General features: G+C 70.3%; 52 protein-coding genes (1 of these 52 only partly in view). 28 read left to right on the forward strand and 24 right to left on the reverse strand.

The features are described 5' to 3' along the window. Nucleotides 1–353 precede the first annotated feature (353 nt). Nucleotides 354–1307: a sensor histidine kinase gene (locus tag OG738_RS18525; protein ID WP_329055522.1), complete on the forward strand. Its 954-nt coding sequence runs from the start codon at nucleotides 354–356 to the stop codon at nucleotides 1305–1307. A gap of 45 nt (nucleotides 1308–1352) precedes the next feature. Then, on the forward strand, nucleotides 1353–2462 hold the full coding sequence (locus tag OG738_RS18530; protein ID WP_329055523.1) for an acyltransferase family protein: 1110 nt from the start codon (nucleotides 1353–1355) through the stop codon (nucleotides 2460–2462). A 3-nt stretch (nucleotides 2463–2465) separates the two neighbouring features. On the opposite strand, the gene ald is transcribed toward OG738_RS18530, so the two are convergent. Next, on the reverse strand, nucleotides 2466–3581 hold the full coding sequence (ald, locus tag OG738_RS18535; RefSeq protein ID WP_329055525.1) for an alanine dehydrogenase: 1116 nt from the start codon (nucleotides 3579–3581) through the stop codon (nucleotides 2466–2468). A gap of 172 nt (nucleotides 3582–3753) precedes the next feature. On the opposite strand from ald, the gene OG738_RS18540 reads away from it, so the two are divergent. Next, entirely contained in the window at nucleotides 3754–4686 is a 933-nt protein-coding gene (locus OG738_RS18540) for a zinc-binding dehydrogenase (protein WP_329055527.1), read from the forward strand. A 113-nt stretch (nucleotides 4687–4799) separates the two neighbouring features. Here the strand turns inward: OG738_RS18540 and OG738_RS18545 are convergent, their stop codons facing one another. Then, complete coding sequence (locus tag OG738_RS18545; protein ID WP_329055529.1) at nucleotides 4800–6350, reverse strand: PucR family transcriptional regulator; 1551 nt, start codon at nucleotides 6348–6350, stop codon at nucleotides 4800–4802. 50 nt (nucleotides 6351–6400) lie between these two features. Between OG738_RS18545 and OG738_RS18550 the strand changes: the two genes are divergently transcribed. Further along, nucleotides 6401–7030, forward strand: coding sequence for a class I SAM-dependent methyltransferase (locus tag OG738_RS18550; RefSeq protein WP_329055531.1), 630 nt, complete (start codon nucleotides 6401–6403; stop codon nucleotides 7028–7030). Here the strand turns inward: OG738_RS18550 and rdmE are convergent. Beyond that, entirely contained in the window at nucleotides 7027–8583 is a 1557-nt protein-coding gene (gene rdmE, locus OG738_RS18555; RefSeq protein WP_329055532.1) for an aklavinone 12-hydroxylase RdmE, read from the reverse strand. The two genes, OG738_RS18550 and rdmE, sit on opposite strands and share 4 nt — an antisense overlap. Before the next feature lie 145 nt (nucleotides 8584–8728). Here rdmE and OG738_RS18560 point away from each other — a divergent pair, with 145 nt between their 5' ends. The 3 genes from OG738_RS18560 (at nucleotide 8729) to OG738_RS18570 (ending at nucleotide 11899) form a co-directional block, all read left to right on the forward strand. Further along, nucleotides 8729–10039: a bifunctional o-acetylhomoserine/o-acetylserine sulfhydrylase gene (locus OG738_RS18560; RefSeq protein ID WP_329055533.1), complete on the forward strand. Its 1311-nt coding sequence runs from the start codon at nucleotides 8729–8731 to the stop codon at nucleotides 10037–10039. Beyond that, nucleotides 10036–11154: a homoserine O-acetyltransferase MetX gene (gene metX / locus OG738_RS18565; RefSeq protein WP_329055534.1), complete on the forward strand. Its 1119-nt coding sequence runs from the start codon at nucleotides 10036–10038 to the stop codon at nucleotides 11152–11154. Before OG738_RS18560 ends, metX begins: the two co-directional genes overlap by 4 nt. 76 nt (nucleotides 11155–11230) lie before the next feature. Continuing rightward, the gene (locus tag OG738_RS18570; protein ID WP_329055535.1) at nucleotides 11231–11899 is read left to right on the forward strand and encodes a DUF2306 domain-containing protein; all 669 of its coding nucleotides are present in this window, start codon (nucleotides 11231–11233) and stop codon (nucleotides 11897–11899) included. Here the strand turns inward: OG738_RS18570 and OG738_RS18575 are convergent. Next, nucleotides 11827–12045, reverse strand: coding sequence for a hypothetical protein (locus OG738_RS18575; protein WP_329055536.1), 219 nt, complete (start codon nucleotides 12043–12045; stop codon nucleotides 11827–11829). The two genes, OG738_RS18570 and OG738_RS18575, sit on opposite strands and share 73 nt — an antisense overlap. Before the next feature lie 15 nt (nucleotides 12046–12060). Further along, entirely contained in the window at nucleotides 12061–12846 is a 786-nt protein-coding gene (locus OG738_RS18580) for an AurF N-oxygenase family protein (RefSeq protein WP_329056751.1), read from the reverse strand. A gap of 172 nt (nucleotides 12847–13018) precedes the next feature. On the opposite strand from OG738_RS18580, the gene OG738_RS18585 reads away from it, so the two are divergent. Next, nucleotides 13019–13645, forward strand: coding sequence for a TetR/AcrR family transcriptional regulator (locus OG738_RS18585; protein ID WP_329055537.1), 627 nt, complete (start codon nucleotides 13019–13021; stop codon nucleotides 13643–13645). Nucleotide 13646: 1 nt separating this feature from the next. On the opposite strand, the gene OG738_RS18590 is transcribed toward OG738_RS18585, so the two are convergent. Then, nucleotides 13647–14384, reverse strand: coding sequence for an SDR family oxidoreductase (locus OG738_RS18590; RefSeq protein WP_329055539.1), 738 nt, complete (start codon nucleotides 14382–14384; stop codon nucleotides 13647–13649). 82 nt (nucleotides 14385–14466) lie between these two features. On the opposite strand from OG738_RS18590, the gene OG738_RS18595 reads away from it, so the two are divergent. Beyond that, nucleotides 14467–15024 (forward strand): TetR/AcrR family transcriptional regulator, encoded by a 558-nt coding sequence (locus OG738_RS18595; protein ID WP_329055540.1) that lies wholly within the window; start codon nucleotides 14467–14469, stop codon nucleotides 15022–15024. On the opposite strand, the gene OG738_RS18600 is transcribed toward OG738_RS18595, so the two are convergent. After that, nucleotides 15021–15521, reverse strand: coding sequence for a hypothetical protein (locus OG738_RS18600; protein ID WP_155541161.1), 501 nt, complete (start codon nucleotides 15519–15521; stop codon nucleotides 15021–15023). The two genes, OG738_RS18595 and OG738_RS18600, sit on opposite strands and share 4 nt — an antisense overlap. Before the next feature lie 46 nt (nucleotides 15522–15567). Beyond that, complete coding sequence (locus OG738_RS18605) at nucleotides 15568–16158, reverse strand: SACE_7040 family transcriptional regulator (protein WP_329055543.1); 591 nt, start codon at nucleotides 16156–16158, stop codon at nucleotides 15568–15570. Between the two features lie 195 nt (nucleotides 16159–16353). Here OG738_RS18605 and OG738_RS18610 point away from each other — a divergent pair, with 195 nt between their 5' ends. The 7 genes from OG738_RS18610 (at nucleotide 16354) to OG738_RS18640 (ending at nucleotide 24763) form a co-directional block, all read left to right on the forward strand. Beyond that, the gene (locus OG738_RS18610) at nucleotides 16354–17124 is read left to right on the forward strand and encodes an SGNH/GDSL hydrolase family protein (RefSeq protein WP_329055544.1); all 771 of its coding nucleotides are present in this window, start codon (nucleotides 16354–16356) and stop codon (nucleotides 17122–17124) included. 128 nt (nucleotides 17125–17252) lie between these two features. After that, a complete protein-coding gene (locus OG738_RS18615) occupies nucleotides 17253–18866 on the forward strand; it encodes a carboxyl transferase domain-containing protein (RefSeq protein WP_329055545.1) in 1614 nt (537 codons plus the stop codon). Nucleotides 18867–18868: 2 nt separating this feature from the next. Next, a complete protein-coding gene (locus OG738_RS18620) occupies nucleotides 18869–20854 on the forward strand; it encodes an acetyl/propionyl/methylcrotonyl-CoA carboxylase subunit alpha (protein ID WP_329055546.1) in 1986 nt (661 codons plus the stop codon). Further along, a complete protein-coding gene (locus tag OG738_RS18625) occupies nucleotides 20851–22005 on the forward strand; it encodes an acyl-CoA dehydrogenase family protein (protein WP_329055547.1) in 1155 nt (384 codons plus the stop codon). The genes OG738_RS18620 and OG738_RS18625 overlap by 4 nt, the downstream gene beginning before the upstream one ends. A 78-nt stretch (nucleotides 22006–22083) precedes the next feature. Further along, nucleotides 22084–22596 (forward strand): GNAT family N-acetyltransferase, encoded by a 513-nt coding sequence (locus OG738_RS18630; RefSeq protein WP_329055548.1) that lies wholly within the window; start codon nucleotides 22084–22086, stop codon nucleotides 22594–22596. A gap of 59 nt (nucleotides 22597–22655) precedes the next feature. Continuing rightward, the gene (locus tag OG738_RS18635) at nucleotides 22656–23501 is read left to right on the forward strand and encodes an SDR family oxidoreductase (protein ID WP_329055550.1); all 846 of its coding nucleotides are present in this window, start codon (nucleotides 22656–22658) and stop codon (nucleotides 23499–23501) included. A gap of 206 nt (nucleotides 23502–23707) precedes the next feature. After that, complete coding sequence (locus OG738_RS18640) at nucleotides 23708–24763, forward strand: alpha/beta fold hydrolase (protein WP_329055552.1); 1056 nt, start codon at nucleotides 23708–23710, stop codon at nucleotides 24761–24763. 45 nt (nucleotides 24764–24808) lie between these two features. Here the strand turns inward: OG738_RS18640 and OG738_RS18645 are convergent, their stop codons facing one another. The 3 genes from OG738_RS18645 to OG738_RS18655 form a co-directional block, all read right to left on the reverse strand. Then, entirely contained in the window at nucleotides 24809–26014 is a 1206-nt protein-coding gene (locus OG738_RS18645; protein ID WP_329055554.1) for an acyl-CoA dehydrogenase family protein, read from the reverse strand. 20 nt (nucleotides 26015–26034) lie between these two features. Further along, the gene (locus OG738_RS18650) at nucleotides 26035–27330 is read right to left on the reverse strand and encodes an acyl-CoA dehydrogenase family protein (RefSeq protein WP_329056752.1); all 1296 of its coding nucleotides are present in this window, start codon (nucleotides 27328–27330) and stop codon (nucleotides 26035–26037) included. 99 nt (nucleotides 27331–27429) lie between these two features. Beyond that, nucleotides 27430–28635, reverse strand: a complete 1206-nt coding sequence (locus OG738_RS18655; protein WP_329055555.1) for a low temperature requirement protein A — start codon at nucleotides 28633–28635, stop codon at nucleotides 27430–27432. Nucleotides 28636–28788: 153 nt separating this feature from the next. On the opposite strand from OG738_RS18655, the gene OG738_RS18660 reads away from it, so the two are divergent. Beyond that, entirely contained in the window at nucleotides 28789–29649 is an 861-nt protein-coding gene (locus tag OG738_RS18660) for an effector-associated domain 2-containing protein (protein ID WP_329055557.1), read from the forward strand. A 7-nt stretch (nucleotides 29650–29656) separates the two neighbouring features. Here the strand turns inward: OG738_RS18660 and OG738_RS18665 are convergent, their stop codons facing one another. Further along, nucleotides 29657–30835: a TetR/AcrR family transcriptional regulator gene (locus OG738_RS18665; RefSeq protein WP_329055559.1), complete on the reverse strand. Its 1179-nt coding sequence runs from the start codon at nucleotides 30833–30835 to the stop codon at nucleotides 29657–29659. A 159-nt stretch (nucleotides 30836–30994) separates the two neighbouring features. Between OG738_RS18665 and OG738_RS18670 the strand changes: the two genes are divergently transcribed. Both OG738_RS18670 and OG738_RS18675 read left to right on the forward strand, forming a co-directional pair. Then, a complete protein-coding gene (locus OG738_RS18670; protein WP_329055562.1) occupies nucleotides 30995–32206 on the forward strand; it encodes an acetyl-CoA C-acetyltransferase in 1212 nt (403 codons plus the stop codon). Between the two features lie 8 nt (nucleotides 32207–32214). Beyond that, nucleotides 32215–34386, forward strand: coding sequence for a 3-hydroxyacyl-CoA dehydrogenase NAD-binding domain-containing protein (locus tag OG738_RS18675; protein WP_329055563.1), 2172 nt, complete (start codon nucleotides 32215–32217; stop codon nucleotides 34384–34386). Between the two features lie 51 nt (nucleotides 34387–34437). On the opposite strand, the gene OG738_RS18680 is transcribed toward OG738_RS18675, so the two are convergent. Continuing rightward, nucleotides 34438–34743, reverse strand: a complete 306-nt coding sequence (locus OG738_RS18680; protein WP_329055565.1) for an antibiotic biosynthesis monooxygenase family protein — start codon at nucleotides 34741–34743, stop codon at nucleotides 34438–34440. A gap of 350 nt (nucleotides 34744–35093) precedes the next feature. Between OG738_RS18680 and OG738_RS18685 the strand changes: the two genes are divergently transcribed. From OG738_RS18685 to OG738_RS18695, 3 genes are all read left to right on the forward strand, one after another. Beyond that, on the forward strand, nucleotides 35094–37427 hold the full coding sequence (locus tag OG738_RS18685; protein ID WP_329055567.1) for a GH92 family glycosyl hydrolase: 2334 nt from the start codon (nucleotides 35094–35096) through the stop codon (nucleotides 37425–37427). A 183-nt stretch (nucleotides 37428–37610) separates the two neighbouring features. Continuing rightward, complete coding sequence (locus tag OG738_RS18690; RefSeq protein WP_329055568.1) at nucleotides 37611–38066, forward strand: DUF3761 domain-containing protein; 456 nt, start codon at nucleotides 37611–37613, stop codon at nucleotides 38064–38066. 86 nt (nucleotides 38067–38152) lie between these two features. Next, nucleotides 38153–39565 (forward strand): MFS transporter, encoded by a 1413-nt coding sequence (locus OG738_RS18695; RefSeq protein WP_329055570.1) that lies wholly within the window; start codon nucleotides 38153–38155, stop codon nucleotides 39563–39565. Here OG738_RS18695 and OG738_RS18700 read toward each other — a convergent pair. From OG738_RS18700 to OG738_RS18725, 6 genes are all read right to left on the reverse strand, one after another. After that, nucleotides 39562–40368 carry an SAM-dependent methyltransferase gene (locus OG738_RS18700; RefSeq protein WP_329055571.1) on the reverse strand — a complete coding sequence of 269 codons (807 nt, stop codon included), beginning with the start codon at nucleotides 40366–40368 and terminating at the stop codon, nucleotides 39562–39564. The two genes, OG738_RS18695 and OG738_RS18700, sit on opposite strands and share 4 nt — an antisense overlap. A 74-nt stretch (nucleotides 40369–40442) precedes the next feature. Next, a complete protein-coding gene (locus OG738_RS18705) occupies nucleotides 40443–41246 on the reverse strand; it encodes an SAM-dependent methyltransferase (RefSeq protein WP_329055572.1) in 804 nt (267 codons plus the stop codon). 38 nt (nucleotides 41247–41284) lie between these two features. Continuing rightward, nucleotides 41285–42085: an SAM-dependent methyltransferase gene (locus OG738_RS18710; protein ID WP_329055575.1), complete on the reverse strand. Its 801-nt coding sequence runs from the start codon at nucleotides 42083–42085 to the stop codon at nucleotides 41285–41287. Nucleotides 42086–42128: 43 nt separating this feature from the next. After that, nucleotides 42129–43679: an acetolactate synthase large subunit gene (locus OG738_RS18715; protein WP_329056753.1), complete on the reverse strand. Its 1551-nt coding sequence runs from the start codon at nucleotides 43677–43679 to the stop codon at nucleotides 42129–42131. Nucleotides 43680–43684: 5 nt separating this feature from the next. Continuing rightward, the gene (locus OG738_RS18720; RefSeq protein WP_329055576.1) at nucleotides 43685–45070 is read right to left on the reverse strand and encodes an FAD-binding oxidoreductase; all 1386 of its coding nucleotides are present in this window, start codon (nucleotides 45068–45070) and stop codon (nucleotides 43685–43687) included. A gap of 206 nt (nucleotides 45071–45276) precedes the next feature. Next, nucleotides 45277–45522, reverse strand: coding sequence for a hypothetical protein (locus OG738_RS18725; protein WP_329055578.1), 246 nt, complete (start codon nucleotides 45520–45522; stop codon nucleotides 45277–45279). A gap of 191 nt (nucleotides 45523–45713) precedes the next feature. Here OG738_RS18725 and OG738_RS18730 point away from each other — a divergent pair, with 191 nt between their 5' ends. Then, nucleotides 45714–46535, forward strand: coding sequence for an aldo/keto reductase (locus OG738_RS18730; RefSeq protein WP_329055579.1), 822 nt, complete (start codon nucleotides 45714–45716; stop codon nucleotides 46533–46535). Nucleotides 46536–47077: 542 nt separating this feature from the next. Here the strand turns inward: OG738_RS18730 and OG738_RS18735 are convergent. Both OG738_RS18735 and OG738_RS18740 read right to left on the reverse strand, forming a co-directional pair. After that, nucleotides 47078–47575, reverse strand: a complete 498-nt coding sequence (locus OG738_RS18735; protein WP_155541201.1) for a DUF3830 family protein — start codon at nucleotides 47573–47575, stop codon at nucleotides 47078–47080. Between the two features lie 2 nt (nucleotides 47576–47577). Beyond that, a complete protein-coding gene (locus OG738_RS18740) occupies nucleotides 47578–48834 on the reverse strand; it encodes an aspartate aminotransferase family protein (protein ID WP_329055580.1) in 1257 nt (418 codons plus the stop codon). Between the two features lie 92 nt (nucleotides 48835–48926). Between OG738_RS18740 and OG738_RS18745 the strand changes: the two genes are divergently transcribed. The 3 genes from OG738_RS18745 to OG738_RS18755 are packed head-to-tail and all read left to right on the forward strand — an operon-like array spanning nucleotide 48927 to nucleotide 51967. After that, nucleotides 48927–50390, forward strand: coding sequence for an NAD-dependent succinate-semialdehyde dehydrogenase (locus OG738_RS18745; protein WP_329055581.1), 1464 nt, complete (start codon nucleotides 48927–48929; stop codon nucleotides 50388–50390). Beyond that, nucleotides 50387–51445: a tartrate dehydrogenase gene (locus OG738_RS18750; protein WP_329055582.1), complete on the forward strand. Its 1059-nt coding sequence runs from the start codon at nucleotides 50387–50389 to the stop codon at nucleotides 51443–51445. The genes OG738_RS18745 and OG738_RS18750 overlap by 4 nt, the downstream gene beginning before the upstream one ends. Nucleotides 51446–51505: 60 nt before the next feature. Then, nucleotides 51506–51967 (forward strand): DUF4262 domain-containing protein, encoded by a 462-nt coding sequence (locus OG738_RS18755; protein ID WP_329055583.1) that lies wholly within the window; start codon nucleotides 51506–51508, stop codon nucleotides 51965–51967. Between the two features lie 160 nt (nucleotides 51968–52127). On the opposite strand, the gene OG738_RS18760 is transcribed toward OG738_RS18755, so the two are convergent. Genes OG738_RS18760 through OG738_RS18770 form a run of 3 tightly spaced genes read right to left on the reverse strand, consistent with a single transcriptional unit; the run spans nucleotide 52128 to nucleotide 54395 of the window. Continuing rightward, nucleotides 52128–52847, reverse strand: a complete 720-nt coding sequence (locus OG738_RS18760) for a GntR family transcriptional regulator (RefSeq protein WP_329055584.1) — start codon at nucleotides 52845–52847, stop codon at nucleotides 52128–52130. Between the two features lies 1 nt (nucleotide 52848). Next, the gene (locus OG738_RS18765; RefSeq protein ID WP_329055585.1) at nucleotides 52849–53595 is read right to left on the reverse strand and encodes a maleate cis-trans isomerase family protein; all 747 of its coding nucleotides are present in this window, start codon (nucleotides 53593–53595) and stop codon (nucleotides 52849–52851) included. Nucleotides 53596–53654: 59 nt separating this feature from the next. Beyond that, entirely contained in the window at nucleotides 53655–54395 is a 741-nt protein-coding gene (locus OG738_RS18770) for a maleate cis-trans isomerase family protein (RefSeq protein ID WP_329055586.1), read from the reverse strand. Between the two features lie 104 nt (nucleotides 54396–54499). Between OG738_RS18770 and OG738_RS18775 the strand changes: the two genes are divergently transcribed. Further along, on the forward strand, nucleotides 54500–55498 hold the full coding sequence (locus OG738_RS18775) for a D-2-hydroxyacid dehydrogenase (RefSeq protein ID WP_329055587.1): 999 nt from the start codon (nucleotides 54500–54502) through the stop codon (nucleotides 55496–55498). Continuing rightward, on the forward strand, nucleotides 55495–56042 hold the start of the coding sequence (locus OG738_RS18780) for an amidase (RefSeq protein ID WP_329055589.1). Its footprint extends 835 nt past the window's final position; the window shows 548 of its 1383 coding nt (coding positions 1–548); it begins with the start codon at nucleotides 55495–55497; the stop codon falls past the right edge of the window. The genes OG738_RS18775 and OG738_RS18780 overlap by 4 nt, the downstream gene beginning before the upstream one ends.

Here is a 56042-nt window from a genome sequence, read left to right on the forward strand (position 1 = left end):
CCCCAGGTTGGTTGAGCGGGTCGCCCTCGCTTCTCTTCTCGGGCTTCGCCCTTCGATACAGCTCATCCTCATCTCCCGGGGGCCGAGCCCCCGGACCCCCACGGTGCCTTCGCCCACCTCCCAGCGTGGTCCGGGAGGGACGTGCCTGGTTCCGTGCGTGGGGTGAGTGGGTCCTTGGGGTGTGTGGGTGCGGGTGTGAGTTGCGCTTGTGTTCGGGGCCTCTTTGCATTGGTTGTGGCGTCGTTGCGCGGTGCGGATCTTGGTCGTGGAAGATGAACGGCGGCTGGCCGAAGCGCTGCGGGCCGGGCTCAGCGCCGAGGGCTACGCCGTCGACGTCGCGCACAACGGGCGGGATGCACGCCGTCCACGCCGTCAGCGGCGACAGCAAGTACGCCGTCTACGCCGCCGCCCCGGTCGACCCCGCCGGGCAGGCGACCGTCGACACCGTCCGCACCACGCTCACCGCGGGCGTCCCCGCGGTCGCGCTGCTGATCGGCGTCATCGCCTGGCTCGCCGTCCGGCGGTCGCTGCGGCCGGTCGAGGCCATCCGCGGCGAGGTCGCCGAGATCGGCGCGCACGACCTGAGCCGCCGCGTCCCGGACCCGCGCACCGGCGACGAGATCGCGCGCCTCGCCGGGACGATGAACACCATGCTCGGGCGGCTCGACGAAGCCGTCACGCGGCAGAGCCGGTTCACCTCCGACGCGTCGCATGAGCTGCGCACCCCGCTCGCGTCGATGCGGACGCAGCTCGAGGTGCTGCTGGCCCACCCCGACCGGCTCGACTGGCGTGCCGCCTGCGAGAACGCGCTGCTCGACGTCACCCGCCTGCAGGACCTCGTCGCCGACCTCGTGCTGCTCGGCAAGCTGGACGCCGGGCCGGAGCGCCTCGAGCCGGTGGCGCTCGCCGAAGTCGTCGAAGCGGCCGTGGCGGGGCACGACGTCCACGTCGAGGTCCGCGGGACGCCGGTCGTGCGCGGCCACCGGTCGCGGCTCGAACGGCTGGTCCGCAACCTCGTCGACAACGCCCGGCGGCACGCCTCGTCCCGCGTCGACGTCGAAGTGTCCGTTGTGGACGGACAGGCCGTGGTGTCGGTCGGCGACGACGGGCCCGGTATCCCCGAAGCCGACCGCGAACGCGTCTTCGACCGCTTCGTCCGCCTCGACGACGGCCGCGCCCGCGACGAGGGCGGCGCCGGGCTGGGCCTGGCGATCGTCGCCGACGTCGCGCGGGCCCACGGCGGCACGGCCGCGGTCGAAAGCGGCAGCCGGTTCGTCGTCCGGTTCCCGGAGCTGAAGACGTCTTAAGCCGGCTTCAGGCTGCGTTCAGCGTCCGCGGTCGACGCTGCGGGCATGATCATCTCTTGGCGGCCCCTCGACCACGCCGAATACCGGGCGTCGTCGTGGTTCCCCGGTCTCACCGGCCTGCGTGCGCTCGCCGCGCTGGCCGTCGTGTTCTTCCACTACGGCGGGCCCGTCGTCGACCGGCTGCAGGGCTGGATCGCCGTCCAGCTGTTCTTCGTGCTGTCCGGCTTCCTCATCACCACGCCGGCCCTGCGCGAAGAGGACCGCGACGGCCGGATCTCGTTGCGCGGCTTCTACGTCCGGCGCGTCTTCCGGATCATGCCGGTGCACTTCCTGCTGCTCGGCCTGACGGCGCCGGCGGTGACGCTCGCCGGGACGTACCAGAGCAGCCGGCTCGGCGACGCGATGCCGTGCTACCTGACCTTCTTCAACGAAGTCGTCGACTACAACACGCCGTACCCGACGTCGTGGTCGCTGAGCGTGGAGGAGAAGTTCTACCTCGGCTGGCCCGCGCTGCTCGTGCTGACGTCGTTCGCCAGGACGGGAAAGACCGCGCTGCGCCTGCTGATCGGCGCGGGCGCGGTGGGTGGCGTGCTCGGCGTGCTGCCGCTCGCGCCGTCGCACCAGTGGGCGAGCCTGACCGTGCACTACGGCTCACTGGTCGTCGGCTGCCTGCTCGCGCTGGCGCTGCACCACCCGCGCGGGTTCGCCGTGCTGCGGCCGCTGACCAGCCCGGCCGCGGCGGTGCTGGTCGCGCTGGGGTTCTGCGTGCTGCAGCTGTCCGTCAAGCCGCTGGGGCAGGCGCTCGGCGGGTACTGGCAGTTCGTCGTCCCGGTCTACGCGGTGGGCGCGGCGCTGCTGCTCGTGGCGGTCGTCGCGCGGGGGCCGGTCCGGCGGCTGCTCGCGAGCCGTCCGCTGACGTTCGTCGGACACCGGTCGTACGCGCTTTACCTCGCCCAGACCGGCGCCGCGGGCATGACCGGGCTCCTGCTGCCGACGGGCCTGGCGAAAGTCGTCGCGACTTCCGCCGTCGCGCTGCTGTTCGCGTGCGGCCTGCGGCGGTGGGTCGAGCTGCCCGCCGTCGCGTTCGGGCGGCGGCTCGTAACAGGGGAGCGGGCCCCTGCCGGAGGACGGCAGGGGCCCGCTCGGGTGAAATAGGGCTCAGGCGAGCACGGTCTCCAGCGGCGTGTGCGGGAGGTCGTGGGCCACCGCGACCGGGCCGTTCGTCAGGGCGCCGTCGTGCGTGTTGAGGCCCTTGGCCAGCGCCGCGTCCGCCTGCAGCGCGGCCTTCCAGCCGTGCTCGGCCAGCTGGACCGCGTAGGGCAGCGTGACGTTCGTGAGGCCGTAGGTCGACGTCCGGGGCACCGCGCCCGGCATGTTCGCGACGCAGTAGAAGACCGACTCGTGGACGGTGTAGGTGGGGTCGTCGTGCGTGGTCGGGCGCGAGTCGGCGAAGCAGCCGCCCTGGTCGATCGCGATGTCGACGAGCACGCTGCCGGCCTTCATGCGGGCTACTAGGTCGTTCGAGACCAGCTTCGGCGCCTTCGCGCCCGGGACCAGCACCGCGCCGATGACCATGTCGGCCTGCAGTACGGCTTCCTCGACCGACAGCCGGGTCGACGTCACCGTGCGGATGCGGCCGCCGAAGTCGTTGTCGATCTGGCGGAGGCGGTCGACGTTGGTGTCCAGGATCTCGACGTCCGAGCCGAGGCCCAGCGCGACGCGGGCGGCGTTCAGGCCGGCCACGCCGCCGCCGATCACCACGACGCGCGCCGGGTGGACGCCCGGGATGCCGCCGGGCAGCACGCCGCGGCCGCCGCTCGGCTTCATCAGCGAGAACGCGCCGACCTGCGGGGCCAGCCGGCCCGCGACCTCGGACATCGGGGCGAGCAGCGGCAGCGCGCCGTTCGCGGTCTGCACGGTCTCGTAGGCGATCGCGGTGGTGCCGGCGGCGAGGAGCGCGTCGGTCAGCGGCCGGTCGGCGGCGATGTGCAGGTAGGTGAAGAGGACCTGGTCGCGCCGGAGACGTCCGTACTCCTCGGCGATCGGCTCCTTGACCTTGAGGACCAGCTCGCCCTCGGCCCACGTCTCCTCGGCGGTGGCCAGGATCTTCGCGCCGGCGGCGACGTACTCGTCGTCGGTGATGGACGAACCGAGACCGGCACCGGTCTCGACGAAGACGTCGTGCCCGCGGCCGACCAGCTCGTGCACCCCGGCCGGGGTCAGCGCGACCCGGTACTCGTGCTTCTTGATTTCACGGGGAACGGCGATACGCACGGTCGGCCTCCTGGGTCGGTCTGCGTCCGGATTCGGTGCGGTGGTGCCACTCACGGTGAACCACCCGGACGGCGGTGTCATCGTGCTGAGCGGACATTTCTTTGTCGTATTCGTAGTGCTGTACGGACAAAGTCATTGACTTCGATCTAGGTCGAAGTTGCAGCGTGCAGGCATGAGAGCTGTGTGGTTGCGGGAGTTCGGCGGGCCGGGAGCGCTGGAGCCGGGGGACGCGCCGGACCCGGTCCCCGGGCCCGGGCAGGTGCTGGTGGAGGTGGCGTTCGCGAACACCACGTTCGTCGAGACGCAGATGCGGGCCGGGACGGGACCGTTCCGTCCGGTGTTGCCGATCGTCCCCGGCAACGGCGTCGGCGGCGTGATCAGCGCGGTCGGCCCGGGCGCCGACCCGGGGCTGGCCGGGCTGCGGGTGGTGACGTCGACCGGCGGCTCCGGCGGGTACGCCCAGCGTGTCGCGGTGGACGCGGCGGCGGTGTTCGCGGTGCCGGACGCGCTGGCGCTCGACGCGGCGGTGGCGCTGCTCGCGGACGGCCGGACCGCGACGGGCCTGGTCCATGCGACCAGGGTGCGTCCCGGCGATCGAGTCCTGGTCGAGGCGGCCGCGGGCGGCGTCGGCGGCCTGCTGGTGCAACTGGCGAAGGCGGCGGGCGCTTCGGTGGTCGGCGCGGCGGGTGGGCCGGCGAAGGTGGCCCGCGTGGTGGGGGCCGACGTCGTCGTCGACTACCTGGCGCCGGACTGGGCCTCGTCGGTCGGCGAGGTCGACGTCGTCTTCGACGGCGTCGGAGGAGCGATCGGCACGGCGGCGTTCGGGTTGCTGCGGCCGGGCGGCCGGATGGCGGTGTACGGCCTGGCGGGCGGCTCGTGGGCGGACGTGTCCGAAGAGGAGGCCGCTGCCCGGGACGTCTCGGTGGTGCGCTCGATCGGGAGCCCGTCGGACATGCGGGCGTTCACGGAGTCGGCACTGGCGGAAGCGGCGGCGGGGAGGTTGGTGCCGGTGATCGGACAGCGCTTCCCGCTGGAGAAGGCCGCGGACGCCCACGCGGCCATGGAGTCCCGCACGACGGTGGGCAAGACGCTGCTGGTCGCGTGAATGCCCTGAAGGGCACCCCGGAATCCACCATCTTTCGACTCGAAAAGGCAATCGGAACGTTCGGCGCGATCATGCGGAGTAGTGCATGAGTGGGAAGGGGCCGAACGGCGCAATCAGCTCCAGCGCAGCGCGACCAGCTGGGTGATCAGCGCCAGCCGGACGTCGGGGTCGTCGAGGTCCAAGGGCACCAGTTCGAGGAGCTTGCGCATCCGGTAGCGCAGGGTGTTCGGGTGGATCCGCAGCTCCCGCGCCGCCGCGCGCGGGTCGCCGGGGTGGCGCAGCCACTCGTAGAGCGTCTCGACGTAGCCGGCCTTGCCGGTCTCGTCGTGCCCGCGCAGGGCGCCCAGTGGCCCGAGCTCCGCGACCTTCGCCCCGGCCGCGGCCGTCGCGCCGCGGTGCAGCGTCAACGCGGTCCAGGCTTCGTCGAAGGTGATCACGCGCTCGGGGAGGAGTTCGGCACGCAGCAGGCCCAGTGCTTCGTCCGCCTGGAGGCGTGACGCCGAGAGGTCCCCGATCTCGCCGGGCGCGCCCGCTGCGGCGCGCGGGGCTCCACTGCGACGAGACGGTCCCGTCGCGACGAGTGCGTCACGGAGTTCCCCCCAGCCGCCGGACCCCGGCCGGTCGGGGACCACGGCGTAGAGCAGCCCGCCCAGCTCGGTCGCGACCGGGCGGCTGCCGATGCCCTGGGAGATCCGTTCGAGCAGGGCGAGCCGCAGGCCCTCGGCGTCGCGGCCGTCGCCGCCGGTGACCTCGATGACGACCACTCGGTGCGGTTCGTCGGACAGGTCCAGCTCGGCCATCGCCTTGCGCGGGTTCGCGCGGCCTTCGAGCACCGCGCGCAGCAGCTCAGCCGACGCGCGGCGCTGCGCGTCGGTGTGCGCGCGCCGTCGCAGCAGGTGCAGCGCGACGACGGGTGCGGCGTCGGCGAACGCGGCCGCGCGCTCGTCGGACACCGGCCCGGCGACGACCGCCCACATCGACCCGAGCAGCTCCCCGCCCATCCGGATCGGCACGATCAGCCGCGGCAGCGTGCCGTCGCGCTGGGCCGGGACGAAGATCGTCTGCCGGCCGCGCGACAGCTCGCGGAAGACCCCGCGCGAGCGGAACCGCGCGAGGACGTCGTCCGGGATGCGGCGGCCCATGATCGTCGCGACACGCGCGGGGTCGGTGAGGTCCTGCCGCGCGGAGTAGGCGAGCACGCGGGAGTTGGTGTCCTCGATCGTCACCGGCGCGTCCACGACGGACGCGACGGCATCGGCCAGCCGGAAGAGGTCGCCGGAGCCGGGGTCGAGATCCTCGGACTCGTCGGCGAGGGCGTCGAGGACGGTCCGCAGCAGCCACACGAGCTGGGCCCACGACGTCGCGGCGTGCACCTGCACGAGCGCGATCCCGCCGGCCTTCGCGGCGCGCTTGACGGCGGGCTTCGAGGCCAGCGGCGGCTTGAGCAACACGGCGGCGGCGCCCTGCTCGGCACTGCGCTTCACCAGCCGGGCGGCGTCCTCGGGCCCGGCGGTGGCGACGCCGAGCACGAGATCCCCGGCAGCGACGGCACCGCCGGGCTCGGCGATCACGACGTCGGCGACGGCGGGCGGGTCGTCGGGCACCTGGAGCGCGTGGAGCAGCGTCGGCCCCACCCGGTCGACCACGCTGCGCACCGAGACCACGGGCTCATTCTGGCCGAGAAACCGGCGGACGGCTCGGTAGGGTCGACCGGGTGAGCGACGTGCGGCGGATCGTCGAATCCGGCTACGACAGCTCGGCCGAGCGCTACCTCGAATGGAGCGCGCGGATCGAGGACGATCCCCGGCTGCGCTTCCTGGCCGAGCTGACCGGCCGGCTCGCCGACGGCGCCGAGGTGCTCGACCTCGGCTGCGGCGCGGGCGTGCCCTGCACGGCGCTGCTCGCCGAGCGGCACGACGTCCTCGGCGTCGACGTGTCCGCGGCACAGCTCGACCTCGCGCGGCGCAACGTCCCCGGCGCGCGCTTCGAGAAGGCGGACATGGCCGCGGTGTCCTTTCCGGACGGCAGCTTCGACGCCGTCACGGCGTTCTACTCCGTGCTGCACGTCCCGCGCGAAGAGCAGGGAGCGCTCTTCGCCCGGATCGCGCGCTGGCTGCGGCCCGGCGGCTGGTTCCTGGCCGCGCTGGGCTGCAGCGAGTCCGACGGCGTCGAGGACGACTGGCTCGGCACGCCGATGTTCTTCAGCAGCCACGCACCCGACATCAACCGGCGTTTGCTGGCCGAAGCCGGGCTCACCCTGGTCGTCGACGAGCCGGTGACCATGCACGAGCCGGAAGGGGCGGCGACCTTCCACTGGGTGCTCGGCCGCCGCCCGCGCGGCTAGCGGGACAGGACCGCGTCCACCACCCGCTGCAGCTCGCGCGCAGGATCGCCGACCGGTGCCGGAGCCCGCCACGCGACGATGCCGTCGGGACGCACCAGCGACGCGCCGCCCGTCGAGAGGCCGTAGCGCGAGGCGAACACCTCGTCGTCGATGACGTGGCAGTCGACGCCCGCGCTGGAAGCGGCCTGAGCCCACGCCGAGTCGTCGCCCGCGCAGAGCAGCACCCACGAGTGCCCGAGTAAGTCCACAGTGGACGCCAGCCCGGGTGCCCGGAAGCCGGGGCGGCCGGTCGGCGCGTGGATGTCCTCCACCCGCGAGCCGTCGTCGGGCTCCTCCGAAAGCACCGCCGTCGAGCGGTAGCGGAACCCGAGGACGGCGTTCAGCATGTCCTCCGGCTCGGTGAGCCCGGAGACGTCGAGGTCCGGGTGCATCCGCTGCTTCATGTTGTGCAGCGAGGTGTCGATGATCATCCGCGCGATCGGCCGCCGCTCGGCCTCGTACGTGTCGAGCAGCGCCGGTCCCGCGTCGCCGCGCAGCACCGCGGCGAGCTTCCACGCGATGTCCGCGCCGTCGCCGACCGCCGTGTTGCCGCCCTGGCCGCCGGTCGGCGGCGTCACCTTCGCCGCGTCGCCGATCAGGAAGACGCGCCCGGACCGGAAGCGGTCGGCCAGCCGCGCGGCGATCTCCCACGAGCCCGTCCAGACGATCTCCGGCTCCAGGTCCGGCAGGTCGGTGGCCGCGCGGATCATCGCCACGAGCCGGTCGTGGTCGAAGTCGGCCGGGCTTTCGCCGCGGTCCGGGAAGTAGTCCGGCGCGAAGACGTACCGGTTCGGCACGTCCGTGTTGACCAGCCCGGCGGTGAAGTCCGGGTGCTGCAGGTAGAACAGGTCGGTCACGCCGGGCTGGACGCGGTCGCCGAGGTCGGCGTCGAACACGACGCCGAGGCAGTGGCTCAGCGCGTCCATGCCGGCGGTCCCGATGCCCAGCCAGGCCCGGATGCCGCTGCGCCCGCCGTCGGCCGCGACGACGTAGTCCGCGCGCACCACTGTTTCCTCGCCGGAGTCGCGGTGCCGCAGCGTGGCGGTGACGCCGTCGTCGTCCTGCGTCAGCTCGACGAGCTCGGTCCGGAACCGGACCCGCGCGCCGGCCTTTTCCGCGTGCGCCAGCAGGATCGGCTCGACGACGTCCTGCCCGGCCATGCCGGCGGGCATCGTCGTCGAAGCCGAGACGTCGAACTCGCTGCCGTCGTCCACGAGCCGGTGCAGGACGCGCCCGGCCAGGCTGGTCGCGACGGTGATCCGCAGCCCCTGCGACGCCCGTGGGCTCACTTCCAGCACTTCGCGGTCGATTCCTGCCCAGTGGAAAAGCTCCATCGTGCGCCAGTTCTGCCCGGCGGCCCGCGAGTGGACCGACGTTCCGGGGTGCCGCTCGACCGTCAGGACGTCCACTCCTTCCCGCGCCAGGAACAGTGACGCCGACAGCCCGCCCAGCCCGGCCCCCACGACCAGCACCTGTACCCGTACCCGCTCCATGATGACTCCCTCCCAGTTCATGAATCTTCCCGTGTAGTTATCTTAGCTACTAAGATATCTCGAACGCAAGGAGCGTAGGCTCCCAGGGCGTGGGAACGGTTGGGTAGGCCGTTCGGCCCAAGTAGCTTCGGAGCGGACGAACCCCTTGAACCGCAAGGAGAAACCGATGAGCGCGGACGACACCTCGGCGTGGTCCTTCGAGACCAGGCAGATCCACGCGGGCGCCGCGCCGGATCCGGCGACGGGCGCGCGGGCGACGCCGATCTACCAGACGACGTCGTACGTCTTCCGCGACAGCCAGCACGGCGCCGACCTGTTCAGCCTCGCCGAGCCGGGCAACATCTACACGCGGATCATGAACCCGACGCAGGACGTGCTGGAGCAGCGCGTCGCGTCCCTCGAAGGGGGCGTCGCGGCGCTGGCGTTCGCGTCCGGCTCGGCCGCGACCACGGCGGCGATCCTGAACCTCGCGGGCGCGGGCGACCACTTCGTGTCCAGCCAGTCGCTCTACGGCGGCACCTACAACCTCTTCCACTACACGCTGCCGAAGCTCGGCATCGAGGTCACGTTCATCGACGACCAGGACGACCTCGAGCAGTGGCGCGCCGCCGTCCGGCCGAACACGAAGTTCTTCTTCGCCGAAACGCTCGCCAACCCGGGCAGCAACGTCCTCGACATCCGCGGCGTCGCCGACACCGCGCACGAAGCCGGCGTCCCGCTGCTGGTCGACAACACCATCCCGACGCCGTACCTGGTGCGCCCGATCGAGCACGGCGCCGACGTCGTGATCCACTCGGCGACCAAGTACCTCGGCGGCCACGGCACGACGATCGCGGGCGTCCTGGTCGACGGCGGCACGTTCGACTTCGGCAAGGACCCGGGCCGGTTCCCGGGCTTCACCGAGCCCGACCCGAGCTACCACGGCCTCAAGTACTGGGAGGCGCTCGGCCCGGGTGCGTTCGCGGCGAAGGCGCGCGTCCAGCTCCTGCGCGACACCGGCGCGGCGATCGCCCCGCTGAACAGCTTCCTGATCCTGCAGGGCATCGAGACGCTGTCGCTGCGCGTCGAGCGGCACGTGCAGAACGCGCAGGCGCTCGCCGAGTGGCTCGAGCAGCGCGACGAGGTCGAGAAGGTGTACTACGCCGGCCTGCCGTCCAGCCCCTTCTACGAGGCCGGGCAGAAGTACCTGCCGCGCGGCGCGGGCGCGGTCCTGTCGTTCGACCTGCGGGGCGGCGTCGAGGCCGGCCGGAAGTTCGTCGACGGCACCGAGCTGCACAGCCAGCTGGTGAACCTCGGCGACGTCCGCAGCCTGATCGTGCACCCGGCGTCGACCACGCACAGCCAGCTCGCGCCGCAGGAGCAGCTCGCCAGCGGCGTCACGCCGGGCCTGGTGCGGATCGCCGTCGGGCTGGAAGGGATCGAGGACCTCAAGGCCGACCTGGAGGCCGGATTCCGGGCGGCGAAGGCGGAACTGTGACGGCTGGTCCCGTCACCGGCGCCTGGCGGATCGGTGATCCGCCGGGCCGCCGGAAGTTCGTCACCGGCCCCGGCGCGCTCGCGCTCGAGGCCGGTGGCGTGCTGCCGGAGTTAACGATCGCTTACGAAACCTGGGGGACGCCGAACTCCGACGCGTCCAACGCGGTCCTCGTCGAGCACGCGCTGACCGGCGACAGCCACGCGGCCGGGCCGCTCGAGCCGGGGCATCCCAGCGCGGGCTGGTGGGACGGGCTGATCGGACCCGGGAAGGCCCTGGACACCGACGAGTTCTTCGTGGTGGTCCCGAACGTGCTGGGCGGGTGCCAGGGGTCGACCGGGCCGTCGTCGCCCGATCCGGACGGCAAGCCGTGGGGCAGCCGGTTCCCGGTCGTGACGGTGCGGGACCAGGTGGCCGCGGAAGCGGTGCTGGCCGACCACCTGGGCATCACGCGGTGGGCGGCCGTCGTCGGCGGGTCCATGGGCGGGATGCGCGCACTGGAGTGGGCGGTTTCGCTGCCTTCGCGGGTGGCCTCGGTACTGGTGCTGGCCTCGACGGCGCAGGCGTCGGCCGAGCAGATCGCCTGGGCGGCACCGCAGCTGCACGCCATCCGCAGCGACCCGTTCTTCCACGGTGGTGACTACTACGCCGCTCCGGAGGGGCCGTTCCGGGGCCTCGGCATCGCGCGGCGGATCGCGCACGTCACCTACCGCAGCGAGCCGGAGCTGGCCCAGCGGTTCGGCCGTGCGTACCAGGGTGACGAGGACCCGTTGCGGCGCGGGCGGTTCGCCGTCGAGTCCTATTTGGACCATCATGCCGGCAAGCTGGCCGCCCGGTTCGACGCGAACAGCTACCTGGTGCTGACGGAGTCGATGAACACCCACGACGTCGGGCGTGACCGCGGCGGGGTCGCGGCGGCGCTGGGCCGGGTGACGGCCCGCGCGGTGATCGGCGGCGTGGACAGCGACCGGCTCTACCCGCTGTACCAGTCGGCGGAGATCGCGTCGGGGATCCCCGGAACGTCGGAGCCGTCGGTGGTTTCCTCGCCGTACGGCCACGACTCGTTCCTCATCGAGACCGAGCAGATCGCGGCGCTGGCGAAGGCTCTGCTGGGCTAGTACGTCCTCGTGCGTACGACCACGAGCCGCTCCCCGGGGGACGACCGCTTACGCCTCGCCGCGGAACCATCGGCCCATGCGGAAACCGGCAGTGGTGCTGCTCGTCGTCGCGAGCGTGTTCGCCGTGGTGCTCACGTACCCCTACTTGAACCTCGACATCGGCGAAAGCCGCCTCGAGGTGCGCGACAGCCTGCAGTACTCGGTACTGGTGGCGCACATCTTCACGGCCACGGTGGCGCTCGTGCTCGGCCCGTTGCAGTTCATGCCGAAGGTGCGGGCGCGCAGGCGGCTCCACCGGACGCTCGGCCGGGTCTACCTCCTCGCCGGGGTGCTGCCGTCCGCGCTGGCCGCGGTCCCGGTCGCGCTCTGGTCGGGGCGCCTCGTCACGCAGCTCGGGCTGACCACCGCCGCGGTCCTGTGGCTGGTCACCGGCGCCCTCACGTACCGGGCGGCCCGGCGGCGTGACTTCGCCGCGCACCGCGCCTGGATGATGCGCAACTACGCGCTGACGTTCCTCGCCGTCACGTCGCGTGTCCTGGTGCCGGTGCTCCTCCTGGTCCAGGTTCCCTTCGGCGGCGTCGACCCCGGCAGCGCGCCCACGATGATCCCGATCGGCCAGACGCTGGGCTGGGTGGTCAACCTGATCGTCGTCGAAATCCTGATCCGGCGCGGTCAGCGCCCTGAGACGCGTTCTCCCAGGCGTACCAAGCGGTTCGCGACCCGGCGTGACGCGCCGGCCGCGTAGTCGCCGAGCCGTTCGGCGGCCTTGTCGGACAGCTTCGCGACGCGCCAGGCGACGTCGTCCGCGCGATCGCCCGCTTCGTCGCCGACCGTGGTGATCCGGTCGGCGAGCCGTCCGGTGCCGACGGCCAGCAGATCCTTGATGGCCATGACTTCCCCTTCCGCCTAGAGCATTCCGGCGCGGCGCCACAGCACCGCGCTCGGGCCGCCGATCAGGTCGTTGTCCCGCAGGAACCGGACGAGCTTCCGCGCCCCGAACGCCAGCGTCTCCCGCCGGTGCGCGCTGGTCCGCGCCGCCGCGACCGCGACGCCCGGGTCGATCCCCGCGCGCAGGTACTGCCGCGGCCGGGACAGCAGCCGCGACATCAGCAGCGCGCCGACGGCGACCACGATCCGCGCGAACTCCTTGCGCCACCAAGGTGCTTCCGCCAGTTCGCGGACGAGGTCGTCACGCGCGTACCGGACGTGCCGCGCCTCTTCCGTGACGTGGATCCGCATCACCGCGCGGACCACCGGCTGCACCGACTCGTCGTCGAGGTGCTCGCGCTGCAGCGCGTCGAAGATCTCTTCGCCGATCAGCGTCGCGACCCACATCGCCGGCCCGTGGAGGATCGCCGGGAGGGCCTGCGCGGACAGTTGCAGCCAGCGGTTGTTGCGGTACGGCCGTCCGTCGACGCGCTCGATCAGCCGCGCGAACATCGTGGAGTGCCGGCATTCGTCGGCGACCTCGGTCAGCGCGTAGTGCACGTGGCGGGTCGTCGGGTCCTGGCGGTAGGACGCGCGCAGCAGCATCTGCATGAGGATCAGCTCGAACCAGATCCCGACGCTGACGGTGTTCACCAGCTCCTGCCGCGAAAGCTCGATCCGCTGCGCGCGGCTCAGCGTGTCCCACACCGGCGTGCCGTAGAGGGAGACCAGCTTTTCGGGGATGAAGAACTGGTCCTCGTTCAGCGGCGCGGCCCAGTGGACGTCGACGTCCGGGTCGTAGGAGACCGGGCGCTCGAGCGGAGCAGCCGTTCGGCCGTGGCTTCACGATCGCCCATGCGTGCCTCCCTGTGTCGTGTAACACTAGAACGCATGAAACATTTCTCGTCAAGTTGTAAACCAGCCTAGGGTTGGGGCCATGCGCGATCTCCTGAAGCACGCGCTCGAAGCCGACCTCCCCGGCGACGAGACCGCGGAGCGGATCATGGGCGCGGCGCTGACCCAGGCCGAGGACTTCGGGCTGCGCCGGTTCACCGTCGACGACGTCGCGCGCCGCGTCGGCCTCTCGCGGGTGACGATCTACCGCTACTTCCCGAAGAAGGACCAGCTGCTCAACGCGCTGGTGCTGCGGGAGATGAAGCGGTTCCTGACGAAGGTCGACGCCGTCGTCGAGGCGCAGGCGAGCCCGGAGGAGAAGCTCATCGAGGGGTTGAGCTTCTCCCTCGGGTACCTGCGCGGGCACCGGCTGCTCAACCGCCTGCTGCGCACGGAGCCGGAGCTGATCCTCCCGCAGTTGACGGTCCAGGCCGGCGGCCTGTTCGCGGCGGCCCGCACCCGGATCGCGGCGCACTTCCACGCGGAGATCGCGGCGGGCCGGCTCAGCCTGCCCGCCGACGACGTCGACGGGATGGCGGAGCTGCTGATCCGGATCGTGGTGTCGCTGGTGCTGACCCAGGAGACGGTCCTGCCGGTGGACGACGACGTGCAGCGGCGCCGGCTGGCCGAGCTGTACCTTGCGCCGATCGTCCGCTCGCTGCGCCCCTGAATCACCCCTGCCGGGTGGGCCGGATGGTGAGGTCGCCGATCTCGACGTCGTCGGGCTGCTCGATGGCGAACGCGATGGCCCGCGCCACGGCGTCGGGGCTGATGCCGAGCGTCGCCATCGCCTGCTGGACCTGCTCGCGCTGCGCGGGATCCTCGACGTGGTCGACCAGTTCGGTGCGCACGAAACCCGGTGAGATCGACGTCGTGCGCAGGACGCCGTCGGTGGATTCCTGGCGCAGCGCCTCCAGCAGCGTCCGCACGGCGTTCTTGGTCCCGGCGTAGACGGCCTGCGTCGGGACGATCTTCAGCCCCGACGTCGAGACAGTCGTGACGAAGTGGCCGCGGCCCTGCGCGCGGAACACCGGGAGGGCGGCGGCGATGCCGTGCAGGACGCCGCGGAGGTTGACGTCGATCATCGCGTCCCAGGCGTCGACGTCCAGTTCGGCCACCGGCGCGATCCGGGCGACCCCGGCGTTGCCCACCAGGACGTCGAGACGGCCGAACCGGGCCACGGCCAGTGCCACCAGCCGCTCGGGATCGGCGCGCCGGGTGACGTCGACGTCCAGCAGTTCCGCGCGGCCGCCCGCGTCCCGGATCCGCGTGACCAGCGCCTCGAGCCGGTCGGTGCGCCGGGCGCCGAGCACGACGGCAGCGCCGCGCGATGCCAGCTCGAGGGCGGTCGCCTCGCCGATCCCGCTGCTCGCGCCCGTGATGGCGACGACCTTGTCCAGTCCGTTCATCGAGACCTCCACGCTAAGCTGACAGTTGTCCGGTTAACTTCCACGATACCGGACACTTGTCCACTTAACGAAGAGGAGTGCCGTGGCGGGTCGAGAGCGCCGTTCGGACGCGGTCGCCAACCGCGACCGGATCGTCGAGGCCGCACGGACGGAGCTGAGCGAGTCCAACGGCGCGGCCGACGACCTCAAGCTGCACCGCGTCGCCAAGGCGGCGGGCGTCGGGCAGGGCACCCTCTACCGGCACTTCCCGACCCGCGAGCACCTGCTGGCGGAGGTGTACCGGGCCGAGCTGACCCAGCTCGTCGACACCGTGGCCCCGCTCTTGGCGGAGTACTCCCCGCTCGACGCGCTGTCGCGCTGGCTGGAACGGCTGGTCGAGTACGCACGCGTCAAACGCGGTGTCATGGCGGCGATCGAGGGAGCGGCCTGGCAGGACCTCTACTCCGGCCAGCACCATCGGCTCGACGAAGCGCTGGAAACCCTGCTGGAGCAGGGAAAGAGCGCCGGGGAGATCCGCGCCGGGATCGACGCGGCCGACGTCATCCTGCTCCTCGGGGCGTTGTCGCGGATCCCGGAAGCCGAGTGGGACGAGCGGGCGCCGCGGATCGTGGCCGTGCTCGTCGACGGCCTGCGCGCCTAGTCGGAGACGGCTTCCGAGATCCAGGGCGCCACCGGCAGGTCGCGGTCCAGGCATTCGACCGACAGCCGGATCGTCCACCGCAACGCCTGCAGCACCAGGCTGTCCACCTCGTCGGGTGCCGCGTTGGCCAGGGCGATCTCCACCTGCTCCTGCGCCGCCTCCGTGTTGCCGTGGACCTCCGCCAGCAGCGTCCGGACCGCCGTCCGCACCGGCGGGTCGGCCTGGTCGATCGAGACCTCTTCGCCGTCTTCGTCGAAGACCTGGACCTTCACCGGCGCGCTGCCGCCGTCGCCGAGGGTGGAGACCATCGCGCTGCATTCGCCGAACAGCAGCAGCATCAACGCCTTCGTCTCGTCCGCGCGGGCCTGCGGTTCGGCGGCCGTCGGCGCGACCTCGACGAGGGCTTCGGCGTCGTCACCGAGGCTCAGCGCCGTCAGCGCGCGCTGGGCCTTCTCGACGAGCTCCTGCTCGTTCCAGTCCGCATCCACGTGCCCCATCAAACACCAGCGACGGCGCTCGTGGGGATACCTTGATCCGGGCCGGTCATCCCGCCGCGCGGAGGGCACCCAGCGCGAGCCGGGAGAGCAGTTCGGCGAGCTCGGAGTCACCGAGATGGCGGTTGTACGGCGTCGAGTTGATCAGTCCGAACACGGCGTGTGCCGCCGACCGCGCCTGCAGTTCTCCCAGCTCCGGGATGGCTTCGCGGATCGCGCGGACCCACACCTCGACGTACTGGCGCTGCAGCGCGCGCACCTGCTTGCGGTCGGCGTCGGTGAGGTTCGCGAGGTTGCGCTCTTGAACGGTGATCAACGCCGGATGAGCGAGCGCGAAGCCGACGTGGAACGCCACGAGCCCGGCCAGCGTGTCGTCCGCATCGCCGGGCCGGCTCGCCCACCTCGTGCCGCCGTCGAGCAGGTAGCGGCTGATCGAGTTCAGCATCTCGCCGAGGATCGCGTCCTTGCTGCGGAAGTGCCGGTAGAGCGCGGGCCCGGAGATCCCGACGGCGGCGCCGATGTCGTCGATCCCGACGCCGTGGAACCCGTGGTGGGCGAACAGCTCGGCCGCCGCGGCGAGGATCTGCTCACGTCTGTTCGCCTTCTCGCCGTTCACGAGCGGAGTGGGGTTGGCCGGCATCCGGCCATATTAGAGCGGCAGGTTAGCGAGCGCTAACACTGTTCCCGTCTTCCGGCGTGAGCCGAGTGGGTTACTTACAGGTAACTAGGGGTTCCTCGTGGGGCTTCCACATGCTGTGCTTCTGGGGTCGGTTCTGTCACAAAGGAGTGGCCCATGGGGGTTCCGATCCGTCTGTCGCGACGGTTTTTTCTGAGGTTGAGCACGGCTCTCGGGGCCGTCGTCCTGTCCACTCTCGGCGTCACGGGCCTCGCCCACGCCGCCGGGACCGTCTACGCCGCGCTCGGCGACTCCTACTCCTCGGGAGTCGGGGCCGGCAGCTACGGCAGTTCCGGGAGCTGTTACCGCAGCTCCAACGCCTACCCGCAGCTGTGGGCCAACGCCCACAGCGGCACGTCGTTCAGCTTCCTCGCCTGCTCGGGCGCGAAGACCGGCGACGTCATCAGCCAAGCCAACTCCATCCCCTCCAACGCGACCCTGGTCACGGTCACCGTGGGCGGCAACGACGCCGGCTTCAGCGACGTGATCCAGACCTGCACCCTCGGCAGCGACTCGGACTGCACCAACCGCGTCAACACCGCGAAGACCTACGTCACCAACACCCTGCCCGCGTTGCTGACCAACACCTACAACACGATCAAGGCCAAGGCGCCGGGCGCTCGCCTCGTCGTCCTGTCCTACCCGCGCTTCTACACGGTGCCCGGCTCCTGCTGGGTCGGGCTCAGTGACACCAAGCGGACCGCGATCAACTCCGGCGCGGACACGCTCGCGTCGGTGATCCAGTCGCGGGCGGCGTCGGCGGGCGCGACGTTCGTCGACGTCCGGCCGTCGTTCGTCGGGCACAACATCTGCTCGTCGGCCGACGACTACCTGCACAGCCTCACCTGGCCGGTGATCGAGTCCTACCACCCGACGGTGGCCGGGCAGTCGGGCGGCTACTACGCCCCGCTGCGTGGCGCCATCGGCTGACGCTCCTCCCGCGGAGGCCACCCCGGTTCGCCGGGGTGGCCTTTTCGGCATTCCGGCGACTGGACACCCACGTTAGCGGTCGCTAACATCGGAGCGGAGGTTAACGACCGCTAACGTCGAGGGAGCCCATGGACACGCCGGCACTGGGGACTTCGGCCGCCCCGGACAGCGAGGCCTACGCCCGCAACGCGACATCCCACGCGGAGCTGGTCGAGGACCTCCGCAAACGCCTGTCGAGCGCCCGCCTCGGCGGCCCGGAGAAGTCGCGCACGCGGCACGTCGAACGCGGCAAGCTGCTGCCGCGCGACCGCGTCGACACGCTGCTGGACCCGGGTTCGCCGTTCCTGGAACTGTCCCCGCTGGCCGCGAACGGACTGTACGACGACGAGGCGCCGTCCGCCGGGATCATCACCGGGATCGGGCGCGTCTCCGGCCGCGAGTGCGTGGTCGTCGCCAACGACGCCACCGTCAAGGGCGGCACGTACTACCCGATGACGGTGAAGAAGCACCTGCGCGCCCAAGAGGTCGCGCTGCACAACAACCTGCCGTGCGTCTACCTCGTGGACTCCGGCGGCGCGTTCCTGCCGAGGCAGGACGAGGTCTTCCCGGATCGTGAACACTTCGGCCGGATCTTCTACAACCAGGCGACGATGTCCGCGCGCGGCATCCCGCAGATCGCGGCGGTGCTCGGTTCCTGCACCGCGGGCGGCGCGTACGTCCCGGCGATGAGCGACGAAGCTGTCATCGTCCGGAACCAGGGCACGATCTTCCTCGGCGGCCCGCCGCTGGTGAAGGCCGCCACCGGCGAGGTCGTCACGGCCGAGGAGCTCGGCGGCGGCGACGTCCATTCGCGCCAGTCCGGCGTCACCGACCACCTGGCCGACGACGACGCGCACGCGCTGCGGATCGTCCGGCAGATCGTCTCGACGCTCGGGCCGCGCACGCCGCGCCCGTGGGACGTGCTCCCGACCGAGGCCCCGGCCGTCGACCCCGCCGAGCTGTACGGCGTCGTCCCGACCGACCCGCGCACGCCCTACGACGTGCGCGAGGTGATCGCGCGGATCGTCGACGGCAGCCGCTTCGGCGAGTTCAAGAAGGAGTACGGCTCGACGTTGGTCACCGGGTTCGCCCGGATCCACGGCCACCCGGTGGGCATCGTCGCGAACAACGGCGTGCTGTTCGCCGAGTCCGCGATGAAGGGCGCGCACTTCATCGAGCTGTGCGACAAGCGCTCGATCCCGCTGCTGTTCCTGCAGAACATCACCGGCTTCATGGTTGGGCGCGCGTACGAAGCGGGCGGCATCGCGAAGCACGGCGCGAAGATGGTCACCGCGGTGGCCTGCGCGCGGGTGCCGAAGTTAACGGTCGTTATCGGCGGCTCGTTCGGCGCCGGCAACTACTCGATGTGCGGCCGGGCGTACTCGCCGCGGTTCCTGTGGATGTGGCCGAACGCGCGGATCTCGGTGATGGGCGGCGAGCAGGCGGCGTCGGTGCTCTCGACCGTCCGCCGTGACTCGATCGAGGCTCGCGGCGGCGAATGGTCCACCGAGGACGAAGAAGCGTTCAAGGACCCGATCCGCGAGCAGTACGAGGCGCAGGGCAGCCCGTACTACTCGACGGCGCGACTGTGGGACGACGGCGTCATCGACCCGGCCGACACCCGCACGGTGCTCGGCCTCGCGCTGTCGACCGCGGCCAACGCACCCCTGTCCGATGTCAACTACGGCGTCTTCCGGATGTGATGATGTTCGACTCAGTACTGGTCGCCAACCGCGGCGAGATCGCCGTCCGGGTCATCCGCACGCTGCGCGCGCTCGGCATCCGCGCGGTCGCGGTGTACAGCGACGCGGACGCCGACGCGCGGCACGTCCACGAGGCGGACACCGCTGTCCGGATCGGGCCCGCCGAAGCGGCTCGCAGTTATCTCTCGATTCCGGCCATCGTGGACGCCGCCGTGTCGTCGGGCGCGCAGGCCGTGCACCCGGGTTACGGCTTCCTGGCGGAGAACGCCGAGTTCGCGCGCGCCTGCGAGGCCGCAGGGCTGGTGTTCATCGGCCCGCCGGTCGCGGCGATCGACGCGATGGGCGACAAGATCCGCGCGAAGGCGACGGTGTCGAAGGCCGGCGTGCCGGTCGTGCCCGGCGCGTCCGATGTGGACATTCCCGACGGGGACTTCGCCGCTGCTGCCGCCGGTGTCGGCTACCCGTTGCTGATCAAGCCGTCCGCCGGTGGCGGCGGCAAGGGCATGCGGCTGGTGCACGCTCCTGACGAGCTGGACGCCGCCATCGAGTCGGCCCGGCGCGAGGCCAAGAGCTCGTTCGGCGACGACACGCTGCTGCTGGAGCGCTTCGTCACGACGCCGCGCCACATCGAGATCCAGGTCATGGCGGACACGCACGGGAACGTCCTCCACCTCGGCGAACGCGAGTGCAGCCTGCAGCGGCGGCACCAGAAGATCATCGAGGAAGCGCCGTCGGTGCTGCTCGACGCGGCCACGCGCGAGAAGATGGGCACGGCCGCAGCCGAAGCCGCGCGCTCGGTCGGGTACGTCGGCGCGGGCACCGTCGAGTTCATCATGTCGGCGCACGACCCGGACGAGTTCTTCTTCATGGAGATGAACACGCGGCTGCAGGTCGAGCACCCGGTCACCGAGCTGGTCACCGGCCTCGACCTGGTCGAGTGGCAAGTTCGCGTGGCGGCCGGGGAACGCCTTTCCTTCGCGCAGGACGACGTCGTCCTGAATGGACACGCGGTCGAGGCGCGGGTGTACGCCGAGGACCCGGCGCGCGGGTTCATCCCGACCGGTGGGACGGTGCTGGCGGTGCACGAGCCGTCCGGTGACGGCGTCCGCGTCGACTCGTGGATGACGCGCGGCGCGGTGATCGGCTCGAACTACGACCCGATGCTGGCCAAGGTCATCGCCTGGGGCCCGGACCGGGCCTCGGCGCTGCACCGGCTCGACCGCGCGCTGGCGGACACGGCGCTGCTGGGCGTCGGCACGAACACCGCGTTCCTGCGCGGGCTGCTGGCCGACGACGACGTCCGGGCGGGCCGGCTCGACACGGAGCTGGTCGATCGCCGTCTGTCTACTTTGGTCTCTTCCGACGTGCCAGCCGAGTTCTTCGTCGCCGCCGCACTGGACCGGCTGCTGGAGCTGCAGCCGTCGGGGTCCGTGGTGGATCCGTGGGACGTGCCGGACGGCTGGCGGATGGGCGGGTCCGGCGGGGTGACGTTCCGGCTGAAGTCGGGGCAGGCCAAGGCCGTCGTCCGGGTGCAGGGCACGCCGTCCGACGCGACGGTGTTCGTCGACGACGCCGAGCCGGTCCAGGTCTCGGCACGGCGTGACGGTTCCACGTTGGAGATCCGGCACGCGGGTGGGTTCCACCGCTACCGCCAGGCCTGCGGTCCCGATCGGACGGTCTGGCTGGCGCGCGACGGGCTGAGCTTTCCCTTCGGGGAGCAGGAGTTCGTGCTGTCTTCGCGCGGCGAGGCCGCCGGGGCCGGGCCGGTCACCAGCCCGATGCCGGGCACGGTGCTCGTGGTGAAGGTCGCCGCCGGCGACGTCGTGCAGGCCGGGACGCCGTTGCTGGTGGTCGAAGCGATGAAGATGGAGCACACGGTCACCGCGCCGACCGACGGCGTGGTCAGCGAACTCCCCGTCCGGGCCGGCCAGCAGGTAGCGCTCGACGAAACCCTTGCCGTAGTGACGCCCCAAGAGGAGCAGCAGTGATCGACTTCCGCCTGGACGAGGAGTACGAAGCCCTCCGCAAGACCGTCGAGGACTTCGCGCACGCCGAGGTCGCGCCGGTCATCGGCGAGCTGTACGAGAAGGAGGAGTTCCCCTACGCGATCGTCGCGAAGATGGGGGAGATGGGCCTGTTCGGCCTGCCGTTCCCCGAGGAGTTCGGCGGCATGGGCGGCGACTACTTCGCGCTGTGCCTGGCGCTGGAAGAGCTGGCACGGGTCGACTCGTCGGTGGCGATCACCCTGGAGGCCGGCGTTTCGCTCGGCGCGATGCCGATCTTCCGCTTCGGGACGCAGGAGCAGAAGGAGAAGTGGCTGCCGTCGCTGTGCGAGGGCACGGCGCTGGGCGGTTTCGGCCTGACCGAACCGGGCGGCGGCTCGGACGCGGGCGCGACCCGCACCCGCGCCACTGTGGACGGTGACACCTGGGTCATCAACGGCAGCAAGGCGTTCATCACGAACTCGGGCACGGACATCACGCGCCTGGTCACGGTCACGGCGGTGACGGACGTGATGGAGAACGGCCGCAAGGAGATCTCGGCGATCATCGTCCCGTCCGGCACGCCGGGCTTCGAGGTGGCGCCGAAGTACTCGAAGGTCGGCTGGAACTGCTCGGACACGCACGAGCTGTCCTTTTCGGACGTCCGCGTCCCGGCGGAGAACCTGGTCGGCACGCGCGGCCGCGGGTACGCCCAGTTCCTGTCCATTTTGGACGAGGGTCGCGTCGCGATCGCGGCGCTGTCGGTGGGCCTGGCGCAGGGCTGCGTCGACGAGTGCCTGCAGTACGTGAAGGACCGCGTCGCGTTCGGCAAGCGGATCGGCGAATACCAGGCGATCCAGTTCAAGATCGCCGACATGGAGGTCCGCACGCACACGGCCCGCCTGGCGTACTACCAGGCGGCGTCCAAGATGCTGCGCGGCGAGCCGTTCAAGAAGGAGGCATCGATCGCGAAGCTGGTGGCCTCGAACGCGGCTATGGACAACGCCCGCGACGCGACCCAGATCTTCGGCGGCTACGGCTTCATGAACGAGTTCCCGGTGAGCAGGTTCTACCGCGACGCGAAGATCCTGGAGATCGGCGAGGGCACGAGCGAGGTCCAGAAGATGCTGATCTCGCGCCACCTCGGAGTCGCCTGAACTCGCCGCCGAGTCGAGGACGCCCTCACCATCGTCGAAGACGGCCCACGCGTGCTCGCGGTGCGGTAGACAGGGAGCATGGACAATACCGTCATCCGATCGGGTGATTCTGGGGACGCTGACACGCTACTGCGCTTCTTCGACGAAGCCGTCGAATGGCTCGTCGCGCGGGGCAGTGCGAAGCAGTGGGGGACCGAGCCGTGGAGCCGGGTCCCGAAGCGCGTCGAGCGGGTCAAGGGCATGGCCGCGGACCCGGGCCTGCGCATCGCCGTGGTCGACGGCGAGCCGGCCGGGGCGCTGATCGTCTCCGAGGAGCACGACCCGCACGTGCCGGCCGTCGACGAGCGTGAGCTGTACGTGCGGCTGCTGATCACGTCGCGGCGATTCGCCGGGCGGCGCGTCGGCGGCCGGCTCGTCGAATACGCGCTCGACGAGGCGCGGCGGCGCGGCATCGACCTCGTGCGCGTCGACTGCTGGGCCGGCGGCGACGGCGAGCTGCAGCGCTACTACGAGAGCCAGGGCTTCAAGCCGACCGTCCGGTTCCACGTCGAAGACTGGGTCGGGCAGGTGCTCGAGCAACGCGTGGGGTAGCGCGGACGTGAGCCAGGGGAGACACTGTTGACGCGGTGCCAACAGACGAAGGAGTCGCCATGGCCGAGGAGCTCGCGGGCAAGGTCGTCGTCATCACCGGCGGCGGGCAGGGGATCGGCGCGGCGACCGCGTCGGCGCTGGCCCGGCTGGGCGCGCGGGTGGTGATCGGCGACCTCGACCAGGTCCGGGCCGAGAAAACCGCAGGCGATCTGGACGCCGAGGCGCTGCCGCTCGACGTCACCGACATCCGCGGCTTCACCGCGTTCCTCGACGAGGTCGAGCGCCGCCACGGCCGGATCGACGTCCTGATCAACAACGCGGGGATCATGCCGCTGGGCGAGCTCGAGGCCGAGAGCGACGCGACGACCCGCGCCCAGCTGGAGATCAACCTGCACGCCGTCATCCACGGCACGCGCGAAGCGATGAAGCGGATGCGGCCGCGGCGGTCCGGGCACATCGTCAACGTCGCGTCGTTCGCGGGCAAGGCCGGTTTCCCCGGCGCGGCGACGTACTGCGCGACCAAGCACGCCGTCGTCGGGCTGTCCGAAGCGGTGCACCTGGAGCTGCACGGGTCCGGTGTGCACGTTTCGTGCGTGCTGCCCGCGATCGTCCGGACGGAGCTGGCGAGCGGCCTGGGCGAGGCGAGGTTCTTCAAGTCCTCGCGGCCGGAAGATGTGGCCGACGCCATCGTGTCCACGCTGCGCAAGCCTCGTTTCGAGGTCTTCGTCCCCCGGTCCGTGGGAACTATGGGCAAGCTCACCCGGCTGCTGCCGCGCCGGGCCGGTGAAGCACTGGCCCGTGCTTTGAAAGCGGATCGGCTTTTGGCTTCAGCGGCCCATTCTCCGGCTCGCGCGGACTACGAAGCGCGCGCCGCGGAGAGTGCCCCCGGAGCGGGCACGGAGTAACTCGGACGGCCTAGCGACTGAGGCTTATTCCGGTTAGCCCGCCGCACCCCGCGCGCAAAGCCGCTGAGCAGCGCGGATGTCATGCGGCGGGCGACGGCTGAATAAGCCTCACTGTCCGATTTGGACGTGGCCGGTGTTGAGTCCACCGGTCTGACCGGGCAAGATTGACCGGAAGTGCCCGGGGGACGTCGCAGGAGGCTCGAGAGATGGTTTCACCGCCCGCACGGCTGGCCGCTGCGGCGTCGAACGTGGTCGGCAAGGTGCTGCACGGCGGTGTCGCCGACCTGCGCCCGATGCCGCGGGTGCTGATCGACCAGGGGCCCAACCGCTCGGTGTACCGGATGACGCACAGCAGCCGCCCGGTGTCCGGGCCGCCGATCCTGCTCGTGCCGCCGCTGGCCGCGCCGGCGATCTGCTTCGACCTGCGCCGCGGCTGCAGCCTGCTCGAGCACCTGGTCGAGGGCGGCCGCAACGCGTACCTCGTCGACTACGGCATGGTCGCGTTCTCGGACCGGCGCCTGGGCATCGAGCACTGGATCGACGAGGTCCTGCCGCGGGCGATCCGCAAGGTGAGCGCCGACGCCGGCGGGCAGCCCGTGCACCTGGTGTCGTGGTCGCTGGGCGGGATCTTCTCGCTGCTGGTGAACGCCGACCAGCCGAACCTCCCGATCGCGTCGATCACGGCGATCGGCTCCCCGGTGGACTTCACGGCGATCCCGATCGTGGCGCCGTTCCGCCCGCTGGTCGACCTGACGAACGGCCACCTCCTGACCCCGATCTACCGCGCGTTCGGCGGCGCACCGTCCTATTTGGTCAGCCGTGTGTTCCGCGCGACGGGCATCAGCAAGGAGATCACGAAGCCGATCGCGATCCTCTCGCACCTCGACGACCGCGACTACCTGGCGCAGATCGAGGCGGTCGACCACTTCATGAGCAACATGTACGCCTACCCGGGCCGTACGTTCGGCCAGCTGTACCACCGGCTGTTCCGCACGAACGACCTGGCGGAGGGCAAGGTGGATCTCAACGGGCGCATCATCTCGCTGTCGTCGGTCCGCGTCCCGACGCTGGTGGTGGCGGGCGAGAACGACACGATCGCCCCGCGGCCGTCGGTCGAGCGGGTCGTGGAGCTGCTGGACAAGGCCCCGGAGGTCCGCTTCAAGACGGCTCCGGGCGGTCACCTGGGCGTCCTGACCGGGCGGAAGGCCCGCGGCACGACGTGGCGCTACCTGGACGAGTTCCTCGACGACCAGATCTCTTGAACGCGCTGAAGGCCACCCCGAGGTCCGGGGTGGCCTTCAGCCGTTTCACTTCAGTTCGGCGGACGACTTCCCGAGGATCCGGCGAGCCACGATGAGCTGCTGAATCTGCTGCGTCCCCTCGAAGATGTCGAGGATCTTCGCGTCCCGAGCCCACTTCTCGAGCAGGGACTCCTCGCCGTAAGCCCCGGTCAGCTCGACGCACTTCAGCGCGATCTCCACCACCGAACGCCCCGCCTTGGCCTTCGCCATCGACGCCTGCAGCGAGTTCGGCTTGCGGTTGTCCGCCATCCACGCCGATTCCAGCGTCAGCAGGTACGCCGACTCGTAGTCCGCCTCCAGGCGAAGGAACTCAGCCGCCGCCGCGTGCTGGGAGTTCGCTGGGCGGTCGTAGTCGATCGGGACACCCGCGTCAGCGAGGATCGTCCGCGTCTCGTCCAGCGCCGCCCGTGCGACGCCGATCGCCATCGCCGCCACCAGCGGGCGGGTGTTGTCGAACGTCTGCATGACGCCCGCGAAGCCCTTGGCTGTGTCGATTTCCGGCGTCCCGAGCAGGTTTTCCTTCGGAACGCGGCAGTTCTCGAAGCGCAGCACCGCCGTGTCCGAAGCGCGGATGCCGAGCTTGTGCTCGACACGCACCACCTCGAAGCCCGGCGTGCCCTTCTCCACCACGAACGACTTGATCGCCGCGCGGCCCTTGGACTTGTCCAGCGTCGCCCACACGACCACCGCGTCCGCGCGCTCGCCCGACGTCACGAAGATCTTCTCGCCGTTGAGGACGTAGTGGTCGCCGTCGAGGCGGGCTGTCGTGCTGACCGCCGCGGAGTCCGAGCCGAACGCCGGCTCGGTGATCGCCATCGCCGCCCACATGCCGGAGAAGCGCTCGAGCTGCTCGTCCGTCGCCACCGAGCCGATCGCCGCGTTGCCGAGGCCCTGGCGCGGCATCGACAGCAGCAGGCCGACGTCACCCCAGCACATCTCGATCGTGCCGAGGACGACGTTCAGGTTGGCGCCGTTGCGGTTGCCCTTCTCGGCGTCGTCGGAGCCGGAGCGGCGGACCCCCGCCGCGCCCGCGCCGCCCTCGCCGGAGGAATTGAGGCCATCCAGCAGCGCTGCGAACATGTCCAGCTCGGCCGGGTACGTGTGTTCCGCGCGGTCGTACTTGCGCGAGATCGGCCGGAACACCTCGGCCGCGGCCTGGTACGCCTGGTTGATCAGCGCGCCGGCCTTCTGGGGAACTTCCAGGTTAATCATCGTTAACGCCTTTCCGAAGCCTAGAGAAGGACGGCGCCTTCCATGACGCCGATGGCGCGCAGGTCCCGGTACCAGCGCTCGACGGGGTGCTCCTTCACGAAGCCGTGCCCGCCCAGCAGCTGCACGCCCGCGCTGCCGATCTGCATGCCCTTGTCCACGGCCAGCTTCCGGGCCAGCGCGACCTCGCGGGCGTAGGACTTGCCCTGCTCCGCGCGTGCTGCCGCGCGCAGCGTGACCAGCCGCAGGCCCTCCAGCTCGATCGCGATGTCCGCGACGGAGAACGCCACCGCCTGCCGGTGACTGATCGGCTCGCCGAACGCGACGCGCTCGTTGACGTAAGGCACGACGTAGTCGAGGACGGCCTTCGCGGTGCCGGCGGCCAGTGCCGCCCAGCCCAGGCGCGAAAGCCGGACGACGTCGGTGAAGACGTCGAGCTTGCCGCCGCCGAGCAGCGCGCCCGCGGGCAGCGACACCTTCTCCAGGTGCAGCTTGCCGGTCGCGGCGCCGCGCAGGCCCATCGCCGGCTCCGCTTCGATGGTCACCCCGGCGTTCGACGACTCGACGAGGAACAGCGCCGGGCCGCGGCCTTCGAGGTCGGCCGACACGATGAACAGCTCGGCCTGCGCCGCGCGCGGGACCAGCGACTTCACGCCGTCGAGCTGGTAGCCCTTGGGCGTGCGACGCGCCTTCGTCTCGGGCTTGAACGGGTCGTACAGTGCCTTCTGCTCTTGCAACGCCAGCGCGGCAGCGGGCACGTTCTCGCCGACGAACGCGGGCAGGTAGTCGGCCTGCTGCTGCTCGTCGCCCCAGCTGACCAGCGCGGTGCTCACCGCGGACGGCGCGAGCACGGCCACGGCCAGGCCGAGGTCCCCGTGCGCGAGCGCTTCCGCGACGAGCGCGTTGGTGACGACCGAGCGTTCGGTGCCGACGCCGCCGAGCTCCTCGGGGATGCCGACCAGGCTGATGCCCAGCTCGGCGGCCCTGGCCAGCAGGCCTTCGGGTGCCTCGAGCTTGGCGTCGGCGTCCGCGGCGGCCGGGCGCAGCTGCTCGGCGGCGAACTCGGTCACCGTCTCGACGATGAGCTGCTGGTCCTCGCTCGGCGTGAGGTCGAACAGCCCGGTGTCGGGGGACGGCGCGAGCCGGGCGGGCTTGCCCAGCTTCTGCACCGACTTGAACGACCGGGTCGCCGCGCCGGCGACGCGGAAGCCGTTGCGCGTTCCCGCGGTGACCAGGCCTTCGATGGGCTTGCGCAGCCCTGCCCGATCGACGACCTTGCTCCCGGCCAGCCGGGTCAGCGCGGAAAGGCCCCAGCCCATCGCGTCCCGTTTTCTTGGCGCAGCCATGTGGCCCTCCATCCGTTACCTACTCGTGAGTAGGTTAACGCGGGAGGCGACGCGGCGCCAGTGTGGGCTCACTTACGAGTGAGTGCGGTGGACCTCCTGGCGCCAGCGGGCGAACGTGACTCGCTCGAAGCCGATCAGGCCGAGCACCAGACCGGCGACGACCAGCAGTAGCGCGGCGGCGGGCACGTGCTCCAGCAACGGCGTCGCCGCGACCACCAGGATCGCGACGACCAGCCGCTGGACGTTCCAGCTGCCGAGGTTGCGCTTGCGCAGGGAGCTCAGCGCGACCAGGTAGAGCGCGAGGCCACCGGTCAGCGTCCAGATCGGCACGCCGTGCAGGGCTTCGCCGGGCGAGTGGTGCTCGGTGTCGGCGATGTACAGGAAGGCTTTCTTCAGGCCGAGCGCGACGAGCACGATCCCGGCGATCAGCGGCAGGTGCAGGAACGTGTAGGAGTCGGTGGCGAGCTTCGTGCGCTCGATGCCGGTGGCCCGGGTCAGCCGGTGCTCGGAGACGCGCGCGACGACGTCGAAGTACGTCCACCACATCCCGGCGGCCAGCGCGAGCCCGCACACGGCGGCGCCCGCGACCAGCCACGACATCGGCAGCGGCCCGATCCCGATGCCGATCGCGACGATCGACTCCCCGAGCGCGATGATCACGATCAGCCCGAACCGCTCGGCGAAGTGCGCGGGCGAGTTCAGCCGCCAGCCCTCGGGCCCGCTGAGGTAGACGTTGAGGTAGTCGGCCAGCAGCGCGACGACCCACAGGCCCAGCTGCCACGGCCCGCTGAGCGCGGTGCTGACGCCCAGCAGCACGACGCTCGGCAGCAACCCGGCGAACATCTTGAGCAGAACGCGCCGCAACCCGGGATCGTGCCGCGCGGCGCCGAGGTAGGCGACGAGGTGCAGCAGCCGCACGAGCGCGTAGCAGACGACGAACAGCACCGGCGCGAACAACCCGCCGGGATGGTCGACGAAGGCCTCGGGAATGGTGAGCGAAACGAGGAACATCACGGCCATGGCCCCGAACATCGCCAGCCGCGCGATCCCGTGGTCGACGTGGATGGTGTTCCCGAGCCAGGCATAGCTGCACCAGCACCACCACAGGACGGCGAGCATGGCCAGCCCCTGCCCGACCCCGACGGGGCTCAGGTGGTCGGCCATCAACTGGGTGGTCTGGGTGATGGCGTAGACGAAGACCAGGTCGAAGAAGAGCTCGATGGTGGAGACGCGGTGGTCCTCATCCGCGCTCACCAGGTGCAGGCGTCTCGTGGGCACGCCGAATTATGGACGAAACAAGGACAACGAGGTCCGGTTTCCCGGTCACGCCCTGCGCGAACATGGCCGAGCGTGCATGGGTCTGGGACACTGGGCAACGGGACGTGGGGAGGTGCCGTGCACTCGGTTTCGGCTGCGCACCACAGGACGATCATGGCCGTCGACATCGCCGGCTACAACAACCCGAGCCGCACGATGGCGCACCTGCGCGAGGTGCACGAGGGACTCTGGTCGGTGCTCAAGGGCAGCTTCGCCGAGACGGGCGTCCCGTGGGACGTCTGCTTCGTGGAGAACACCGGCGACGGCGCGATGATCCTGCTCCCGCCGGAAATCGCGAAGGCGGACCTCGTCGCGCAGCTGCCCGAGCGCCTGCACGCCGAACTTCGCCGCTACAACGCGGTGCATTCCGAGCCGGCGCGGATCCAGCTGCGGGTCGCCTTGAACGCCGGCGAAGTGCAACGGGGCGGTCAGGGTGCGGTCGGCAAGGCCATCAGCGCCACGTTCCGCGTCCTCGACGCGCCCGCGGCGAAGGCCGCGCAGAAGGCCACCGGAGCGGACCTGGCCCTGTTGGCGTCCGACACGTTCTACCACGACGTCGTGGCCGAAGACCCGGCCGCGGCCGCCGGCGACTACGCGCGAATCCCGGTGTCCGTCAAGGAAACCAGCACGGTCGCGTGGTTGCGGTTGCTGGGCGTCCCCAAGGAACGCCCGCAAACGCCCAGTGCATCGGTGCCCGACTTCACCGCGCTCGTCGAAGCGCTCATGGACGTCCAGTGCGTCCGCAACAGCGACAGCCGGCGGCTGCTGCTGGAAATGTTCCCCCGCCGGGAGATCGCGTCGCAGGTCTCGTACTACCCGCAAGACCGGCTGCACGTGATCGCGCTGGCGACAACCTGCCTCCGCTTCGCGGGTGGCCTCCGGTGCCTGCTCGACGTCGTGCTGACGATCGATCCCCATTCCCCGGAGGTCGCGCGGCTGGCCGAGGTGATCGATCGGTGGCCGGAGGACCACTGACCCGCGCTCAGGCGACGCCGAGCACCGTGTGCAGCAACGTCGTCAGCTCGGCTTCGAAGTTCGGCCGCGCTGCCACCCGGCGGGTCCGGGCCAGGTCGTTAGCGATCGTTAACGCCGCGTGCACCGTGATTTTCGCTTCGCGCGGTGGCAGCTCGGGGCGGACCGTCGACAGCAGCGTCACCCACTGGGCCACGTAATCCCGTTGGATCCGCAGCAAATCCGCCTTGTCGCGGTCCGGCATCGTCACGCGGTCCGCCGAGAACGACACCAGCAGCTCCGGCGTGTGCAGGATCGTGTGCACGTACGACGCCGCCAAGCGACGCAGTGCGGACACTTCGTCCGGTGCCTGCAGCGCACGCTCCGCCGCCAATGCCAGCCTGTCCGCGGCGCGGTGTCCGATTGCCACCATCAGCGCTGCCTTGCTCGGGAAGTGGCGGTACACACTCGGGCCCGCGATACCCGCCGCCGCGCCGATGTCCTCCATGCTCACGTCGTGGAAGCCGCGCTGGGCGAACAGCCCTGTTGCCGCCGCCAGGACCTGCTCGCGGCGGGACGGCGTGCCGAGGCTCACCGCCGGCGCCGAAGGCGGTGAAGAGGGCGACGGGAGTGTGGTGTTGAGCACATCGAGGGCCAGTTCGACCAGGAGCGCGGCGAAGCGGCGGCGCGCCACTGCCGTGTGGTGCACCGACACGCTGCCGAACACCGACAGCGCCGCCCAGCAGAGCAGTTCCGCGTCCTCCGCGTGCAGTTCCGCGCGCCGCACGAGCAGCGCCTTCGACCACGCCGTCAACGCCAACATCGAGCGGCGGGCGATCTCGCGCTGGTCCTCCTTCGGGAGATGACGTCCTTCCCAGCGCCACAGCGCGGCGATCTCCCGGCGCTCGACGGCTTGCGTGGCCAGCAGACCCAGGAGGGATTCCAGCTGGTCGGCGGGCAAAACGGAGTCCGACAGCGCCTCCGCCGTCGCCGCTTCCATGTCCTCGAAGCCGCTCAGGACGACGTACGCCAGAATCGCCTGCTTGTCCGCGAAGTGCCGGTACAGCGCCGGCCCGGTGACGCCGGCGGCGTCCGCGATGTCCTTGATACCGACGCCGGGGAAGCCGCGGGCGCGGAACAGCTCCGCTGCCACCGCGGCCAGCTGGGCCTTGCGGTCGCGGGGGCGCGTGCTGCGTTCGACGTCGGTCATGGTGAGTCGACGATAGCGGCTAACGGCACACCCGCAACCCATTGACACCTTGGGGTTATCCGGCGATATGTTAATGGCCATTAGCCCTACTGGCCGGTACCATCGGCTGCGACACGGCTAGGAACGAAGACGTCCCACCCGCTCGCGAGGAGTTGTTCTGTGAGTAGCGAGGCCTACATCTACGAGGCGATCCGCACGCCTCGCGGCAAGAACAAGGGCGGTGCCCTGCACGGCACCAAGCCGGTCGACCTGGTGGTCGGCCTGATCGAAGAGCTCAAGGTCCGCCACCCGAACCTCGACCCCGCGGTGATCGACGACGTCGTACTCGGCGTGGTCTCCCCCGTCGGCGAGCAGGGCGCGGTCATCGCGCGCACCGCCGCGCTGAACGCCGGTCTCCCCGAGACCGTCGCCGGCGTGCAGCTCAACCGCTTCTGCGCCTCCGGCCTGGAAGCCACCAACACCGCCGCGCAGAAGGTCCGCTCCGGCTGGGACAACCTGATCATCGCCGGCGGCGTCGAGTCGATGTCGCGCGTGCCGATGGGCTCCGACGGCGGCGCGCTGTTCATGGACCCGGCCACCGCGTACGACAACTACATCGTCCCGCAGGGCACCGGCGCCGACCTGATCGCGACCATCGAGGGCTTCTCCCGCGAGGACGTCGACCGCTGGGCCGTCCGCTCGCAGGACCGCGCCGAGGCGGCTTGGTCCGGCGGCTACTTCGCCAAGTCCGTCGTCCCGGTCAAGGACATCAACGGCGTGACCGTGCTGGACCACGACGAGCACCGCCGTCCCGGCTCCACCGTCGAGGGCCTCGGCAAGCTCAAGCCCGCCTTCGCCGGCATCGGCGAGCTGGGCGGCTTCGACGCCGTGGCGCTGCAGAAGTACCACTCGGTCGAGAAGATCAACCACGTCCACACCGGCGGCAACTCCTCCGGCATCGTCGACGGCGCCGCGCTGGTGCTGGTCGGCTCCGAGCAGATCGGCAAGACCTTCGGGCTGACGCCGCGCGCCCGGATCGTGGCGACGGCGTCGATCGGCTCCGAGCCGACGATCATGCTCACCGGCCCCACCCCGGCTACCGAGAAAGTGCTGAAGACCGCGGGCCTCAAGCCCGAGGACATCGACCTGTGGGAGCTCAACGAGGCGTTCGCGTCCGTCGTGCTCAAGTGGATCAAGGACCTGCACCTCGACGAGGAGAAGGTCAACGTCAACGGCGGCGCGATCGCCATGGGCCACCCGCTCGGCGCCACCGGCGCGATGCTGGTCGGCACCGTGGTCGACGAGCTCGAACGCCGCCAGGCGCGCCGCGCCCTGGTGACCCTGTGCATCGGCGGCGGCATGGGCGTCGCCACCATCATCGAGCGGGTGTGAGGACTCCAATGGCCGAGAGCAAGACCATCCGCTGGGAGCAGGACGCCGACGGCATCGTCACCCTGACCCTGGACGACCCGAACCAGTCGGCGAACACGATGAACGCCGACTTCCGCGAGTCGCTGGGCGTCACGGTCGACCGCCTGGAGGCCGAGAAGGACTCCATCACCGGCGTCGTCATCACGTCCGCCAAGAAGACGTTCTTCGCCGGTGGCGACCTGAACGACCTCATCCAGGCGAAGCCGGAGAACGCGGTCGAGCTGACCGAGGGCAGCACCCTGATGAAGGGGCAGATGCGCCGCATCGAGCAGCTCGGCAAGCCGGTCGTCGCGGCGATCAACGGCGCCGCGCTCGGCGGTGGCCTGGAGATCGCGCTGGCGACGCACCACCGCATCGCCGCCGACGCCAAGGGCAGCCAGATCGGCCTGCCCGAGGTGACGCTGGGCCTGCTGCCCGGCGGCGGTGGCGTTGTGCGCACTGTCCGATTGCTGGGTATCCAGAGCGCGCTGCTGAACGTCCTGCTGCAGGGGCAGCGCCACCGCCCGCGCAAGGCGCTGGAGCTGGGCCTGGTGCACGAAGTCGTCGACGCCGTCGAGGAGCTCGTCCCCGCCGCGAAGGCGTGGATCAAGGCCAACCCCGAAGGCGGCGTCCAGCCCTGGGACGTCAAGGGCTACAAGATCCCCGGCGGCACGCCGTCGAACCCGAGCTTCGCGGCGAACCTGCCGGCGTTCCCGGCGAACCTGCGCAAGCAGATCAAGGGCGCGAACATGCCGGCGCCGCGGGCGATCCTGGCCGCCGCGATCGAGGGCGCGCAGGTCGACTTCGACACCGCGATCCTGATCGAGACGCGCTACTTCATCCACCTCGCCACCGGCCAGGTCTCGAAGAACATGACGAAGGCGTTCTTCTTCGACCTGCAGACCATCAACTCCGGCGGCTCGCGGCCGGACGGCTTCGAGAAGTACACCGCTCGCAAGGTCGGTGTGCTCGGCGCCGGGATGATGGGCGCCGCCATCGCGTACGTGTCGGCGAAGGCCGGCATCGACGTCGTCCTCAAGGACGTCTCGCAGGAGGCGGCCGAGAAGGGCAAGGGCTACGCGGAGAAGCTCGAGCAGAAGGCCCTTTCGCGCGGCAAGACCACGCAGGAGAAGTCGGACGCGCTGCTGGCGAAGATCACGCCGACCGCCGACCCGGCCGACTTCGCGGGCGTCGACTTCGTCATCGAGGCCGTGTTCGAGAGCGTCGAGCTGAAGCACAAGGTGTTCGGCGAGATCGAGAGCGTCGTCAACGCCGACGCGGTGCTGGGCTCCAACACCTCGACGCTGCCGATCACCACCCTCGCCGAGGGCGTGCAGCGGACCGAGGACTTCATCGGGATCCACTTCTTCTCGCCGGTCGACAAGATGCCGCTGGTCGAGATCATCTGCGGCGAGAAGACGTCCCCGGCGACGCTGGCGAAGGTCTTCGACTACACGCTGCAGATCAAGAAGACCCCGATCGTCGTCAACGACAGCCGCGGCTTCTTCACCTCGCGCGTGATCGGCACGTTCATCAACGAGGCCGTCGCCGCGCTGGGCGAGGGTGTCGAGCCGGCGTCGATCGAGCAGGCGGGTTCGCAGGCCGGCTACCCGGCGCCGCCGCTGCAGCTGATGGACGAGCTGACGCTGACCCTCCCGCGCAAGATCCGCAAGGAAACGCGCGAGGCGATCGAGGCCGCGGGTGGCACGTGGAAGGCGCACGCGTCCGAGGCCGTCATCGATCGGATGGTCGAGGAGTTCGACCGCAAGGGCCGTTCGACCGGCGCGGGCTTCTACGAGTACGACTCCGAAGGCAAGCGAGTCGGCCTGTGGCCGGGCCTGCGCGACGCGTTCAAGTCGGGTTCGACGGAGGTGCCGTTCGAGGACCTCAAGGAGCGCATGCTCTTCGCCGAGGCGCTCGAGACGGTGAAGTGCTTCGACGAGGGCGTCTTGACGTCGGTGGCGGACGCGAACATCGGCTCGATCTTCGGTATCGGGTTCCCGGCGTGGACGGGTGGTGTCATCCAGTACATCAACCAGTACGAGGGTGGCCTGCAGGGCTTCGTGGACCGGTCGCGCGAGCTGGCCGCCCGGTACGGCGACCACTTCGAGCCGCCGGCTTCGCTCGTGGAGAAGGCTGCCAAGGGCGAGATCTACGAATAAGCGGTAGTTTGTGAAGGCCACCCCGCGCGCCGGGGTGGCCTTCACGGCGTTTCAGAGCGAGACGGCGACTTCGGCGTGGCTCACGCGGTCGTCCCAGCGGCTCAGCGCCCGGCGCGCGTCATCCTCGAGTACGGCGTCTTCGTACGCTTCGCCCGCGAAGCCGCGTACAGCGTCGAGGCCGGTGAAGAACACGATCGAGGTGAACTCGACCTCGTCGCCGTCCATCCGGTGCAGCAGCCGCGCGCCTTGAAAGCCGGGTACGTCCTGGAGGTGCTGCGCCACTTCCGTCTCGTAGTGCCGCTGGTAGTCGTCGGCTGTCGCGGCGGGCGCCCAGCCGCGCCACGTTCGTGCGATCATCCTCGGTTCCCCGATCCGTGAAGGGTCCTTGCGGTTTCCGAGCGGAAAGTGTGCCCCAGTTCCGGCCCCAGGCCGAAGTAGTGGCGGAAGTTGTAGATCAACGGGCTCCACGCCGCCGGGTCGACGTGCTGCGTGCCCGGCACCACCGTTCCGGAGCAGCGTGCACGGCCAGGACCTGCGCTTCGACGATGAAAAAACTCCCGGCAATGTCCCGATTGCACCCCTGACGCTCTCGCCTCCAGCTGCAGCGGACACTCGGCTACGCGCGGCGGGCGCACCTGCCGAAGTGTCCGGCGGCTTGTCCATCTCGAGTTCGCCGGAAAGCCACCGAACCCGGTTAATCTCCGCCCATGCGCCGTCCCGTCGCGGTGGCACTGGCCGCCGTCTTGCTCGCCTCCGCGTTGACAACGATGTCAGCCGCCGCCGACCTCAGTCCCGCCGACTTCGTCGATCCGCTGATCGGCTCAGCCGGGGACGGCAACACCTACCCCGGTGCCACCGCGCCCTTCGGAATGCTCGCCTGGAGTCCCACCAGCACCCGCGGCGACCAGACGTCCACCGGCGCGGCCAACGGCTACCAGTACGACACCACCCGCATCCGCGGCTTCAGCCTGACCCACGTCAACGGCGCCGGCTGCAATCCCGGGGCCGCCGGCGACGTGCCGATCCTGCCCTTCGCCGGCGACGTCACCTCGTCGCCCAGCGCCGACACCACCGACGCCGTCTACGCGAGCAACTTCAGCCACGCCGACGAGACAGCAACGCCGGGACGCTACCGTCTCGGCCTGGCCAACGCCGTCACGACCGATGTCGCGAGCACCGAACGCACCGCGATCGGCACGCTGACCTATCCCCAGGGCAAGCCCGCGAGCCTGCTCTTCCGGACTTCGAACTCCCTCAACGGCAGCGAGGACGCCGAGACGCACATCGACGCGAAGAACCGCACGATCACCGGGTCCGTGCTCACCGGCGCGTTCTGCGGCCGCCGCGCGAACGGCGGCGTCAACAACCGCAAGTCCTACTACCGGCTGTACTTCACCGCGCGGTTCGACCAGCCCGTCACTGGCACCGGGACGTGGAAGGACGCCACGCTGCAGCCCGGCGGTACCGACCAGACCGGCGGCGAGGGCTACGCGACCGGCAAGGACCGCGCCGGACGCGGTTCCGGCGGCTACGTCACCTTCGCGCCCGGCAGCGCGGTCACGATGCGGATCGCGATCTCCTACGTCTCCCTCGAAGGCGCCGAAGCGAACCTCCGAGCCGAGCAGCCCGGCAAGTCCACTGTGGACAGCATTGCCGAGAAGACGAAACGCGCGTGGAACACCGAGCTGAACCGGGTGCAGGTCAACGGCGGCACCGCCAACCAGCGCATCGTCTTCACCACCGCGCTCTACCACAGCCTGCAGCAGCCCAACCTCGTCAGCGACGTCGACGGTCAGTACCCGGGAATGGACCGGAAGCCCCACCGCGTCGAACGCGGACAGGACGCGCAGTACTCGAACTTCTCCGGCTGGGACCAGTACCGCGCGCAGATCCAGCTGCTGGCATTGCTGGAACCGCGCGTCGCCGGAAACTTCGCGCAGTCGCTCTACAACTACGCGAAGCAGAACGACGGCGTCTGGGACCGCTGGGTGCACGTCAACGGCGCGACGCACGTCATGACCGGCGACCCCTCGGCGGCGACGGTCGCGACCTTCTACGCGATGGGCGTCCGCAACTTCGACTACCGCGGCGCCTTCGACTCGCTGTACAAGCAGGCGACAGTCCCGCGGCCGGAAGGCCTGCAGGACGGCGGCTGCCCCGGCCAGTGCGTCGGCCAGCGGCCCAACCTCGCGCAGTACCTGACGTCCCACTACGCGCCCAACGACGTCTGCCACTGCTGGGGCGGCGCCGCCGAGACGCTGGAAGACGCTGTCGCCGACTCGGCAATCGGACATTTCGCAGAACAGCTCGGCCGCACTCGCGAAGCTGCAGAGTTGCACGCCCGGGGTGCGTACTGGCGCAATGTCTTCAACCACGAGACCGGCTACACGCAGGCCCGCACCGCCGATGGCAGCTGGGTGACGCCGTTCGACCCGGCGAGCGACCGCGGCTTCGCCCAAGGCAGCGCGGCCGCCTACACCTGGATGGTCCCGCAGGACGTCTCCGGCCTCGCCGACGCGATGGGCGGCAAGGCGACCGCCGTCACCCGGCTCGACGGCTTCTTCCACGACGCCAACGGAAACTGGCAGCTGAAGGGCGGCGGCCCGCTCAAGTACGACCCGACGAACGAGCCCGACATCCACGCGCCGTGGCTGTACGACGAACTCGGCCAGCCCTGGAAGACGCAGGAAACCGTGCGGCAGCTGGTGAACTCCGTCTACACGACGGGACCGTCCGGGCTGCCCGGCAACGACGACTTGGGCACGATGTCCGCCTGGTACGTCTTCGCCGCGCTCGGCCTCTACCCGCGGACGCCGGGCTCGGGCGAGCTGCTGCTGTCGAGCCCGCTGTTCCCGGCGGCGGTGATCCGGCCGGCGGGCGGCGCGCCGATCCGGATCACCGCGTCGGGCAGCGGGAAGTACGTCCAGAGCGTCCGCCAGGACGGCCGCCCGCAACGCGACTGGAAGCTCGACGCGTCCTTCCTGCGCGGCGGCAGCCTCGACTTCCGATTGTCCGAGACGCCGACCAGCTGGGGGAGCTGAGCAGCCGGAGATCCTTGCGTGCGGTGGGCGGGCTTGGCGCCGTCGTTCAGGACGGCGAACAGCGAACCGGCGTGACCGCGGACTCGGGTAGATAACGCCGCATACGTCCGAGTTGAAACGGCGTAACAAACGGTTCCGGGCGAGCGACTACGCGGCATTGGTTCGTGGCGCTAAGGAGTTTTCGTGAACAAGAAACTGGGGTGGATCCTGGCCGCGGGCCTGCTGGTCGCGGGCTGTGGTGCCGGTACTCCGCAGGTCAAGGGCCCGGGCAGCGTCGGTGTTCTCGACACCCCGACGTCGACGTATTCGACGCCGGCGTATTCCGTTCCGGTCACGACGGAAACGCCCGTCACCACGACTTCCGAAGCGCCGGTCGTCACGACGGAGCAGGCTGTCGCCCCGGCGCCGAAGACGACCGCCGCCAAGCCCAAGGCGGCGCCGAAAACCACCGCGCAGGCCGCGCCGAAGCCGGCCGAATGCGGCGCGGACTACTACGTGAACTCCAGCGGCAACTGCGTCCACCGGCCCAGCGACAACCCGTCCGGCGCGACGGCGCTCTGCAAGGACGGCACGTACAGCTACAGCCAGCACCGCTCCGGCACCTGCTCCGGCCACGGAGGCGTGCGCACCTGGTTGTGACGAGGGCACCAATCGAGCGGAAAACGCCCGGGGCGTAGGTACAGTGCATGAAGTTGCATGATGTGTACTAACTACACACCGGGGGTGTGCTGGTGTCCCGTCCCGGACGGTCCGGCCGCGCGATCATCGTGGTACTCGCCTCGTGCGGACTGGTCGCGTCGTTCATGCAGACGCTGGTCGTGCCGCTCATCCCGGTGTTCCCGCGGCTGCTGAGCGCCTCGGCGGCCGACGCGTCCTGGGTGGTCACCGTGACGCTGCTGGCCGCGTCCGTCATCACCCCGGTCAGCGGCCGGCTCGGCGACCTCTACGGCAAGCGGCGGATGATCCTCGTCAGCCTCGCGCTGCTCATCGCCGGCTCGGTCGTGTCCGCGACGACGAGCGCGCTCGCGTTCCAGATCCTCGGGCGCGGGCTGCAGGGCTGCGCGATGGGCGTCATCCCGCTCGGCATCAGCATCATGCGCGACGAGCTCCCGCCCGAACGCGTCGGCGGCGCGATCTCGCTGATGAGCGCGACGCTCGGCGTCGGCGGTGCGATCGGGCTGCCGGTCGCGGCGGTCGTCGCCGAGAACGCGGACTGGCACGTGCTGTTCTGGATGTCCGCCGCGCTCGGGCTGTTCTTCGGGTTGCTGATCGTCAAGTTCGTGCCGGAGTCGCCGGTGCGCACCCCTGCACCGTTCGACTACTTCGGCGCGTTCGGGCTGGCCGCGGGCCTGCTCTGTTTGCTATTGCCGGTCGTGAAGGGCGCCACCTGGGGCTGGACGAGCGTGCCGACCCTGGGGCTCGCCGCGGCGGCCGTCGTCATCCTGCTCGGCTGGGGTGGTTACCAGCTGCGCCGGCGTGCCCCGCTGGTCGACCTGCGGGTGTCCGCCCGCCGTCCGGTGCTGTTCACGAACCTGGCGTCGATCATGGTCGGGTTCTCGATGTACGCGATGGCGTTGTCGTTCCCGCAACTGCTGCAGGCGTCGGCGTCGACCGGATACGGGCTGGGCCAGACGATGGTGCAATCCGGCCTGTCCCTGGCGCCGAACGGCCTGGTGATGATGCTGCTGTCGCCGGTGTCGGCGCGGCTCATCGCCCGGCTGGGCCCGCGTCCGACGCTGATGTCCGGTGCGCTGGTGATCGCCGTCGGCTACCTGTTCGCGATCGCGCTGATGGACAACGCGCTCGAGCTGATCACGGCGTCGGTGATCATCGGCGCGGGTGTCGGAATCGCGTACGCGGCCATGCCGGCGCTGATCATGGGCTCGGTCCCCGTCACCGAAACGGCGTCCGCGAACGGCCTGAACTCCCTGATGCGCTCGGTCGGCACGGCGATTTCGAGCGCAGTGATGGCGGCGATGCTGGCGCAGCTGACGATCACCGTCGGCGGCCTGAGCGTGCCGTCGCTGTTCGGCTTCCGGGCGACGTTCGCCGTGGCCGCGTCCGCCGCGCTGACGGGCGTCCTGCTCGCGGCGCTGGTCCCGAAGACGCGGGTGGCGCCGGAGCTGGTCGCCGCCTAGTTCTTGCGCGCGACCAGGGCCAGGCCGCCGCATTCGGACGGGTTCGCCGGAACGTCGGCGGGGTCCTCCGGCCGCCACTGCGGGATGAAGACGATGCCCGGGTCGAGGAGCTCGAAGCCGTCCACGAGCGTGCGCAGCTCCTCGGCCGTGCGCGGCGTCACCGGGTTCGCGCTCTTCTGGTACATCGCGACCGCGCGGGCGGTGCCGTCGCTCTGCTGCTCGGGCGTCGCCGACGACATCGCCAGGTAGCTGCCGGGCGCGAGCGCGTCGCGGTAGGCGGCGATCAGCCGGGCCGGGTCGCGCTCGTCCGGGATGAAGTGCACGAACAGCGCCATCACGACCATCACCGGCTGGTCGAGGTCCAGCATCATCTCGGTGGTCTCGTGCTCGAGGACGTCGTCCGGGAACTCGGCGTCGGCGTGCACCATGGCCGCGTTCTCGTTGTCCTCCAGCACGATCTCGCTGTGCGCGACGGCGACGGGCTCGTTGTCGACGTAGACGACGCGCGCGGTCGGGTCGATCGCGTGCGCGACCTCGTGAACGTGCCCGACGGTCGGCATGCCGGAGCCGATGTCCAGGAACTGCCGGATGCCGTTGTCCATCCCGAACCGGATGGCCCGGCGCAGCCACTGCCGGTTCAGCTGCGCGCGCTCCCGCGCGTTCGGCTGGGCGGCGAGCACCTGGTCGGCGAACATCCGGTCCACGGCGTAGTTGAGCTGGCCACCGAGGATGTAGTCGTACACGCGCGCGGCGTTCGGCTTGTCGAGGTCGATGCCGCGCCGCGCGTACTCGTCTTCACTCATGGCCGCTCCAAGATCCGGGTGACGGCGAGAATAGCCGGACACGCAGCGCAGCGGATCCGGCGTGGCCGCTCGGCTCAGTTCTTCCGCGCCACCAGGGCGAGCTGGCTCGCCAGCTCCGGGTGCTCACCGACCTCCGCGGGGTCGTCCGGCCGCCACTCGGGCGTGAACACGATTCCCGGCGGCACGATCTCGAAGCCGTCCACCAGTGCCCGCAGCTCGTCCTTCGAGCGGGCCACCACGTCCGTGCCGCTCTTCTGGTACATCTCCGCCGCGCGCCGGACCTCTTCGCCCTGGCCCTCGAACGTGCCCGACGAAAGGGCCAGGTAGCTGCCCGGCGCGAGCGCGTCGCGGTAGGCGGCGATCAGGCCGGCGGGGTTCCGCGCGTCCGGGACGAAGTGGATGAACGCCGCCATGATCACCATCACCGGCTTGTCGAAGTCCAGCAGCCACTCGGTCGTCGGGTGCTCCAGGACGTCCGCCGGAACCTCGGCGTCGGCCTGCACCATCTCCGCGTGGTCGTTGTCCTTCAGCACGATCTCGCTGTGTGCGACGGCGATCGGCTCGTTGTCGACGTACACCACCCGCGACTCCGGGTCGATCGCCTGGACGACCTCGTGCACGTGCCCGACGGTCGGCATGCCCGAGCCGATGTCCAGGAACTGGCGGATCCCCTGCTCGGCACCGAAGCGGACCGCGCGGCGCAGCCACCGCCGGTTCAGCAGCGCCAGGTCCTTGGCCTCCGGGCGGACTTCCAGGATCTTCTCGGCGAACATCCGGTCGATGGCGTAGTTGAGTTTGCCGCCGATCAGGTAGTCGTACACGCGCGCGGCGTTCGGCTTGTCGAAGTCGATCCCGCGTTTCGCGTGTTCGTCGGTCATCGCAGCCGCTCCTCGCCGTGGTGTGACGGCGAGAATAGCTAGTTCTTGCGAGCCACGAGGGCGAGACCGCCAGAGAGCTCCGGCGGGTCTTCGAGCGGTCCGTCCGGACGCCACTCGGGCGTGAACACCACGCCCGGCGGAAAGATCTCAAAGCCCTTCACCAGCGCCCGCAGCTCGTCGGGCGACCGCAGCGTCAGGGGCGTCCCGCTCTTCTCGTACAACGAAACCGAGTGTTGCGACTCCTCGCCCTGGCCCTCCCAGGTGCCCGACGACAGCGCGAGGTAACTGCCGGGCGCGAGGACGTCGCGGTACGCGGCGATCAGGCCGGCTGGATCCCGCGCGTCGGGGATGAAGTGCACGAACGCCGCCATGATCACCATCACGGGCTTGCCGAAGTCGAGCATCGCCTCGGTGGTCGGGTGCTCCAGCACTTCGTCCGGGTACTCGGCGTCAGCCTGGACCATCGCCGCGTTCTCGTTGCCCTCCAGCACGATCTCGCTGTGCGCGACCGCGATCGGCTCGTTGTCGACGTACACCACCCGCGACGCCGGATCGATCGCCTGGACGACCTCGTGGACGTGCCCGACCGTCGGCATCCCGGAGCCGATGTCGAGGAACTGCCGGACGCCCTGCTCGGCCGCGAACCGCGCTGCGCGACGCAGCCACGCCCGATTGACCAGCGCCATGTGCCGCGCGTTCGGCAGCACGCCGAGGATCCGGTCGGCGAACATCCGGTCGACGGCGTAGTTCAGCTCGCCGCCGATCATGTAGTCGTACACGCGCGCCGCGTTCGGTCTCTCGAGGTCGATGCCGCGCTTCGCGTGTTCGTCCTCGCTCATGGCCGCTCCCGGGTCGAAGGTGTGCCGGGAGAATAGTCCGGTTCTACAGCAGCGGCGGCACCACGGCGTCGATGAGGTGTGGACCCGGTTCGGCGAAGGCCCGCTGCAGCTGTTCGGCCAGCTCCTCGGCGGTCGTCGCGCGCGTCGCGGGGACGCCCATGCCCTCCGCGATCTTCACGAAGTCCATATCCGGACGCGAAAGATCGAGCAGGTCGTTCGCCTTCGGCCCGCCCTGCGCGCCGACGCGCTGCAGCTCCAGCCGCAGGATCGCGTACGCGCGGTTGTTGAGGATGACGGTCGTGACGTTCAGGTTCTCGCGCGCCTGCGTCCACAGCGCGGAGATCGTGTACAGCGCGCTACCGTCCGATTGCAGGTTCAGGACGGGACGGTCCCGTCCCGCCACTGCCGCGCCGGTCGCGACCGGCATGCCGTAGCCGATCGCACCGCCGGTGAGTGTCAGCACGTCGTGCCGCGGCGCGCCGGCCGTAGCCGTCGGCAGCAGCAGGCCGGACGTGTTCGCCTCGTCGGCGATGATCGCGTTCTCCGGGAGCAGCGCACCGATGACGTCGACCCAGTTCTGCGGGGTCAGCGGACCGCTCGGCAGCGCGGGCCGGGACGCCTGCTGCAGCACCGGCTCGGTGTCCGCGGCGACCAGGTCCGCGACCTCGTTCAGCGCGCGCGTGACGTCCTGGCCGACCGACGCAAGCGTGTGCACCTGGGCGCCTTCCGGCACCAGGTCGCTCGGCTTGCCCGGGTAGGCGAAGAACGACACCGGCGCCTTCGTGCCCGCGACGATTAGGTGCTTGACCCCGTCGAGCTGATAGGTCACTTGCTCGGCGAGGTACCCGAGCCGCTCGATCGTCGGCAGGCCGACGCCGCGCTCGAGACGGGACGGGAACGTCTCGACGAAAACCTTCGCGCCAGTCGCGGCGCCGATCCGGCTCGCCGCGCGTAGACCTTCCTCGCGGCACGCGGCGCCACCGATGAGCAGCGCCACCGACTCGCCGGTGCCGAACACCGCGGCGACGTCCTTGACGGTGGTCGCGTCGACGGCCTGCGGAACGCGCGGCGGGACCGGCGCGCACGTCTCGCCGCCTTCTCCCCACGAAGCGTCGGCGGGGAGGATCAGCGTCGCGACGCGGCCGGGCGCGTCCTGCGCGGCGGCGACCGCGGCGGCGGCGTCCGCTCCGACGTCCTTGGTGTGCTCGCTGCGGCGCACCCAGCCTTCCAGCGAGCCCGCGACGGCCTCGATGTCCGACTCCAGCGGCGCGTCGTACTGCTTGTGGTAGGTCGCGTGGTCGCCGACGACGTTGACGATCGGCGTGTTCGCGCGGCGCGCATTGTGCAGGTTCGCCAGGCCGTTGCCCAGGCCGGGGCCGAGGTGCAGCAGCGTCGCGGCGGGCTTGCCGGCGATGCGCGCGTACCCGTCGGCGGCGCCGGTGACGACGCCTTCGAACAGCGCGAGCACGCCCCGCATCTCGGGCACGGTGTCGAGCGCGGCGACGAAGTGCATCTCCGACGTGCCGGGGTTCGCGAAGCACACCTCGACGCCGGCGTCGACCAGCGTGCGGATCAGGGACTGGGCGCCGTTCATGTCGCTCATGCGGTTCCTTCGGGGAAGAGAACGCCGGGGTTGAGGATCCCGGCGGGGTCGAAGCTCTGCTTGATCCGGCGCATCAGCTCGATCTTCGCCGGGTCTTCGAGTTCCTGGTGGTAGTGCGCCTTGGTGCGGCCGAGGCCGTGCTCGCCGGAGATCGCGCCGCCGAGTTCCATGGCGAAGGCGAAGATGTCGGTGAGCAGCTGCTTCCGCTTGTCCGCGTCCTTGCAGAAGATCCCGAGGTGGACGTTGCCGTCGCCGGCGTGGCCGCACCCGAGCGCGCCACCTCCCGCGGCCATCGCCAGCTCGCGCGCCTTCGTGATGAACTGCGGCATCGCGGTCCGCGGCACGACGACGTCGATGATGTCGTCGGCGCCGGCCGCCTTCGCGGTCCAGAAGGCCTTCTCGCGGGCTTCGATGAGCTTGCGCGCGGCGCTGCCGTCGAGGACGTAGACGTCGGTCGCGCCGAGTTCGCCGAGCAGCTCCCCGACGGTCTCGACGTCCTCGCCCAAGCGTCCGCTCTCGCGGTTCTCCAGCGCCACCACGAGGTACGCCTCGCTGGTCTCGCGGATCTTGTCCGGGACGCCGAGCTCGAGCTTCTCGTTGTAGACGATGGCGGCCATCGTCAGGTTGTCGATGTACTCGAGGATGTGCGGCGCGAGCCCGCTGGAGAGGATCGCCGGCACGGCGGCCATGACCTGGCCGAAGTCGCCGAACGGGGCGAGCACGGTGGCGCCGTGTGCGAGCCGCGGGTGCAGCTTGACGGTGATCTCGGTGGCCAGCGCGAGAGTGCCTTCGGAGCCGATGATCAGCTGCGTGAGGTCGTAGCCGGTGGAGATCTTCGACGTCTTGCCGCCGGTCCGCAGGATTTCGCCGGTCGGCAGGACGGCCTGCAGGCCGAGCACGTTGTTGCGGGTGACGCCGTACTTGACGGCGCGCATGCCCCCGGCGTTGGTCCCGACGTTCCCGCCGACGCTCGCGCTCAGCTCACCGGGGTAGACGGTGTAGCTGAGCCCGGCTTCGGCGGTCTTGGCGTCGAGCTCGGCGAGCGTGACGCCGGGCTGCACGACGGCGACGTGGTTCCCGGTGTCGACCTCCAGGACGGCGTTCATCCGCTCGAAGCAGATCAGCAGGCCGTCTTCCCGCGGCCGGGCAGCTCCGGAGAGCCCGCTTCCGGAGCCGCGCGCGGTCACGGGCACGTTGTGCTCCGAAGCGGCCTTAAGCAGCTCCGCGACTTCTTCGGCCGTTGCCGGCTTCGCGACGTACGCAGGCTTCTGTGGCTCCGCAGTCAACGCTTCGTCGTGTGCGTAGTCCTCGGAAATCGCCTCGCCGGTCAGCAGGTTCTTGTCCCCGACGATCTCGGCCAGCCGTGCCGCCACGTCGCCCATCGACAGCCCTCTCCTCCGCGCCGTTGCTGTGGTTACCGCAGCGTAGTACGTACCGCCGGTACGCCGCCATGAAGGTTTTTCACATTCTGCTCGGGCGGGAGAGTCCTCTCGACACTCTCGCAGATGTCCGATTGCGCGGTTCGATCACGCTCGATCGGTCCGAGCTGCGAATGTAGGGCGGTCGCTGGAGCGCCCGCCTCAGGACGTCAGCCGATCGGCCACGGCGGCCGGCAGTTCTGCCGCGGCAGCTCGAACGACGAGTCCGTGTACACGACGTCGGCCAGGGTGTCGGCCATGATCAGGCGTTCGACGTAGCACCAGTGCTGGGCGAAGTAGCCGCCCGGCGCCTCGAGCGTGTCGAAGCGATAGACACCGTCGGTCTGGATGTAGTACTGCGCGCCCTCCGCGTGCGCGGCCGGGGTGGTGACGAACCCGGTGACGAGCGCCGTCACCGCCGCGCCGATCAGCGAAAGCCCGTTTCAGATTTCACTTCGCAGTCCCCTCTGTCAGTAATCCCTGCGTGGCGGCGTTGGAGGGACCGATGAAATCCGGATGAAGTCCCGTGATCAGCCGATTACAGGTGAGGATTTAGTCCAGGCTAAATCCCTGGCGGGTGACTCCGCGCCGGGTGAAGCTTCCCGGCATGACATCGACGTACACCTTCGAAGACGGCGTTTCCGTGCGGCGGCTGGGGTTCGGCGCCATGCGGCTCACCGAGTGGGACCATGTCCGCGACGGCGCCGCCGCGGTCGCGCGCCGGGCGGCCGAGCTGGGCGTGACGTTCTTCGACACCGCCGACGCCTATGACCTGGGGTTGAACGAGGAACTGCTCGCCGACGCGCTGCACCCGTACTCGGGATTGTTCATCGCGACGAAGTGCGGGCACGCGCGCCCGAGCCGGGGCGAATGGGTGCCGCTCGGCCGTCCCGAGTACCTGCGGCAGCAGGCCGAACTCTCGCTGCGGCGCCTCCGCGTCGACCGTCTCGACCTGCTGCAACTGCACCGGCTCGACCCGCAGGTCCCGCTCGCCGAGCAGGTCGGCGCCCTCGCCCGGCTGCGGGACGAGGGCAAGGTCGCGCGAATCGGATTGTCCGAGGTCAGCGTCGCGCAGCTGACCGAAGCGCGGGCCGTCGCGTCGATCGCGAGCGTCCAGAACCGCTACAACCTGACCGACCGCGCGTCCGAGGATGTCCTCGGCTACTGCGAGCGCGAAGGGATCGCTTTCGTCCCCTGGCTGCCGATCGCGCGCGGTGACCACGCGAAGGCGGGCGGGGTACTGGGAAAGGTCGCAGTCAGCCTCGGCGCGACACCCGCCCAGGTGTCCCTCGCCTGGTTGCTGCGCCGGTCACCGGTGGTGATTCCCATTCCCGGAACTTCGTCACTGGCGCACCTCGAAGAAAACTGCGGCGCAGCCGGGATCACGCTTTCCGACGACGATTTCGCGCGGCTCGGAGAACTGGCGTGAAACGGCCCGGCCGCGGATTTACCGCGGCCGGGCTTCGGCGTTCCGCCTGGGTCAGACGAGCCAGCCGAGGACGTGCGCCAGGTGCGCCAGCGCGCCGGTGAGGATGTCGTGGCAGTAGTGGGCGTGCTGGGCGAACATCTGCATGAAACGGCTCCTTGATGAATGAATCGATGATTTCCCTGGAGTGCTCCCCGTGGGGAGCGAAAGCAGGTTTTCACCGTGCAGGCGGGCTGTCAAAGAGTCGTTTACGGATGACTTGGTCGCCGCGGAATCTTCCCATGCTAAACACGTAATCCCTTCGTGTTCGACACCGGGGTCCCCGGTTCGACGGTCAGCCACTGTGGGTAATAACGAGCGCAAAAATCACCCTCGGTGAGGACGGTCTTGATCCGACATCCCGGGCACTCGCGTAGCTCGATGTGGTGATCACCGGCCACGAAAGGTGAAATCGCGATGATCACTCTTTCGAGTGGCTCGAGGTGCATGAAACGGGACGCCGGGTGCGGTGCTCGCACCCGGCGTCCCCTTGCCGGACAACGGATTCAGGCTCGTGCGAACGAGAGCGTCTCGCCCTCGACGCCACGCAGCCAGAGGTCCTGCGCGGCCGCGGCCATCTCGGCGAGGCCCTCCTCGATCGTGGCGAACACGTTGCCGGGGACCCAGCCCGCGTCCCCGTTGATCAGCAGGTTGTTGCGCCCGTAGAAGATCGCGAGGTCGGTCGCGCCCTGGTCGCCGTGCGCCTCGCTGTCTTCTTCGTAGCCGTACGCGGGGTTGCCGATCTCCCAGGCTTCGAACCCGAAGTACACGACGTCGCCGGGGATCGGCGTGATCGTCGGGTTCTCCCGCCCGGGCTTCGGCTCCGCGAAGGGCGGCACGAGCGTGTAGACCTCGTTGCGCGCGTACTTCGCGTGGTAAGCGGAACCGCTCTGCGGCAACGCGTCCCACACCGCCTTGCAGGTACGGGGCGCCTCGTCGTCGAGCAGCCGGGCCCGGCAGGAGACCCCGCGCTTGTCGAGGGTGATCGTGATGTACCGCGCCATGCTCAGCTCCCTGTCACGGACGCGACGACGTCGCCCCAGATGCGCAGCGCGTCGTCGACCTGCTCGGCGGTGACGACCAGCGGCGGCACCATGCGCACGACGTTCATGTACGGCCCGCACGTCAGCAGCAACAGGCCGTTCTTCGACGCCGTCTGCTGCGCGGCCGCCGCGGTCGCGGCGTCGGGCTCGCCGTCGGCGGTGGTGAACTCCGAGCCGACCAGCAGCCCGAGTCCGCGCACCTCGCCTATCGCCGCCGTCTTGTCCGCGATCACCCGGGCGCCTTCGAGCAGCTGGCGGCCGCGCTCGGCGGCGTTCTCGACCAGGTTCTCCTGCTGGATGACTTCCAGGGTCGCGATCGCCGCCGCGCACGAGACGGCGTTGCCGCCGTACGTGCCGCCCTGCGAACCCGGAAGCGCCTTCGCCATCAGCTCCTGCGAAGCGGCGATGCCGGAGAGTGGAAAGCCGCTGGCGAGGCCCTTCGCGATGAGCACGATGTCGGGGCGGACGTCGAAGTGGTCGTGTCCCCAGAACTTGCCGGTCCGGCCGAAGCCGGTCTGGATCTCGTCGATGACGAGCAGGATGCCGTGCTGGTCGGCCCGTTCGCGCAGGCCGGCCATGAACTCGGTGTTCGCCGGGACGTACCCGCCCTCGCCAAGCACTGGCTCGACGAAGATCGCGGCGGTCTCGTTCGGCGCGCTGACCGTCTGGAACAGGTAGTCCAGCTCGCGCAGCGCGAACTTCGTCGCGGTCTGCTCGTCCCAGCCGTAGTGGTAGGCGTAGGGGAACGGCGCGACGTGCACGCCGGCCATCAGCGGGCCGATGCCCGCGCTGAACCGCGTCCCGGACGTCGTCATCGACGCCGCCGCGACGGTCCGGCCGTGGAAGCCGCCCTGCATGACGATGACGTTCGGCCGCTTCGTCGCCTGCCGCGAAAGCCGCAACGCCGCTTCGACGGCTTCGCTCCCCGAGTTCGCGTAGAAGAGCGAGTCGAGCCCGCTCGGCAGAACGTCGCCGAGCCGCTTCGTCAGCTCCAGCAGCGGCTTGTGCATCACCGTCGTGTACTGCCCGTGGACGAGCTTGCCGATCTGCTCCTGCGCCGCGCGCACGACGTGCGGATGGCAGTGCCCGGTGCTCGTGACGCCGATGCCGGCGGTGAAGTCGAGGTGGCGTTTGCCGTCGACGTCGTAGAGGTAAACCCCTTCACCGTGGTCGACCACGACGGGCGTTGCCTGCTTGAGCAGCGGAGATAGCTGGGCCATGGCAGCGTGCTCCTAGGTCGGTTGAGCGGGTTGTCGATTGTTGACAATATCCATAGCATGGCTCTCGGGACAACACGTGAGGAGCAGTCGGGATGAGCGCGAGCACCGAGTCCGGCGTCGTCGACGCGGTCGGCAAGGAACTGTTCATCGGCGGCAAGTGGGTCGCCGCGGAGTCCGGGAAGACGTTCCCGGTGGTCGACCCGGCCACCGGCAAGGAGCTGTGCCAGGTCGCGGACGCCTCGCCGGCGGACGGCGTGACCGCACTGGACGCTGCCGCCGCCGCGCAATCGGACTTCGCGAAGATGGCGCCCCGGGAGCGGGGCGAGATCTTGCGCCGGGCCTACGAGCTGCTGATGAAGCGCCAGGAAGAGCTGGCCCTGCTCATGACCCTGGAGATGGGCAAGCCGCTCGCCGAGTCCAAGGGTGAGATCGCCTACGCCGCCGAGTTCTTCCGCTGGTTCGCCGAGGAGGCCGTCCGGATCGACGGCGGCTACGCGACCGCGCCGAACGGCTCGGGCCGGTTCCTCATCACCAAGCAGCCCGTCGGGCCGACGTTGCTGATCACGCCGTGGAACTTCCCGATGGCGATGGGCACCCGCAAGATCGGCCCGGCGATCGCGGCCGGCTGCACGATGGTGATCAAGCCCGCCGCGCAGACGCCGCTGTCGATGCTCGCCCTGGCCGGCATCCTCGCCGAGGCGGGACTGCCGGAAGGTGTGCTCAACGTCCTCACGACCAGCGACTCCGGCGGCGTGATGGAGCCCCTGATCCGCGACGGCCGTGCCCGCAAGCTCTCCTTCACCGGCTCCACCGGCGTCGGCCGCAAGCTGCTGGAGCAGTGCGCCGACAAGATCCTCCGGACGTCGATGGAGCTCGGCGGCAACGCGCCGTTCCTGGTCTTCGACGACGCCGACATGGACGCCGCCATCGAGGGTGCGATGCAGGCGAAGATGCGCAACATCGGCGAGGCGTGCACCGCCGCGAACCGCTTCTACGTGCAGCGCGGCGTCGTCGAGGAGTTCTCGCGGCGGCTGACCGAGCGCATGCAGGCGCTGCCGATGGGCCGTGGCACGGAGAAGGACGTCGTGGTCGGCCCGCTGATCGACGACAAGGCCGTCGACAAGGTGACGGAGCTGGTCAAGGACGCCACCGACCGCGGCGCGAAGGTGCTCACCGGTGGCGCCGGCGTCGACGGGCCGGGGCACTTCTACCAGGCCACCGTGCTCACCGACGTCCCGCAGGAAGCGCGGCTCACGCACGAGGAGATCTTCGGGCCGGTCGCCCCCATCACGCCGTTCGACACCGAGGAAGAAGCGGTGGCGAAGGCGAACGACACCGAGTTCGGCCTGGTTTCCTACCTCTTCACCAGCGACCTCAAGCGCGCGCTGCGCGTCTCCGAGGCCCTCGAGGCCGGCATGATCGGCCTCAACCAGGGCATCGTGTCGAACCCGGCGGCGCCGTTCGGCGGGATCAAGCAGTCCGGCCTCGGCCGCGAGGGCGGCTCGGTCGGCATCGACGAGTTCCTCGAGACCAAGTACATCGCGGTGGCCCTGTGAGTTCCTACCGCATCGCGAGCATTCCCGGCGACGGGATCGGCGTGGACGTCACGGTCGAGGCCCGCAAGGTCCTCGACCGGGCTTCCGCGCTCTTCGGCTTTTCGCTGGAGTGGACGGAGTTCGACTGGAGCTGCGAGCGGTACGCGCAGGCCGGCTCGATGATGCCGGACGACGGAGTCGAGCAACTGTCGGCGTTCGACGGGATCCTGCTCGGCGCGGTCGGCTTCCCCGGCGTCCCGGACCACGTTTCGCTGTGGGGACTGCTGATCCCGCTGCGGCGCGCGTTCCAGCAGTACGTCAACCTGCGCCCGGTGCGACTGCTGCCCGGCACGACGTCCGTGCTGGCCGGGCGGAAGGCCGAGGAGCTGGAGCTGGTCATCGTCCGGGAGAACTCCGAAGGGGAGTACTCGGCGATCGGCGGGCGGCACAACGCCGGCCGGCCGGACGAGTTCGTGCTGCAGGAGTCGGTGTTCACGCGCGTCGGCGTCTCGCGGATCATCCGGTACGCGTTCGAACTGGCGCGGATGCGGTCTTCGCGCGTGTGCTCGGCGACGAAGTCCAACGGGCTCATCCACTCGATGCCGTTCTGGGACGAGATCTTCGCCGAGGTCGCGGCCGAGTACTCGGATGTCCACAGTGAACAGATGCATGTGGATGCGCTGGCGGCGAGGGTGGTTCAAGCGCCGGATCGGCTCGACGTCATCGTGGCGTCGAACCTCTTCGGCGATATCCTGAGCGATCTCGCGGCCGCGATCACCGGCGGGCTCGGCATGGCGCCGTCCGGCAACATCAACCCATCGGGTGAATATCCGTCGATGTTCGAAGCGGTCCACGGGAGCGCTCCGGACATCGCGGGGCAGGGGATCGCCAACCCCGTGGCGCAGATCCTGGCGGCCGCGATGCTGGTCGAACACCTGGGCGAAACCGTTGCTGCGCAAGCGATCCGGGCCGCGGTGGACCGGGTGCTCGACGAGGGCCGGGTGCGCACCCCGGACCTCGGTGGCACGGATACCACAGAACGGCTCGGCACGGCGGTGGCCGAAGCGCTGGGCTGAGTTTTTGTCGGTGCCCTCCGGCACGGTGGTCGCGAACCCACCGAGGGGGAGGAGCGACCGATGTGCTTTCTGTGTGACGGAGACGAATCCGGTTACCTGGACCGGCTTCGCGAGAGCGTGGCCGACCGGGGTTGGCTCGTTCAGGGAGTCGACGCCAGCGGGTCGTACCCGCCATGGGCCTACACGATCGGCCTGAGCGAGCACGGCCTGCCCGAGCTGGTCGTGACGGGCCTGCCGATCCTGGACGCGGCCGGGCTGCTCAACGACCTGGCCGCGCATTCCCTGCACGAGTCGCCACCATCGGCGGGCGAACGGATCCCGCTGCGGGACGGCCCGCTGATCGAGGTCGTCCCGCTGGCGGAGCCGTCGGCGCACCTGAAATTCGCGGTCGCGTTGTACGGCCCGGAAGTCCGTGCGCTGCAACTGGTCCACGCGGACTCGCAGGGCCGGTTCCCGTGGTCTTCGGACTACCGCGACGGCCGTGCCGGCCAGCCGGTCCTGGGAGCTCGCCATGTCCGCTGACTGCAGATGCGCCCGGCCGGTGAACTGCTTCCCGGAGCCTTCGCGGGCCGTTCACGCGCGCGTGTCGTCCATCCGAGTACCCGAGCCGGCTGTCCGGCTGCGGGTGTCGTCCCTGCGGACACGCGTGTCGACCATGCGATCACGCGTGTCGGCGCTCCGGTCACGCGTTGCCCGGTACCGGCGGGGCGTGTCCCTCGATGAGGCTCGTCCCCGGCGCGAGCCGCTGCACCGCGTCCTCCATGTGGGAGTCGAGCAGCGCCAGCGCCGTCTCCTCGTCGCCGTCGCGCAGGGCCTGGATGAGTTTCGTGTGCTCCTCAACGCGTTCCTCGACCCGCTGGTAGGTGCTCTGCAGCGCGGTCAGGCACATCCGCGTCTCGATGAGCAGGGTCCGGGCCATCCGGACGAGCCGCTTGCTACCGGAGGCGTTGATGAGCGCCTCGTGGAACTTCAGGTCCGCGGTGGAGAGAGCGTTCGGGTCGTCTTCGCTCGCGGCGGTGGCCATCTCCGTGACGGTGTGTTCGAGCACGTCGGCGATCCGGTCGCGTTCGCCGCCCCGCAGGGCGCGGAGCATGGCGGCCCGCTCGATCGCCGAGCGCGCTGCGTAGATGTCGTAGACGTCCCCGGGCTCGAGGTCGATCACGAACAGCCCGCGGTGCCGTTCACTGCGCAGGAGTCCTTCGGAAACCAGATGCTGCATGGCTTCCCGGAGCGGCCCCCGTGACACCTGGAACCGGGACGCCAGCTCGGTCTCGCCGAGCTGGGTCCCGGGCGGGAGGGCGCCGGTCATGATCGCGTCACGTAGCTGGCGCGCGATGACCGCGGCCGTCGACTCGCGGCTGACCGGCTCGATCTCGGGCAGCATGCCCGGTGGCAGGGCCATGTCAGGCACTCCCGTCCGGCAGGTGCCGGAACAACGCCCCGAGCGACCGGACGAGCCGGTGCCGCCCGGTCAGGCGCAGGCCCTCCCAGACCGTGACCTGGTTGGCGGTCAGCACGGGCTTCTTCAGCGCGGCTTCGACGAGGTTGATCTCCTGGAGCGTCCGCATCGCGGTGTCCGGCACCAGCACCGCGTCGGCGTCCGGGTGGTCGTGGCGCACGGCGAGTTCGACGACGGCCTCCGGCGTCATCGCGCCGACCTCGGCGGCCGTGATGATGTCGGCGCTGGCCATCGAGACGACCTCGATGTCGCCGGCCTTGAGGAAGTCCGCGAACAGCCGGGCGATGTCGTCCGGGTAGCTGGCGGCGACGGCGACCCGCTTGACGCCCAGGGCGCGCGCGGCGTGCACGAACGCGAAGGAGGTACTGGAGGCCGGGACCCCGGCGACCGCGGCAAGGCGGTCGGCCTGGTCGCGGGCGCCGTCCCAGCCGTAGACGAAGCTGCCGCTGGTGCAGGCCCAGATGACCGCGTCCGGCTCGTGCTTCTTGAGCAGGGCGGCGCCGTCGGCGAGGCGCGCCTCGCTGCCGAGGTCGAGCAGTTCGGCGACCGCGTGCTTGTCGGTGCCGTAGATGTGCTCGACCGCGAGCCGGATGTCGCCCTCGTCGACGGCCATGCCGCCGAGCAGCTGCTCGGCGAGCGGGTAGTCGTCTTCGGCAGCGTGGTCGGGGTAGATGAAGCCGATCGTGGTCACGGAACCTCCGGAGGGACGCAAATTGTCGACAATCCTAGAGGGATGGTCAAGGAAAACCTTCACGACACGTCACGAAGCCACTTCCCCGGTCCGACAATGGGCAGGTTCATCCGGCGCAGGCACGCCCACATGGTCAGCTGGTTGGCCGTGAGCACCGGCTTGCCCAGCGCGGCTTCCAGGGGCTCGATCAGGTCGTACGTCGGGAGGTTGGTGCAGCTGACGAAGATCGCTTCGGCTTCGCCGTGGTCGGCAGCGAGGATGCGCTCGGCGATGGTGCGGTAGCTGACCTTCCAGATGCCGCCGCCCAGCCCGAGGTGGTCGCTGGCGACGGTCTCGACGTTCAGCTCGGCGAGGAAGTCGTGCAGGGCGCGGGTGAGGTCGGCGTCGTACGGCGTCAGTACCGAGACGCGGTGCAGGTCGAGCTGGTGCAGCACCTCGGCCAGCGCGCCGGAGGTGGTGACGGCGTCCGGCGCGCCGGCGTCGCAGATCGCCTTGGTCAGCGAACGCTCGTAGTCGACGCCGTTGACGAAGCTGCCCGACGTGCAGAGGTAAGCGACGACCTCGGGCTCCACGTGCAGCACGTCGCGAGTGGCGCTGGCCAGGTGGTGGCTGTCGCTGACGAGGCGCGCCATCTCCATGCTGACCGGCACGGGCTCGTACGGCGTGCGGGCGAGGTGGAGGGACACTTCCATCGGCACCCAGCGCCAGAGCTCGCGCTCCAGCGCGAGGTCGAAGGGGGCGATCACCCCGATGCCGCGTTGCGCCAGCGGGCCTTCGAACGCCAGGAAGTCGAAATCCAAGGCTCAGCCTCCGGAATACGTCTGAACTTGATGACACGTCCGGTGCTCCGGGGGTCGTTCCTCGGATTGTTGACAATCATACGAGCCGCTTTTACCGTGTCAACGTGATCGCCTCGGAAAACCGGGAAGCTCCCGTCCTGGCCGTGCTCTGCGGCGAGCACCGTCCACCGGACATGCGTGCTGTCGAATCCGGGGCAGTCGTGCGTTACACGGACGCGGCGGCCCTGCCCGAAGCGCTGTCCGGAGCCGACGCGCTCTTCGTCTACGACTTCCTCTCCACGGCCGTGCCGGGCGCCTGGCACACCGCCGATCGCCTGCGCTGGCTGCACATCGCGAGCGCGGGCGTCGACCCGGTGCTGTTCCCCGGGCTGGTGGAGAGCGACGTCGTCCTGACCAACTCGCGGGGCGTCTTCGACGACGCCATCGCGGAGTACGTGCTGGGCGTCATCCTGGCCTTCGCGAAGGACTTCGCGCGGTCGCACGACCTGCAGCGCGAGGGCCGCTGGCTGCACCGCGAGACCGAGCGGATCGCCGGGCGGGAGGTGGTGGTCGTCGGCACCGGCCCGATCGGCCGGGCGATCGCACGGCTGCTGCGAGCCGCCGGGATGCGGGTCAGCGGAGCCGGCCGCCGGGAGCGCACGGGGGACCCCGACTTCGGCGTCGTGCACGAGTCCTCGCGGCTCACCGAGTTCCTGCCGCACGCCGACTACGTCGTCGCCGTCGCGCCGCTGACCGAGCACACCAAGGGCATGTTCGACGCGCGCGCGTTCGCCGCGATGAAACCGTCGGCGCGGTTCGTCAACGTCGGCCGGGGCGAGCTGGTGGTGACGTCCGACCTGGTCGCGGCGCTCGAGAACCAGGCCATCGCCGGCGCCGCGCTCGACGTGTTCGACACCGAGCCGCTCCCGCCGGACAGCCCGCTGTGGACGATGCCGGACGTGCTGGTCTCGCCGCACATGTCCGGGGACTTCATCGGCTGGCGCAGCACGCTCGTCGAGGTGTTCACCGAGAACTTCCGCCGCTGGCGGGCTGGGGAGCCGCTGCGCAATGTCGTCGACAAGACGCTCGGCTACGTGCCGTCGGGGAACCAGGGAGCCGGATGAACGACAGGATGCTGACCGCCAGCGAGCTCGTCGCCGCCTACGCGACCGGTGAGCTGTCACCGATCGAGGCGACGCAGAACGCGCTGCAGGCCATCGAAGACCGTGACGGCGAGTGCAACGCGTACTGCCTCGTCGACGCCGACCGGGCGCTGGAGCAGGCCAAGGCGTCGGAGGTCCGCTGGCGGGACGGCAACCCCATCGGGTGGCTCGACGGCGTGCCGTCCTCGATCAAGGACATGTTCCTCACCCAGGGCTGGCCGACCGTCCGGGGCTCGAAGAGCATCGACCCGGACCAGCCGTGGGACGTTGACAGCCCGGTCGCCGCGCGGATGCGCGAAGCCGGCCTGGTGGTGCTGGGCAAGACGACCACGCCCGAGATCGCCTGGAAGGGCGTCACCGACAGTCCATTGCAGGGCATCACCCGCAATCCGGTCGACCCGTCGAAGACCGCGGGTGGGTCGAGCGGCGGCAGTGCCGCGGCCGTCGCGGCCGGGATGGGCGAGCTGTCCGTCGGAACCGACGGCGGCGGCTCGGTGCGGATCCC

Source organism: Amycolatopsis sp. NBC_01488, from assembly GCF_036227105.1.
GTDB lineage: Bacteria > Actinomycetota > Actinomycetes > Mycobacteriales > Pseudonocardiaceae > Amycolatopsis.

What these genes read in the sequence shown, in the direction of transcription:
- OG738_RS18525 (WP_329055522.1), top strand. Translation starts at nt 354, where the DNA reads ATGCACGCCGTCCACGCCGTCAGCGGCGACAGCAAGTACGCCGTCTAC.
- OG738_RS18530 (WP_329055523.1), top strand. Translation starts at nt 1,353, where the DNA reads ATGATCATCTCTTGGCGGCCCCTCGACCACGCCGAATACCGGGCGTCG.
- OG738_RS18540 (WP_329055527.1), top strand. Translation starts at nt 3,754, where the DNA reads ATGAGAGCTGTGTGGTTGCGGGAGTTCGGCGGGCCGGGAGCGCTGGAG.
- rdmE (WP_329055532.1), bottom strand. Translation starts at nt 8,583, where the DNA reads ATGAACTGGGAGGGAGTCATCATGGAGCGGGTACGGGTACAGGTGCTG.
- OG738_RS18560 (WP_329055533.1), top strand. Translation starts at nt 8,729, where the DNA reads ATGAGCGCGGACGACACCTCGGCGTGGTCCTTCGAGACCAGGCAGATC.
- OG738_RS18570 (WP_329055535.1), top strand. Translation starts at nt 11,231, where the DNA reads ATGCGGAAACCGGCAGTGGTGCTGCTCGTCGTCGCGAGCGTGTTCGCC.
- OG738_RS18575 (WP_329055536.1), bottom strand. Translation starts at nt 12,045, where the DNA reads ATGGCCATCAAGGATCTGCTGGCCGTCGGCACCGGACGGCTCGCCGAC.
- OG738_RS18585 (WP_329055537.1), top strand. Translation starts at nt 13,019, where the DNA reads ATGCGCGATCTCCTGAAGCACGCGCTCGAAGCCGACCTCCCCGGCGAC.
- OG738_RS18590 (WP_329055539.1), bottom strand. Translation starts at nt 14,384, where the DNA reads ATGAACGGACTGGACAAGGTCGTCGCCATCACGGGCGCGAGCAGCGGG.
- OG738_RS18600 (WP_155541161.1), bottom strand. Translation starts at nt 15,521, where the DNA reads ATGGGGCACGTGGATGCGGACTGGAACGAGCAGGAGCTCGTCGAGAAG.
- OG738_RS18605 (WP_329055543.1), bottom strand. Translation starts at nt 16,158, where the DNA reads ATGCCGGCCAACCCCACTCCGCTCGTGAACGGCGAGAAGGCGAACAGA.
- OG738_RS18615 (WP_329055545.1), top strand. Translation starts at nt 17,253, where the DNA reads ATGGACACGCCGGCACTGGGGACTTCGGCCGCCCCGGACAGCGAGGCC.
- OG738_RS18620 (WP_329055546.1), top strand. Translation starts at nt 18,869, where the DNA reads ATGTTCGACTCAGTACTGGTCGCCAACCGCGGCGAGATCGCCGTCCGG.
- OG738_RS18630 (WP_329055548.1), top strand. Translation starts at nt 22,084, where the DNA reads ATGGACAATACCGTCATCCGATCGGGTGATTCTGGGGACGCTGACACG.
- OG738_RS18635 (WP_329055550.1), top strand. Translation starts at nt 22,656, where the DNA reads ATGGCCGAGGAGCTCGCGGGCAAGGTCGTCGTCATCACCGGCGGCGGG.
- OG738_RS18640 (WP_329055552.1), top strand. Translation starts at nt 23,708, where the DNA reads ATGGTTTCACCGCCCGCACGGCTGGCCGCTGCGGCGTCGAACGTGGTC.
- OG738_RS18645 (WP_329055554.1), bottom strand. Translation starts at nt 26,014, where the DNA reads ATGATTAACCTGGAAGTTCCCCAGAAGGCCGGCGCGCTGATCAACCAG.
- OG738_RS18650 (WP_329056752.1), bottom strand. Translation starts at nt 27,330, where the DNA reads ATGGGCTGGGGCCTTTCCGCGCTGACCCGGCTGGCCGGGAGCAAGGTC.
- OG738_RS18660 (WP_329055557.1), top strand. Translation starts at nt 28,789, where the DNA reads ATGGCCGTCGACATCGCCGGCTACAACAACCCGAGCCGCACGATGGCG.
- OG738_RS18665 (WP_329055559.1), bottom strand. Translation starts at nt 30,835, where the DNA reads ATGACCGACGTCGAACGCAGCACGCGCCCCCGCGACCGCAAGGCCCAG.
- OG738_RS18675 (WP_329055563.1), top strand. Translation starts at nt 32,215, where the DNA reads ATGGCCGAGAGCAAGACCATCCGCTGGGAGCAGGACGCCGACGGCATC.
- OG738_RS18680 (WP_329055565.1), bottom strand. Translation starts at nt 34,743, where the DNA reads ATGATCGCACGAACGTGGCGCGGCTGGGCGCCCGCCGCGACAGCCGAC.
- OG738_RS18685 (WP_329055567.1), top strand. Translation starts at nt 35,094, where the DNA reads ATGCGCCGTCCCGTCGCGGTGGCACTGGCCGCCGTCTTGCTCGCCTCC.
- OG738_RS18700 (WP_329055571.1), bottom strand. Translation starts at nt 40,368, where the DNA reads ATGAGTGAAGACGAGTACGCGCGGCGCGGCATCGACCTCGACAAGCCG.
- OG738_RS18705 (WP_329055572.1), bottom strand. Translation starts at nt 41,246, where the DNA reads ATGACCGACGAACACGCGAAACGCGGGATCGACTTCGACAAGCCGAAC.
- OG738_RS18710 (WP_329055575.1), bottom strand. Translation starts at nt 42,085, where the DNA reads ATGAGCGAGGACGAACACGCGAAGCGCGGCATCGACCTCGAGAGACCG.
- OG738_RS18715 (WP_329056753.1), bottom strand. Translation starts at nt 43,679, where the DNA reads ATGAACGGCGCCCAGTCCCTGATCCGCACGCTGGTCGACGCCGGCGTC.
- OG738_RS18720 (WP_329055576.1), bottom strand. Translation starts at nt 45,070, where the DNA reads ATGGGCGACGTGGCGGCACGGCTGGCCGAGATCGTCGGGGACAAGAAC.
- OG738_RS18730 (WP_329055579.1), top strand. Translation starts at nt 45,714, where the DNA reads ATGACATCGACGTACACCTTCGAAGACGGCGTTTCCGTGCGGCGGCTG.
- OG738_RS18735 (WP_155541201.1), bottom strand. Translation starts at nt 47,575, where the DNA reads ATGGCGCGGTACATCACGATCACCCTCGACAAGCGCGGGGTCTCCTGC.
- OG738_RS18740 (WP_329055580.1), bottom strand. Translation starts at nt 48,834, where the DNA reads ATGGCCCAGCTATCTCCGCTGCTCAAGCAGGCAACGCCCGTCGTGGTC.
- OG738_RS18745 (WP_329055581.1), top strand. Translation starts at nt 48,927, where the DNA reads ATGAGCGCGAGCACCGAGTCCGGCGTCGTCGACGCGGTCGGCAAGGAA.
- OG738_RS18755 (WP_329055583.1), top strand. Translation starts at nt 51,506, where the DNA reads ATGTGCTTTCTGTGTGACGGAGACGAATCCGGTTACCTGGACCGGCTT.
- OG738_RS18760 (WP_329055584.1), bottom strand. Translation starts at nt 52,847, where the DNA reads ATGGCCCTGCCACCGGGCATGCTGCCCGAGATCGAGCCGGTCAGCCGC.